General features: G+C 61.3%; 49 protein-coding genes, 1 tRNA gene and 1 riboswitch (1 of these 51 running past the window's edge). Of the genes, 19 read left to right on the top strand and 31 right to left on the bottom strand.

Features of this window, described 5'->3' with window-relative positions; genetic code table 11:
* Positions 1-928, top strand: the end of a protein-coding gene (locus ACN0SD_RS13210; RefSeq protein ID WP_417808701.1) for an ABC transporter permease. Its footprint begins 1,580 nt before the window's first position; only the last 928 of its 2,508 coding nucleotides appear in the window; the start codon falls outside the window, past its left edge; the stop codon is at positions 926-928.
* Between the two features lie 140 nt (positions 929-1,068).
* On the opposite strand, the gene ACN0SD_RS13205 is transcribed toward ACN0SD_RS13210, so the two are convergent.
* Positions 1,069-1,530: a transglycosylase SLT domain-containing protein gene (locus ACN0SD_RS13205; RefSeq protein ID WP_417808700.1), complete on the bottom strand. Its 462-nt coding sequence runs from the start codon at positions 1,528-1,530 to the stop codon at positions 1,069-1,071.
* 90 nt (positions 1,531-1,620) lie between these two features.
* Positions 1,621-4,062 carry a heavy metal translocating P-type ATPase gene (locus ACN0SD_RS13200; protein ID WP_417808699.1) on the bottom strand — a complete coding sequence of 814 codons (2,442 nt, stop codon included), beginning with the start codon at positions 4,060-4,062 and terminating at the stop codon, positions 1,621-1,623.
* 134 nt (positions 4,063-4,196) lie between these two features.
* Between ACN0SD_RS13200 and ACN0SD_RS13195 the strand changes: the two genes are divergently transcribed.
* From ACN0SD_RS13195 to mnmH, 3 genes are all read left to right on the top strand, one after another.
* Positions 4,197-4,403 (top strand): DUF2892 domain-containing protein, encoded by a 207-nt coding sequence (locus ACN0SD_RS13195; RefSeq protein ID WP_417808698.1) that lies wholly within the window; start codon positions 4,197-4,199, stop codon positions 4,401-4,403.
* Between the two features lie 136 nt (positions 4,404-4,539).
* Entirely contained in the window at positions 4,540-5,118 is a 579-nt protein-coding gene (locus ACN0SD_RS13190) for a L,D-transpeptidase (protein ID WP_417808697.1), read from the top strand.
* On the top strand, positions 5,118-6,164 hold the full coding sequence (gene mnmH, locus ACN0SD_RS13185) for a tRNA 2-selenouridine(34) synthase MnmH (RefSeq protein ID WP_417808696.1): 1,047 nt from the start codon (positions 5,118-5,120) through the stop codon (positions 6,162-6,164). Before ACN0SD_RS13190 ends, mnmH begins: the two co-directional genes overlap by 1 nt.
* Here mnmH and selD read toward each other — a convergent pair.
* The gene (gene selD, locus ACN0SD_RS13180) at positions 6,157-8,322 is read right to left on the bottom strand and encodes a selenide, water dikinase SelD (protein ID WP_417808695.1); all 2,166 of its coding nucleotides are present in this window, start codon (positions 8,320-8,322) and stop codon (positions 6,157-6,159) included. The two genes, mnmH and selD, sit on opposite strands and share 8 nt — an antisense overlap.
* 136 nt (positions 8,323-8,458) lie before the next feature.
* Between selD and ACN0SD_RS13175 the strand changes: the two genes are divergently transcribed.
* A tRNA-Met gene (locus tag ACN0SD_RS13175) sits at positions 8,459-8,535 on the top strand.
* Positions 8,536-8,684: 149 nt separating this feature from the next.
* Here the strand turns inward: ACN0SD_RS13175 and ACN0SD_RS13170 are convergent.
* From ACN0SD_RS13170 to xdhA, 9 genes are all read right to left on the bottom strand, one after another.
* Positions 8,685-9,974 (bottom strand): NAD(P)/FAD-dependent oxidoreductase, encoded by a 1,290-nt coding sequence (locus tag ACN0SD_RS13170; protein WP_417808694.1) that lies wholly within the window; start codon positions 9,972-9,974, stop codon positions 8,685-8,687.
* A 220-nt stretch (positions 9,975-10,194) separates the two neighbouring features.
* Positions 10,195-11,280: a BMP family ABC transporter substrate-binding protein gene (locus ACN0SD_RS13165; protein WP_417808693.1), complete on the bottom strand. Its 1,086-nt coding sequence runs from the start codon at positions 11,278-11,280 to the stop codon at positions 10,195-10,197.
* A 53-nt stretch (positions 11,281-11,333) separates the two neighbouring features.
* Entirely contained in the window at positions 11,334-12,266 is a 933-nt protein-coding gene (locus tag ACN0SD_RS13160) for an ABC transporter permease (RefSeq protein WP_417808692.1), read from the bottom strand.
* Positions 12,263-12,595, bottom strand: coding sequence for a hypothetical protein (locus ACN0SD_RS13155; RefSeq protein WP_417808691.1), 333 nt, complete (start codon positions 12,593-12,595; stop codon positions 12,263-12,265). Before ACN0SD_RS13155 ends, ACN0SD_RS13160 begins: the two co-directional genes overlap by 4 nt.
* Complete coding sequence (locus tag ACN0SD_RS13150) at positions 12,592-13,674, bottom strand: ABC transporter permease (RefSeq protein WP_417808690.1); 1,083 nt, start codon at positions 13,672-13,674, stop codon at positions 12,592-12,594. Before ACN0SD_RS13150 ends, ACN0SD_RS13155 begins: the two co-directional genes overlap by 4 nt.
* The gene (locus ACN0SD_RS13145) at positions 13,671-15,185 is read right to left on the bottom strand and encodes an ABC transporter ATP-binding protein (RefSeq protein WP_417808689.1); all 1,515 of its coding nucleotides are present in this window, start codon (positions 15,183-15,185) and stop codon (positions 13,671-13,673) included. The genes ACN0SD_RS13150 and ACN0SD_RS13145 overlap by 4 nt, the downstream gene beginning before the upstream one ends.
* Positions 15,182-16,117: a xanthine dehydrogenase accessory protein XdhC gene (gene xdhC, locus ACN0SD_RS13140; protein ID WP_417808688.1), complete on the bottom strand. Its 936-nt coding sequence runs from the start codon at positions 16,115-16,117 to the stop codon at positions 15,182-15,184. The genes ACN0SD_RS13145 and xdhC overlap by 4 nt, the downstream gene beginning before the upstream one ends.
* Positions 16,114-18,441 carry a xanthine dehydrogenase molybdopterin binding subunit gene (xdhB, locus tag ACN0SD_RS13135; protein WP_417808687.1) on the bottom strand — a complete coding sequence of 776 codons (2,328 nt, stop codon included), beginning with the start codon at positions 18,439-18,441 and terminating at the stop codon, positions 16,114-16,116. The genes xdhC and xdhB overlap by 4 nt, the downstream gene beginning before the upstream one ends.
* Positions 18,438-19,811 carry a xanthine dehydrogenase small subunit gene (xdhA, locus tag ACN0SD_RS13130; protein ID WP_417808686.1) on the bottom strand — a complete coding sequence of 458 codons (1,374 nt, stop codon included), beginning with the start codon at positions 19,809-19,811 and terminating at the stop codon, positions 18,438-18,440. The genes xdhB and xdhA overlap by 4 nt, the downstream gene beginning before the upstream one ends.
* A 233-nt stretch (positions 19,812-20,044) precedes the next feature.
* Between xdhA and dnaE the strand changes: the two genes are divergently transcribed.
* Positions 20,045-23,548, top strand: a complete 3,504-nt coding sequence (dnaE, locus tag ACN0SD_RS13125) for a DNA polymerase III subunit alpha (RefSeq protein WP_417808685.1) — start codon at positions 20,045-20,047, stop codon at positions 23,546-23,548.
* Here dnaE and ACN0SD_RS13120 read toward each other — a convergent pair.
* The gene (locus ACN0SD_RS13120) at positions 23,545-23,976 is read right to left on the bottom strand and encodes a hypothetical protein (RefSeq protein WP_417808684.1); all 432 of its coding nucleotides are present in this window, start codon (positions 23,974-23,976) and stop codon (positions 23,545-23,547) included. The two genes, dnaE and ACN0SD_RS13120, sit on opposite strands and share 4 nt — an antisense overlap.
* Positions 23,970-24,176, bottom strand: coding sequence for a SlyX family protein (locus ACN0SD_RS13115; RefSeq protein WP_417808683.1), 207 nt, complete (start codon positions 24,174-24,176; stop codon positions 23,970-23,972). Before ACN0SD_RS13115 ends, ACN0SD_RS13120 begins: the two co-directional genes overlap by 7 nt.
* A 75-nt stretch (positions 24,177-24,251) precedes the next feature.
* Here ACN0SD_RS13115 and hisS point away from each other — a divergent pair, with 75 nt between their 5' ends.
* The 3 genes from hisS to hisG are packed head-to-tail and all read left to right on the top strand — an operon-like array spanning position 24,252 to position 27,529.
* Complete coding sequence (gene hisS, locus ACN0SD_RS13110) at positions 24,252-25,751, top strand: histidine--tRNA ligase (protein WP_417808682.1); 1,500 nt, start codon at positions 24,252-24,254, stop codon at positions 25,749-25,751.
* 3 nt (positions 25,752-25,754) lie between these two features.
* Positions 25,755-26,825 carry an ATP phosphoribosyltransferase regulatory subunit gene (locus ACN0SD_RS13105; RefSeq protein ID WP_417808681.1) on the top strand — a complete coding sequence of 357 codons (1,071 nt, stop codon included), beginning with the start codon at positions 25,755-25,757 and terminating at the stop codon, positions 26,823-26,825.
* The gene (gene hisG, locus ACN0SD_RS13100) at positions 26,822-27,529 is read left to right on the top strand and encodes an ATP phosphoribosyltransferase (RefSeq protein ID WP_417808680.1); all 708 of its coding nucleotides are present in this window, start codon (positions 26,822-26,824) and stop codon (positions 27,527-27,529) included. The genes ACN0SD_RS13105 and hisG overlap by 4 nt, the downstream gene beginning before the upstream one ends.
* A gap of 57 nt (positions 27,530-27,586) precedes the next feature.
* Here the strand turns inward: hisG and ACN0SD_RS13095 are convergent, their stop codons facing one another.
* The 7 genes from ACN0SD_RS13095 to ACN0SD_RS13065 all read right to left on the bottom strand — a co-directional run bounded on the left by ACN0SD_RS13095 (position 27,587) and on the right by ACN0SD_RS13065 (position 36,099).
* Positions 27,587-28,528 carry a 2-hydroxyacid dehydrogenase gene (locus ACN0SD_RS13095; protein WP_417808679.1) on the bottom strand — a complete coding sequence of 314 codons (942 nt, stop codon included), beginning with the start codon at positions 28,526-28,528 and terminating at the stop codon, positions 27,587-27,589.
* Positions 28,525-29,670, bottom strand: a complete 1,146-nt coding sequence (gene rodA, locus ACN0SD_RS13090; protein WP_417808678.1) for a rod shape-determining protein RodA — start codon at positions 29,668-29,670, stop codon at positions 28,525-28,527. The genes ACN0SD_RS13095 and rodA overlap by 4 nt, the downstream gene beginning before the upstream one ends.
* On the bottom strand, positions 29,667-31,616 hold the full coding sequence (gene mrdA / locus ACN0SD_RS13085) for a penicillin-binding protein 2 (protein ID WP_417808677.1): 1,950 nt from the start codon (positions 31,614-31,616) through the stop codon (positions 29,667-29,669). Before mrdA ends, rodA begins: the two co-directional genes overlap by 4 nt.
* Before the next feature lie 15 nt (positions 31,617-31,631).
* Positions 31,632-32,171 (bottom strand): rod shape-determining protein MreD, encoded by a 540-nt coding sequence (locus ACN0SD_RS13080; protein ID WP_417808676.1) that lies wholly within the window; start codon positions 32,169-32,171, stop codon positions 31,632-31,634.
* Complete coding sequence (gene mreC, locus ACN0SD_RS13075) at positions 32,168-33,142, bottom strand: rod shape-determining protein MreC (protein WP_417808675.1); 975 nt, start codon at positions 33,140-33,142, stop codon at positions 32,168-32,170. The genes ACN0SD_RS13080 and mreC overlap by 4 nt, the downstream gene beginning before the upstream one ends.
* 41 nt (positions 33,143-33,183) lie before the next feature.
* Positions 33,184-34,215, bottom strand: coding sequence for a rod shape-determining protein (locus ACN0SD_RS13070; RefSeq protein WP_038129458.1), 1,032 nt, complete (start codon positions 34,213-34,215; stop codon positions 33,184-33,186).
* Between the two features lie 324 nt (positions 34,216-34,539).
* Complete coding sequence (locus ACN0SD_RS13065) at positions 34,540-36,099, bottom strand: 2-isopropylmalate synthase (RefSeq protein WP_417808747.1); 1,560 nt, start codon at positions 36,097-36,099, stop codon at positions 34,540-34,542.
* Positions 36,100-36,440: 341 nt separating this feature from the next.
* Here ACN0SD_RS13065 and ACN0SD_RS13060 point away from each other — a divergent pair, with 341 nt between their 5' ends.
* The gene (locus tag ACN0SD_RS13060) at positions 36,441-37,088 is read left to right on the top strand and encodes an SDR family NAD(P)-dependent oxidoreductase (protein ID WP_417808746.1); all 648 of its coding nucleotides are present in this window, start codon (positions 36,441-36,443) and stop codon (positions 37,086-37,088) included.
* A 114-nt stretch (positions 37,089-37,202) separates the two neighbouring features.
* On the opposite strand, the gene ACN0SD_RS13055 is transcribed toward ACN0SD_RS13060, so the two are convergent.
* Complete coding sequence (locus tag ACN0SD_RS13055; RefSeq protein WP_417808674.1) at positions 37,203-38,708, bottom strand: MORN repeat-containing protein; 1,506 nt, start codon at positions 38,706-38,708, stop codon at positions 37,203-37,205.
* Between the two features lie 225 nt (positions 38,709-38,933).
* On the opposite strand from ACN0SD_RS13055, the gene ACN0SD_RS13050 reads away from it, so the two are divergent.
* Positions 38,934-40,631: an NAD+ synthase gene (locus ACN0SD_RS13050; protein ID WP_417808673.1), complete on the top strand. Its 1,698-nt coding sequence runs from the start codon at positions 38,934-38,936 to the stop codon at positions 40,629-40,631.
* 7 nt (positions 40,632-40,638) lie between these two features.
* Here the strand turns inward: ACN0SD_RS13050 and parA are convergent, their stop codons facing one another.
* The 3 genes from parA to gltX all read right to left on the bottom strand — a co-directional run bounded on the left by parA (position 40,639) and on the right by gltX (position 43,164).
* Positions 40,639-41,274: a ParA family partition ATPase gene (gene parA / locus ACN0SD_RS13045; RefSeq protein ID WP_417808672.1), complete on the bottom strand. Its 636-nt coding sequence runs from the start codon at positions 41,272-41,274 to the stop codon at positions 40,639-40,641.
* Positions 41,275-41,445: 171 nt separating this feature from the next.
* Positions 41,446-41,721, bottom strand: coding sequence for a hypothetical protein (locus tag ACN0SD_RS13040; RefSeq protein ID WP_417808671.1), 276 nt, complete (start codon positions 41,719-41,721; stop codon positions 41,446-41,448).
* A gap of 114 nt (positions 41,722-41,835) precedes the next feature.
* Positions 41,836-43,164, bottom strand: a complete 1,329-nt coding sequence (gltX, locus tag ACN0SD_RS13035) for a glutamate--tRNA ligase (protein ID WP_417808670.1) — start codon at positions 43,162-43,164, stop codon at positions 41,836-41,838.
* Positions 43,165-43,423: 259 nt separating this feature from the next.
* On the opposite strand from gltX, the gene ACN0SD_RS13030 reads away from it, so the two are divergent.
* From ACN0SD_RS13030 to dtd, 7 genes are all read left to right on the top strand, one after another.
* Positions 43,424-44,359 carry an MBL fold metallo-hydrolase gene (locus ACN0SD_RS13030; RefSeq protein ID WP_417808669.1) on the top strand — a complete coding sequence of 312 codons (936 nt, stop codon included), beginning with the start codon at positions 43,424-43,426 and terminating at the stop codon, positions 44,357-44,359.
* Between the two features lie 164 nt (positions 44,360-44,523).
* Complete coding sequence (locus ACN0SD_RS13025; protein ID WP_417808668.1) at positions 44,524-45,471, top strand: 1-phosphofructokinase family hexose kinase; 948 nt, start codon at positions 44,524-44,526, stop codon at positions 45,469-45,471.
* A 137-nt stretch (positions 45,472-45,608) separates the two neighbouring features.
* Positions 45,609-45,701: riboswitch (glycine riboswitch) on the top strand.
* 156 nt (positions 45,702-45,857) lie between these two features.
* Positions 45,858-46,961: a glycine cleavage system aminomethyltransferase GcvT gene (gcvT, locus tag ACN0SD_RS13020; RefSeq protein WP_417808667.1), complete on the top strand. Its 1,104-nt coding sequence runs from the start codon at positions 45,858-45,860 to the stop codon at positions 46,959-46,961.
* A 25-nt stretch (positions 46,962-46,986) separates the two neighbouring features.
* Complete coding sequence (gene gcvH / locus ACN0SD_RS13015; RefSeq protein WP_417808666.1) at positions 46,987-47,346, top strand: glycine cleavage system protein GcvH; 360 nt, start codon at positions 46,987-46,989, stop codon at positions 47,344-47,346.
* 5 nt (positions 47,347-47,351) lie between these two features.
* On the top strand, positions 47,352-50,189 hold the full coding sequence (gene gcvP, locus ACN0SD_RS13010; RefSeq protein WP_417808665.1) for an aminomethyl-transferring glycine dehydrogenase: 2,838 nt from the start codon (positions 47,352-47,354) through the stop codon (positions 50,187-50,189).
* A gap of 122 nt (positions 50,190-50,311) precedes the next feature.
* A complete protein-coding gene (locus ACN0SD_RS13005; protein ID WP_417808664.1) occupies positions 50,312-51,235 on the top strand; it encodes a carbohydrate kinase family protein in 924 nt (307 codons plus the stop codon).
* Complete coding sequence (gene dtd / locus ACN0SD_RS13000) at positions 51,232-51,681, top strand: D-aminoacyl-tRNA deacylase (RefSeq protein ID WP_417808663.1); 450 nt, start codon at positions 51,232-51,234, stop codon at positions 51,679-51,681. Before ACN0SD_RS13005 ends, dtd begins: the two co-directional genes overlap by 4 nt.
* Here dtd and ACN0SD_RS12995 read toward each other — a convergent pair.
* Positions 51,678-52,139, bottom strand: a complete 462-nt coding sequence (locus ACN0SD_RS12995) for a hypothetical protein (RefSeq protein ID WP_417808662.1) — start codon at positions 52,137-52,139, stop codon at positions 51,678-51,680. The two genes, dtd and ACN0SD_RS12995, sit on opposite strands and share 4 nt — an antisense overlap.
* A gap of 222 nt (positions 52,140-52,361) precedes the next feature.
* On the opposite strand from ACN0SD_RS12995, the gene ACN0SD_RS12990 reads away from it, so the two are divergent.
* Positions 52,362-52,946, top strand: a complete 585-nt coding sequence (locus ACN0SD_RS12990) for a thymidine kinase (protein WP_417808661.1) — start codon at positions 52,362-52,364, stop codon at positions 52,944-52,946.
* Here the strand turns inward: ACN0SD_RS12990 and ACN0SD_RS12985 are convergent.
* The 5 genes from ACN0SD_RS12985 to ACN0SD_RS12965 are packed head-to-tail and all read right to left on the bottom strand — an operon-like array spanning position 52,943 to position 56,729.
* On the bottom strand, positions 52,943-54,061 hold the full coding sequence (locus ACN0SD_RS12985; protein WP_417808660.1) for a beta-ketoacyl-ACP synthase III: 1,119 nt from the start codon (positions 54,059-54,061) through the stop codon (positions 52,943-52,945). The two genes, ACN0SD_RS12990 and ACN0SD_RS12985, sit on opposite strands and share 4 nt — an antisense overlap.
* A 42-nt stretch (positions 54,062-54,103) precedes the next feature.
* Positions 54,104-55,054: a 2-hydroxyacid dehydrogenase gene (locus ACN0SD_RS12980; protein ID WP_417808659.1), complete on the bottom strand. Its 951-nt coding sequence runs from the start codon at positions 55,052-55,054 to the stop codon at positions 54,104-54,106.
* Positions 55,054-55,389, bottom strand: coding sequence for a tRNA-binding protein (locus ACN0SD_RS12975; protein WP_417808658.1), 336 nt, complete (start codon positions 55,387-55,389; stop codon positions 55,054-55,056). Before ACN0SD_RS12975 ends, ACN0SD_RS12980 begins: the two co-directional genes overlap by 1 nt.
* On the bottom strand, positions 55,386-56,198 hold the full coding sequence (gene proC / locus ACN0SD_RS12970; protein WP_417808657.1) for a pyrroline-5-carboxylate reductase: 813 nt from the start codon (positions 56,196-56,198) through the stop codon (positions 55,386-55,388). The genes ACN0SD_RS12975 and proC overlap by 4 nt, the downstream gene beginning before the upstream one ends.
* A 27-nt stretch (positions 56,199-56,225) precedes the next feature.
* Positions 56,226-56,729 carry a YbjN domain-containing protein gene (locus ACN0SD_RS12965; RefSeq protein WP_038129498.1) on the bottom strand — a complete coding sequence of 168 codons (504 nt, stop codon included), beginning with the start codon at positions 56,727-56,729 and terminating at the stop codon, positions 56,226-56,228.
* Positions 56,730-57,671: the final 942 nt, after the last annotated feature.

Raw genomic sequence — 57,671 nt, 5'->3', positions numbered from 1 at the left:
GTTCAAAGCGCTGCTGGCGAAGATGCCTGCTGTCACCAAGGTCGAATCCGTGCCGATGCTGCGCGGCGTGATTACCAGGATCAACGGGCAAGATGCGCGTAAAGTCGGCGGTGAACACTGGGTGCTGCGCGGAGATCGCGGCGTGACCTATTCCGAGACGCCGCGCGAAAAATTAACGGCTGGGACATGGTGGCCCAAGGATTACGCCGGCCCGCCGCTGGCCAGTTTCTCGGCCAAGGAGGCCGAAGAGATCGGCTTGAAACTGGGCGATGATCTCACGGTCAATATTCTCGGGCGCGATATCACGGCCAAGGTCACCTCGTTTCGCGATGTCGATTTCTCGACCGGCGGGATCGGCTTTGTGCTGACGCTGGACCCGGCGGCGCTGCGCGCGGCACCCCACACATGGCTGGCGACAATCTACGCCCCACCGCAGGCCGAGGCGCAGGTGATGCGCGATCTGGCCAAGACGTTCCCCAATATCACCGCGATCCGGGTGCGCGACGCGATTGCGCGCGTCACCGATGCGCTTTCTGCGATTGCGCGGGCGACCTCGCTGGCGGCCTCGGTTACGCTGCTGACGGGCTTTGTCGTGCTGATCGGCGCGGCGGCGGCGGGTGAGCGGGCGCGTGCCTGGGAGGCGGCGATGCTCAAGACGCTTGGGGCGACGCGCGCCACGATCCTGTTCAGCTTCGCGCTGCGCTCGGCGCTAATGGGCGCGGCGGCGGGGCTGGTCGCGATTGCCTTTGGCGGGCTGGCGGGCTGGGCGGTCGTCGATCTGGTGATGGGGGCGAGCTATCAGTTCGCGCCGATCCCTGCGCTGATCATTGTCGCGGGTGGGGTGTTGGCGACACTGGTCGCAGGGCTGGTCTTTGCGCTACGCCCGCTTGCCGCGCGCCCGGCGGGGGTGTTGCGCGCCTCTGAGTAAGGGCGCGCTCGTTGCACTTTCGGGATGCCTCTGGCGGGAGTATTTAGGGCTAGATGAAAGCGGGACCGCCCGCACTTTCATCTAGCCCTAAATACTCCCCGCGGAGCGTCCTACGCCTGACACGCGCGCTGCGGATTAGCTTAGCGCAGGCCGGTTTGCTTTAGCAGGCCGCGTTTCTTGGCCTCGTAGTAGTAGCCGCGCGCATACCACGTCATGGCGCGATCCTGCGACCCATCTGACACCAGCCATGCGCCGCGCAGATATTTCACGCCGTATTTCAGGTTGGTTTCGGCATCGAGTAAATCGCTCGGGCTACCGCGAAATCCCATACCGCGCGCGGTTTGCGGCAGGATTTGCATAAGCCCGTAATAAGGGCCGTTGCGCGCGCTGGGATGATAGCGGCTTTCGCGTTGGATCACGCGATGCGTCAGGCTGCGCGGCACCTCGTAGTGATCGGAATACTTGTTGATCAGCGCGCGCAGTTGCGGCGTTTCGTTGCGGTGCAGGGGTATGTTCTGATCGGGTTTGGGCAGCGGATGCGGGCTGCCTCCGCACGCGGCAAGGCTGGCCAAGGACAGTAAGATGAGGCGGCGTGACAGCATAAGGTGCTCCGGCATGATCTGGCGCTAGCAAAGCCCTAGATGCGCGTTAAGGAAAAGGGGGCTTGGCGCGCATCGGCGTGCAATCGCCGATCAGCTTGCAGCGCGGCGAAGTCGGAGCGCGTTGGAGACGACGAAGACGGAGGAAAACGCCATAGCCCCCGCCGCCAGCATCGGCGAGAGGCCGGGGCCGCCAAAGGGCACCAGCACGCCCATCGCGACCGGAATCAGCGCCACGTTATAGGCGAAGGCCCAGAACAGGTTTTGCTTGATATTGCGCATCACCGCGCGCGACAGGGTCAGCGCGCGCGCCACGCCTTGGGGATCACCGCCCATCAGCACGACCTGCGCAGCCTCAATCGCGACATCGGTGCCAGTGCCGATGGCAAGGCCCACATCGGCGGCGGCCAGCGCGGGGGCGTCGTTGATCCCGTCGCCTACGAACGCCACCAGACCATCGCTGCGCAGCCGCTCGATGGCATCGCGTTTGCCGTCAGGAAGCACCTCGGCCTCCACCCGGTCAATGCCTAGCGTATCGGCCACGGCCTGCGCGGTGGCGCGGGTGTCGCCGGTGACCATTGCGACCTGCACGCCTGCGCGATGCAGCGCGTCGATGGCGGCGCGGGCCTCGGGTTTAATCGGATCGGACAGCGCCATGAGCGCAACCGGTTTATCATCAAACGCCATCCAGACGGGCGTGCGGCCTTTGGCGGCAAGCGCCTTGGCGTCTGCGGCAAAGGGGGTGATATCAGCGCCCGCCTGCACCATTGCTTGCGCGTTGCCAAGCCATAGCTGCGCGCCCTCGGCCTGCGCGCGCAGCCCCATGCCCGCGAGCGCCTTGACGCGTTTGACCGGTGCGTGGGCGATGTCACGCGCGCCAGCAGCGTCAAGAATTGCGCGCGCCAGCGGATGTTCCGAGCGCGCCTCGGCCCCTGCTGCCAGCGCGAGGATTTGGTCTTCGGTCAGATCTGCGAGCGGGACCAGATCTGTCAGCGCGGGCTTGCCTTGGGTCAGCGTGCCGGTTTTGTCAAAGCCGATGATCGTGACCTCGGACAGCCGTTGCAGCGCGTCACCGCGCCGGAACAGCAGCCCAAGTTCCGCGCCCCGTCCGGTGCCCACCAGAATCGAAACGGGTGTCGCCAGCCCCATTGCGCAGGGGCAGGCGATGATCATCACCGAGATCGCGGCGACGAAAGCATGGGTGAACCCCATCCCCGCCAGCAACCAGATTACGAAGGTGCTAAGCGACAGCACCATCACCGCGGGCACGAAAACGCGCGTCACGCGATCTACCAGCGCCTGCACGGGCAGCTTCGCGCCCTGCGCCGTCTCGACCATCGCGATGATGCGCGCAAGCACGGTATCGCCTCCGGTGGCGGTCACGCGATAGCTGAGCGCGGCTTCGCCATTGATCGTGCCGCCGGTGATCGCGTCGCCCTCGGATTTGCTGACCGGAATTGGCTCTCCAGTCAGCATACTTTCGTCGATATGGCCCGCGCCTTCGGTGATCACCCCGTCCAGTGCGACGCGTTCGCCCGGTGCGAGCAACAAGATATCGCCGGTGGCGAGGGCACTGATCGGGCGCTCTTCGATACCGTTTGGCGTTTGCACGCGCGCGGTTTTGGGCTGCAATCTGATGAGGCGCGAGATCGCCTCGCCTGCACGGCCCTTGGCGCGTGCCTCCAGCCAGCGGCCCAGTAAGATCAGGGTGACGATGGTGGCGGCGGCCTCGAAATAGACGACGCGGGCAGAGGCGGGCAGGGCGTAGGGCAGCAGGGTGACGAGCGTTGAGTAAAGGAACGCCGCCAGCGACCCCATCGCTACGAGCGAGTTCATCTCGGGTGCGCCGCGCAGCAGTGCCGGGATGCCGACGCGCAAGAACGCCCGCCCCGGAAAGGCCAGCACCAGCGCGCTCAAGACAAGCTGGACCCACCAGTTGATCCGCATCGCCAGCGAGATCGGCGCGCCGTGATGGATATGCTGATCCAGCACCCAGTGCCCGCCCATCGCCAGCATCATCACCGGCAGGCTCAGCGCCAGTGCGATCAGAAAATGACGCTTGAGGCGTGCGGCCTCGGCGGCTTGGCGTTGCGTGACGGGGGCGGGGGCGGCGGTATGTGCATCGCCCCGGTGCGCCGAATAGCCCGCGTCGGTGACGGTTTTGGCCAGATCATCGGGGCTTACCGCGCCCTCGATATAGCTGACCTGTGCAGATTGCGTGGCCAGATTGACGCTAGCGGAGGTGACACCGGGCATCGCCATCAGCGCGCGCTCCACCCGTCCGGTGCAACTGGCGCAGGTCATGCCCTCGATGTCCAGGCGCGCAGTCCCCAACGTGGCAGGGTAGCCCGCCGCGTCCAGCGCGCCAAGCAGATCGGGCAGCGTCGCGGGGGCGTCAAATTCGACATCGGCCCGGCGCGCCATCAGGTTGGCGCTTGCCTGATGCACGCCCGGCACGCCCATCAGCACGCGCTCGACCCGGCCCGTGCAGGATCCGCAATGCATCGCGTCGATGGTGAACGAGGTTTTGGTCATAGATACGCTCCTGCGCTTGATGTGATGCGGGCAGGGGATGCGGTCAAGCGTCGCGGGACACATTCGAACTATTGAATTTGTCGTGAGACGGTGTTAAATCTTCATCAACAGAAATTCCTATGTGGAGCCTTCCCATGAACCTCGATCGTGCCATTTTCGCCTTTGCTGGCGTCATGATTTTGATTTCCGTGCTGCTGAGCGCGTTTGTTTCGATCTATTGGCTGTGGTTCACCGCCTTTATCGGCGCGAACCTGCTGCAATCGGCTTTTAGCGGATTTTGCCCCGCCGCTTGGATTTTCGGCAAGTTCGGCGTGAAATCGGGCTGCGCCTTCCAGAAGTAAGGCGGATAGGTCACGCTGGCGGTCTTATCTGCATTGCTGGCCCTCGAGAACTTGAGAGGACGGGGTGGCTTTGCTAGCCTCGTCTTCAAGTTTTTGCCGCAACCTCTATGTATTTGCGGAGTTTCAGGAGTTGCCGATGGATCGCCGCACCTTTCTTCTTTCGCTCGCCGCTTTGTCTGTTGCGGGTCTGCCTGCCTCTGTGCAAGCTGCCAATGTCGAGGTCGAGACGGCCAAGACTTGGCCTATCGGGTCGCAATATTACCCGACCAAGGTGCGGGTGAAACCCGATCTGGCGGTCGGCTCGATTATCATCGTGTCGGACAAGTTTTTCCTGTATCACATCATCGCGCCGGGCGTGGCGATGCGATACGGCGTGGCGGTGGGTAAAGCCGAGTTGAAGTTTCGCGGTCAGGCCGTGGTGGCGCGCAAGGTCGAATGGCCAAGCTGGAAACCAACGCCCGAGATGATCGAGCGCAGCCCCGAGCATTACGCGAAATATGCCGACGGGATGCCGGGCGGGCCGCAAAACCCGTTGGGCGCGCGCGCGATGTATCTGTATCAAAACGGCCATGACACGGCGATCCGCATTCACGGCACGACATCACCCAGCTCAATCGGGCATGCGGTGTCCAACGGCTGTATTCGAATGGTGAATGATCACGTGATCGCGCTGTTCAACACGGTCCCTGTTGGCACGCCGGTGACCGTTTACTAATGCAACTCGACTCTGTCGCGCAGATTGCGGAACTGGATTTCGACACGATTATTGATGTCCGCTCCCCGTCCGAATTCGCCGAGGATCATATCCCCGGTGCGATAAACCTGCCGGTGCTTGATGACGATCAGCGTGCGCGGGTGGGCACGATTTACAAACAGGTGTCGTCCTTTGATGCGCGCAAGATCGGTGCGGCATTGGTTGCGGAAAATGCTGCGCACCATCTGCGCGAGGCGCTGGCAGAGAAGGATGGCGGCTGGCGTCCGTTGGTTTATTGCTGGCGAGGCGGGCAGCGCTCGGGGTCATTCACCACAATCCTGCGCCAAGTGGGCTGGCGCGCCGAGTTGGTTGAAGGCGGCTATAAGACGTGGCGGCGGCTGGTCGTCGAGGCCTGCGCCGCGCCGATGCCGTGCCCGGTCGTGGTACTGGATGGCAATACCGGGTCGGCCAAAACGGATATTCTTAAGGCGGCTGGTGGGCAGGGCGCGCAGGTAATCGACCTTGAGGGGCTGGCCAATCATCGCGGCTCGTTATTTGGCGCGCGCGAGGGCGGGCAGAGCAGCCAGAAGGATTTCGAATCGCGGCTGGCGCGCGCGATTACGGCGCTTGATCCGGCGCGTCCGGTGTTGCTAGAGGCGGAAAGTTCGAAAATCGGCGATCTGCAATTGCCCAAGGGGATTTGGGGCGCGATTTGCAGCGCGCCGCGCATTCGCATCAAAGCGCCGCTGGCCGAGCGTGCGGCGTATCTGGCACGCGCCTATGGCGATATTACCGCCGACAGCGCGCGCCTGAGCGCCGTAATCGACAAGCTGCGTCCGTTTCATGCGGCTGAGCGGATCGAGCGTTGGCAGGCGCAGGCGGCGGCGGGGGAATTCGCCGCGCTGGCGGGCGAATTGATGGCCGATCACTATGACCCGCGGTATGAAAAACACCGTGCGCGGCAGGCGTTTGACGAGCAGGTTATCGAGGCTTCCAGTCTTGAGGCTGATGCGATTGCGGGTTTGGCGGCGCAGGTGATCAAGGCTGCCCAAGCTGCGCCTAGCTGACTCGCAGCATCGCCGGACCGGGGGTGATCTCGCCAATATCGGCGGCGGCGTATCCGGCGGCGTGCAGCGCCTTTAGCACCGCGCCTGCCTGATCGGCTGGCACGGCGGCCAGCAGACCGCCCGACGTTTGCGGATCATAGAGCAGCTCGCTTTTCGGCCCCGGCGGAGCGGTGATATGGCCTGCGCAATTGGCGATGTTTTGTGGCAATAGCGTGGAGTGCTGACCTGCCTCTGACTGCGCCAAGGCACCTTCCAGCAGCGGCACCGCGTCCAGATTGATTGCAGCCGATACACCTGACGATTTGCACAGGCCCAGAAGGTGCCCCGCGAGGCCAAAGCCGGTCACATCGGTCATCGCGCGGGTTACGGGGGCAAGTATCGCGCTGGCCTTGGCGGAGCTGGTCGCCATTGAGTCGAGCGCGTGTGCGACAATTTCGCCTCGCGCGGCTTTCGCCATCTCGGCGGCCAGAATGACCCCGGTGCCAAGCGGCTTGGTGAGGATCAGACGGTCGCCAGCCTTTGCGCCATCCTGCCCGATGGGACGCGCACACAGCCCCGTCACGGCAAAGCCCAAAGTCAGTTCAGCCCCCATCGAGGTATGCCCGCCCACCAGATCAGCGCCTGCCTCGGCAAAGGCCTGCGCGGCGGCGCTTAGCATCTCGGCCAAGGCACGCGCGCCCATATCTTCGGATTGTCGGGGCAGGGTGACTTGGGCGAGCGCGGCTTGCGGGGTTGCGCCCATCGCCCAAGCGTCGCTCATGGCGTGTAGAGCGACGATGCGGCCCAGCATCCACGGGTCTTCGGTGAAGGCGCGCACATGATCGGTGGTAAAGACCTGCGCGCCCGCTTCATGGGCGAGTAGAGCGGCGTCATCGCCCGTGCCCGAGAGCACATCGTCGCGCGCGGGCGCGGGCAGCCCGGCCAAGGCCGTGCGCAGGGCGGTGCCGCCCAGTTTCGCACCGCATCCGCCACAGAGTGGCTTGTCGCCTAGCACATCTTCAATTCCCAGCGCGCGTGCGGCGGGTAGCGCAGGCGCGGGCATGTCGGGCAAATCATGCACGCGGTCCATGAACTTGCGATCAATCCGGTCTTTCCAGCGCCACAGCCATTTGCCATCCAGCGGCAGGCCCCATTTATCGGCAACCGCCCCCTTGCCGCCCGTCGAGATCAGCTTGAGATAATCGCGCTGCGGGTGATAGTCGCGCATCGCTTTGCCAGACAGCGCGGCGCGCAGGTTGTGAAACAGCGGCTTGGCTTGACGCACGGCGTAAACGCCTGCCTTGGGGCGCGGGGCGTAGGCCAGATCGGCAATGTCTCCGGTGGCGAAGATCAACGGGTCCGAGCTTTGCAAGGTCGGGCGCACCGTGATGAAGCCGTTTTGCAACGCCAGCCCGGTGTCGGGCAGCCAGTCGGCGGGTTTCGTTGCCCCCGTGCCGATGATGAAATCAGCCTTGGCGCTGCGCCCGCCTGTTAGCACGACCTCGCCCGCGCGCGCGCCTTCTAACGCGGCACTGGTTTCAATCGTCACGCCAAGGCGCGCGGCATGGGCCAGCATGCGTGCGCGTGCGCCCGAGCCAAGCGCGCGTAGGGCTTCCGGCGCGGCCTCGTAGACGGAGACCTCAGCGCCGGGCAGGCGATGCGCGCAAGCCATTGCGAGTTCCACCCCGGCCACGCCACCGCCCACCACGGCGATGCGCGGATTGGCGGGGGCGGTTGCAAGGAACTCGGCCCAAGCATCGGCGAACGCATCTAGCGGCTTGGCAGGGGTCACATGGTCAGAAAAACCGGGAAGCTGGGGCATCTCGGCGGTGATGCCGATGTCAATTGAGGCGACGTCATAGGCCATCGGCGCGCGCCCCGGCACATGGATTTCGCGCGCGTCGCGGTCGATCCCGGTTACGAACCCCAGCACCAGCCGCGCCCCCGCATGGCGCGCCAGCTTGACGAGATCGAGCTGCAACTCGTCGCGCGCATAATGGCCCGCGATATGGCCCGGCAGCATGCCCGAATACGCCGCAGAGGGCATCGGGTTGATCACGGTCAGGCGCACACCCGGCAGCGGGTTCATCCCCCACATCCGCAGAACCAGCGCATGCGTATGCCCGCCACCGATAAGAACAAGATCGCGGGTCAAAGGCAGGGGGGCGGAATTTTGCATACTCTCTCCTTATGGCCCCATGCCTAGCGGCTCGTCGCGCATTCGCCAATCGCCAATCTGACGCAGAAGGAGAGAACCTTTTCGTGCAAAACGCCCTTGACGGGGGGGGCGGGTTTGCCTAGTTAGCGCACGCAGTGGCTAGGTAGCTCAGCTGGTTAGAGCACACGACTCATAATCGTGGGGTCGGGGGTTCGAGTCCCCCCCTCGCCACCACTTATCCCCCTTTGCCACCACTTATCCCCCTTTTTGCGGATCAGACAAACGGCGCTTGCGCCGCTTTTCTGCATCTGCGGGGCGATTAAGCGGCGCGCATGAAAAAAGGCGAGCCGAAGCCCGCCTTTCCCGCAAATCGTTTTGAAAGCTTAAACGTCGGTCTTTTTGACGGCCTTGAGCTTGTCGATGCCAAGGATTTTCATCCCGAACTTCTCGTAATAGGGCTCGGAGGTGCCTTTGCGCATTTTGCGCATAAAGTATTTCTCGAACCCGATCTTGGCGAGGTGGACCCATTTGCCTTGGCTCGACCAGTTCACATTGCGCGGGGGCAGTTGCGGCTGGGCGACAAAGGCAATCCCGCTATCGCCGAAATCGGCGAGGCAGATCGCGTTCCAAGTGCCGGTTTCATCAGGCTCTTTGCCGCGCACGATATTGCCGATGTTATGGGCGGTCGCGGTGACCATAGATTCGATCATAAACCCGGTTTTCGGCACGCCACAAGGCACCGGGGTCGGCCCCATCGGCGGGATCGCGATGCCCACGCCAATACCAAAGACATTAGCGTATTTCGGATTGCGCTGGTGCTTGTCCACGATGACGAAACCGCGCGGGTTCACAAGACCCTCAAGCCCCATGACCGCGGGAATGCCGCGGAAGGGCGGTAGCATCATCGAATATTTGAACGGCATTTCGTGGGTCGCTTTGATCGACCCGTCATCGGCGATCTCTTCGACATGCATCGTGCCGTCTTCGACTTTTTTGACGCGGCTCGAGGTCATCCATTTGATGTGCTTGTTGCGCATCTCGGATTCCAGCAGACCCTTGGTGTCGCCCACGCCATCAAGCCCGAGGTGGCCGACATAGGGTTCCGAAGTCACGAAGGTGATCGGCACCTGATCGCGGATCTTGGCGCGGCGCAGCGCGGTATCAAGGATGAAGCAGAACTCATAGGCCGGGCCAAAGCAGGACGCGCCTTGCACCGCCCCCACGATGATCGGGCCGGGGTTCTTGCAGAATTTCTCAAAGTCGATCTTCGCCGCTTCGGCGTGATCGACGTGACAGACGGAATGGGTGAAGCCCTCGGGGCCGAGACCCTCGATTTCGTCAAAGGCCAGTTCAGGGCCGGTGGCCAGCACGATGTAGTCGTAGCTGATCTCACGGCCGTCATCGAGTTCGACCTTGTTGTCATCGGGGTGCACACGCTTGGCGCCGACCGTAATGAAGTTGATGTTCTTTTTCTTCATCGTCGGTGCAAGATCGACGGTGATGTCCTTGCGATCACGCCAGCCAACAGCAACCCAGGGGTTGGAGGGCACAAAGTGGTATTTCTCCTCTTTGGTGATGACAGTGATTTCGTCTTCTGTGCGAACCTGATCGCGCAACTCATAAGCCATGATAGCGCCGCCAAGGCCCGCGCCAAGCACCACGATATGTGCCATAGTTTTGATTCCTCCCATTACCCGGATGTCGGTTTTTTGCTTGACCACCCGTTGAATGCAGATTTTTGAATATGTCAAGCGCGCCGGTCAACCCATCATTGCGCGGAAACCGGCTTATCGACAAGCCTAACGCGAAAGTGACTGTCCGACACACGCGAAATTGTAAGAAAAAGGCCAGCGCTGGGCACCGGCCTTTCCGAATCATATCAGTAAGGGTGTCTTACTTGGGGGCTTCTGCGGTGATCCCCTCGACATAAAACGTCATGCCGTGCAGTTGCTCATCCGTCGCCACTTCGCCATCCGCGAGGAAGACCGACCCGTCTTGCTTGTTCAGCGGCCCGGTAAAGGGATGCACGGTGCCGCCAGCGATGTCGTCCTTGAGCTTGAGCGCCTCTGCCTTGACCTCGGCAGGAACCGCGTCGGAAATCTCGCCGATCTCGACCATGCCGGTATCAATTCCGCCCCAGGTGCTTTCAGATTTCCAGGTGCCGTCCATCACTTCGCCTGCGCGCTGGATGTAATAGGGGGCCCAGTTGTCGATCGTCGAGGACACGCGCGGCTTGGGTGCAAAGCCCGACATATCCGAGGCCTGACCAAAGGTGATCACGTTGCCAGCTTCTTGCGCCTTGGCTTGGGGTGCCGTGGAATCGGTGTGTTGCAAAAGCACGTCCACGCCATCGGCGATCAGGGCTGCGGCGGCATCGGCCTCTTTCGCGGGATCGAACCAAGTGTAGGCCCAAACGACTTTCATCTCGACATCGGGGTTGACCTTTTTGGCGGCCAGATAGGCGGCGTTGATGCCCTGATAGACCTCGGGGATCGGGAACGAGCCGATATAGCCGATCTTGTTGGTCTTGGTCATGCGCCCGCCGATAGTGCCCTGAATGGCGCGACCCTGATAGAATTTCGCGTCATAGGTCGCGAGATTATCGGCCAATTTGTAGCCCGTCGCGTGTTCGAATTTCACATCGGGGAACTTCTTGGCGACGTTTATGGTCGCATCCATAAACCCGAACGAGGTCGCAAAGATCAGCTTGTTGCCAGCAAGGGCAAGTTGGGTCAGTGCGCGCTCGGCGTCGGGGCCTTCGGGAACGCTCTCGATGAACGAGGTCTGCACCTTGTCGCCGTATTTTTCCTCGATCGCCTTGCGGCCCTGATCGTGCTGATAGGACCAACCCATATCGCCCACCGGACCGACATAGATAAAGCCGATTTTCAGCGGCTCGTCAGCGGCGAATGCGGGCAGGCCGACACCGGCGACCAAGGTGGTCGCGGCAGTGGTTTTCAAGAAGGATCTGCGGTTCATCGTGTAACTCCCGGTTGGTAATGGGCCTCTGATGGGCCCTGAGGTTTCATGCCTCAGCTTGAGGCGTGGAAAGATTTGCCAAGGCTGGCAGGGGCTGCCTGCACGCCGTGGCGGTGAAGAGCGGACAGGATCACCAGCACGACGATAGTGATCACATAAGGCGCCATCGACAGGATGTGAACGGGAATGGCATAGCCCGCCGCCTGAAGCTGCAATTGCAATGCGGTGATGCCGCCAAACATATAGGCCCCCAGCAAAACGCGCCACGGGCGCCAGCTGGCAAAGACGACGATGGCCAGCGCGATCCAGCCAGCACCTGCGGTCATGCCTTCGGTCCATTGCGGCACCCGAACGAGGCTCAGATACGCGCCCCCAAGCCCCGCCAGCGCGCCGCCAAATCCCAGCGCCGCAAAGCGCACCGCAACGACGCGATAGCCAAGCGCGTGGGCTGCATCATGGCTTTCGCCCACCGCACGCAAGATCAGTCCGGCCCGCGTGTAGCGCAGTACGAACCAGACCACGGCAACGAGCAAAATAGAGGCGTAAACGATCCAGTCATGGGAAAACAAAATCGGCCCGATCACCGGAATATCCGCGAGAGGCCCGAAATCAAGCTTGGCGGTGGGGGGCGGGCGCACGCCCTCATAGCCCTTGCCGATCAACGCGCTCAGACCCAGCCCGAACAGCGTTAGCGCCAAGCCCGTCGCAACCTGATTGGACAGGAAAATCTGGGTGAGAAAGGCAAACAGCGTGGCCATCAACGCCCCCGCCAGCGCTCCTGCAATAAAGCCCAGAACGGGGCTGCCCGTGGCCACCGCGGCGGCAAAGCCCGCGACCGCGCCCATGATCATCATGCCCTCCACCCCAAGGTTGAGAACGCCCGATTTCTCCGCCACCAGCTCGCCCGTCGCGGCCAGCAATACGGGCGTCGAGGCCGCCATCAGCATCGCCGCAAGGGTAATGATATCAATTCCGCCAATGCTCATGCGCTGCCCCATTGGTTCATGATTAGCACTGGCCCCCACAAGGCGTAACCGCAGGCCAGCCCGACGACCAGCCCCGCCAAGACGATATAGCGCTCGCGGCCATGTAGATGGGGCATGTGCGGCGTGGCCTCATTGCCGCGCGCCCCGATCCGCGCCACGAGTGCGCGTGACAGTCGCGTTACGGCTTCAAGCACCAGCAGCAGCACGATCCCGATTGCGACCATCACCCACAGCGCATTCATCAGCGCCAGCAAATACCACAGCCCTAGCCCTGCCAGCAGCCCCGCCAGCGCAAGGATCGGAAGATGCAGTGAGGGCAGCTTTTTCATGCGCTCGCCCTCCGGCCCAAACGAACGCGGAAATTGGTCAGCACGTCAAAGCCCAGCAGGAAAAATAGCAACATGCCCTGAAAGACCTGAATCGCGGCCGAGGGCAGGCCCAGCATCAGTTGCGCCATGTCGCCGCCGATATAGGTCAGCGCCATCAGTAAGCCCGCCAGCAGAATTCCGATCGGGTGCAAGCGACCCAAGAACGCCACGATAATCGCGGTGAACCCGTAACCGACGTTGAAACTGTCGGTGACCTGACCGGAGGGGCCCGATACCTCAAACATGCCCGCAAGCCCTGCGAAAGCGCCCGCCAAGCCAAGGCAGAACACCACCAAACGCGCAGGGATAACGCCTGCGAAACGCGCCGCACGGGGGGCCTCCCCCGCGACACGGATGCGAAAACCGGTGATGTGGCGATGCATCAGGATATAGGTTGCGATAACGGCAACAAAGGCGGTGACGACACCCCAATGCAGACCAGTGCCCGCGATCAGGTCGGTGTTATGGGCCGAGGGGTAGCTTTGCAGGTTGCGCGAGCCGGGAAAGCCGAACCCTTCGGGATTTTTCAGCGGCCCGAACGCCATGTAGGCTAGCAGGTTCTCTGCCACATAAACCAGCATCAACGAGACCAGAATTTCCGAGGTGCCAAACCACACTTTCAGCAGTGCCGGGATCATCGCCCAAAGCAGCCCGCCAAGCGCGCCTAGCACGATCATCGCTGGGAAAAGCCAATGATTTTCAGCGGGATAGACATGCAGCGCCAGCCAGGCTGCGGCCAGCGCGCCCATGATATACTGCCCCTCGGCGCCGATGTTCCAGATGCCCGCGCGAAAGCCCACGGCAAGGCCAGATGCGATCAGGATCAGCGGGCCGGCCTTGACCAATAGCTGGCCACGGAAATAGCTAGCATTCGCGCCGAACAGTGGCTCCCAGAAAATCACGCGGATCGCCTCGACCGGGTGCTTGCCCAGCATCGCAAACAACAGTCCACCCGCGATCATTGTTGCGATAACGGCGACAATCGGGGTGGCGTAGGTCCAGAATTTTGACGGGTTCGGGCGGCGGATCAGCGTGATCATATCTGCGCCTCCTGCATGCCATGCGCGCCGCCAAGCATCAGCCCGATCTCTTCGATGCTAAGGCCCTTGGTTGCGCGCGGCTCACTTAGGCGTCCCTCATTGAGGGCGGCGAAACGGTCGGCGATTTCCATCAATTCATCAAGGTCTTGGCTGATTGCGATCACCGCTGCCCCCTGCGCGGCCAGATCCAACAGCGCTTGGTGGATCGCCGCCGCAGCCGCCGCATCAACGCCCCATGTCGGTTGATTGACCACCAACACCTCGGGCGCTTGCAACACCTCGCGGCCAATGACGAATTTCTGCAAATTGCCGCCCGATAGCGCGCGCGCGGCAACTTCTGGGCCCGGAGTGCGCACATCAAAGGCGGCGATCACCTCTTGGGCAAAGCGCCGCGCCGCGCCCTGATCGACAAAGCCATTACGCGTTAGATTTTTGCGCGTTGTGCCGGTCAAAATGGCGTTTTCCGTCAGGCTCATCGCGGGCACGGCGGCATGGCCGAGCCGCTCCTCGGGCGCAGCCAGAAGGCCCTTGGCGCGCCGCGCATTAGGGCCGAGCGCGGAAATATCCGCCCCCGACAGCAGGACCGTGCCATGTTTCGAGGGGCGCTCACCCGACAGCGTGGCCAGCAATTCTTCCTGCCCGTTGCCCGCAACCCCGCCGATTCCCAGCACCTCTCCGGCGCGCAATTCAAAGCCGATCTCTTTTAGCGCGGGGCCGAATTGCGACATCGGCGGCAAGGACAGATTGGTGACTTTCAACACGACCTCGCCGGGCTGACGCAAGGCGCGATCGGTCACTTTCAGTTCGGCCCCAACCATCAATTCGGCCAGCTCGCGCGCGCTTTTCTCGCGCGGATCGCAGTGATCCACGACTTTGCCACCGCGCAAGATCGTCGCCGCCTCACACAGCGCGCGGATCTCTTCGAGCTTGTGCGAGATATACAGGATCGCGGTACCCTCAGACGAGAGTTTGCGCAACGTTTTGAAGAGGATATCAACCTCTTGCGGGGTCAGAACCGAGGTCGGTTCGTCCATGATCAGCAGCTTGGGGTCTTGCAGCAAGCAGCGCACGATTTCGACGCGCTGACGCTCACCTGCGGACAGATCACCGACCAGACGCGCGGGATCAAGGGGCAGCCCGTAATCGTTCGAAATTGCACGAATCTTTGCCGCCAACTGGCGCATTGGTGGCGGATTTTCCATGCCGAGGGCGACGTTTTCGGCAACGCTCAGCGCCTCAAACAGCGAGAAATGCTGAAACACCATCGCCACGCCGGCCGCGCGCGCCGCACGCGGATCGACGGGGGCGTAGGGCGCGCCCTGAAACATCATCGTGCCGCTATCGGGCTTGACCAAACCGTAGATCATCTTGACCAAGGTGGATTTGCCCGCGCCATTCTCGCCCAGCAGCGCATGCACCTCACCCGGACGCACGCGCAGGGCCACGCCATCGTTGGCCACGACCCCGGGATAGGCCTTGGTAAGGCCCTCGATCTGTAACAGCTCGCTCACCCGGCGCGCACCCTTTCCCTTGGCGCAGCGTGTCCTGCGCTTAACCTCTTCACTAGCGCGCTCGCGACGCCCAAAGCAATGGCCTGAGGGTGCTTGCCAAGGCTTGGATCGCCTATTGGGCAGGCAATGCCTGAAATTTGTGCATCTGTGTGGCCAAGGGCCGCGAGGCGGCTGCGAAACCGTGCCCATTTCGTCTGCGACCCGATCAAGCCAAGCGCGCCAACCCCGTGATTGAGCAAGCGATGGCACAGCTCCAGATCAAGCGCGTGGGAATAGGTTAAAACGATGTGACGGGCGTTGCGCGGGGCCAGCGCGACCAGATCGGCGGGGTTCTCCGCGATCAGCGGCGTGACGCTTAGGGGGATCGCGTCGGGAAACCGCTCGGCACCACTATCGGCCCAAGTGATTGCAAGGCCCGGTAGGGGATGCAGCACGCCCACCAGCGCGCGTCCGACATGGCCAGCCCCCCAGACCCAGATCGGCGTGGCGGGAGGAGTAACCGGTTCGATCAGCCAATCCTCGATCAGCATTTTGGGCACCTCACCGCGATCGCGCAGCCGCGCCAGCGCGCGGGTAACGGCGAGCGGTTGGGCGATGGAGCTTCCCAGCGGGCGGGCATGGAAATCATCCGGGATTTGCGCTATTTTTGCGCTGTCCCATGCCTCATAGCCCAGCACCACTGCCCCACCGCAACATTGACCCATCGCGGGACCAAGCGGAATTTTTTGTAATTCTTGCAACCCGTTACGCGCGTTCTCGATGGCAAAAAACTCCAACGCGCCGCCGCCAATCGTGCCAATTACCCGTTCGGGCCAGACCAGCATTGCCGCCCCTTCCTCGCGCGGGGTTGAGCCCTGTGTGCGTGCAACGACGACGCGCGTGAACGGGCCGTGTTCGGCCATTTGGGCGAGGTGTTTTGGATCAAGGCTCATGGCGTCCCCCGCGCTCGGTTCACTGCGGCCAGAACCGCCTCGGCGGTGGCGGGCGTTTGCAAATCTGGCCAGTTCGGGCCGCAGGCTTGGCAGGCATTGCTAAGCGCCAGAAAGGCCGAAATCGCAAGCATGAAGGGCGGCTCACCCGTCGCCTTGGAGCGGTAGATCGTCTCAACGCGATTGGGCTGGTCCCACAACGCGACGTTGAAAATCCGCGGCCTATCCGAGCAGGCCGGAATCTTATAGGTCGAGGGCGCGTGGGTGCGCAGGCGACCGCTGTCATCCCAAACCAACTCCTCAGTGGTCAGCCAACCCGCGCCTTGCACATAGCCGCCCTCGATCTGGCCAATGTCGATTCCGGGGTTTAGCGAGGCCCCCGCATCATGCAGGATATCCGTGCGCAGAATGCGGTTTTCGCCGGTCAGCGTGTCGATCACCACTTCGGTAATTGCCGCGCCGTAGGCGAAATAAAAGAACGGGCGGCCTTGGCCTTTGACGCGGTCCCAGCTGATTTCGGGCGTGGCGTAAAAGCCTGTGGAGGATAGAGAAATCCGCGATTCATAGGCCAGTTTGGCTGCCGTCGCGAAGGGCAAGACAGTGTCGCCCGCGATCACTTCGCCGCCGTCAAAGCGCACATCTTGGGCCGCACAACCTACCTGCTTGGCGAAAAACTCGGCCATGCGCGCCTTGATCGTCTCACACGCCGCTTTCACCGCCATGCCGTTCAGATCGGCCCCCGAGGACGCCGCCGTGGCCGAGGTGTTGGGCACTTTATCGGTCGCGGTGGCGGTGATGCGCACCGAGCTGTCGTCAACCCCGAACACCTGAGCGGCCACCTGACAGACCTTGCGATGTAGGCCTTGGCCCATCTCGGTGCCGCCATGGCTGAGCTGGATTGAGCCGTCGGTATAGACGTGCACCAACGCGCCCGCCTGATTGAGGTGGGTGAGCGTAAAGGAGATGCCGAATTTCACCGGGTCGAGCGCAATGCCCCTCTTCAATGTCGCATTAGTGCTATTCCACACCGCTACAGCCGCCTTGCGCGCGGTAAAATCTGCGGATTTCTGCAATTTTGCGGTCAGCTCATGCAGGATAAAATCCTCGACCGGCTGGCCGTAAGGGGTGGTCTGTATCTTCCTCTTGATCGAAATATCCCCGGGGGTCTGGGGGCAGGCAGCCCCCAGCGCCGCCGCATAATAATTGCGCTGACGCAGCGCCAGCGGGTCCAGCCCCATTACGAAGGCCAGATGATCCATTGCTGCCTCGGTCGCGAGCATCCCTTGCGGACCGCCAAAACCGCGAAACGCCGTGGCGGATTGGGTATTGGTGCGCAGGCGGTGGCTTTCGATGCGGATATTGGGCAGGAAATATGAACTATCCGCATGCAGCATCGCGCGGTCACAAACCGGCAAGCTGAGATCGGGTGACCAGCCGCAGCGCGCGAGATGGGTGAAATCGGCGGCCACGATCTTACCGCTTTCATCCGCGCCAATGCGGTATTTCACTTTGAAATCATGGCGTTTTCCGGTAATCATCATGTCGTCGTCACGGTCATACCGCATCTTGCAGGCCCGCCCCGTCGCGCGCGCCATGACCGCGCAAGCAATCGCAAGATGGTTGCCTTGGCTTTCCTTGCCACCAAAACCGCCCCCCATCCGGCGCATTTCGACGCGCACATCATGCATCGCGCAACCCAAGGCCTCGGCCACCTTATGCTGGATCTCGGTCGGGTGCTGGCTAGAGCAGCGGATCACCATGCCCAGATCGTCGGGCAGCGCAAGCGCGGCTTGGCCTTCAAGGTAGAAATGTTCCTGCCCGCCGATATCAAACGCGCCCTCAATCACATGTTTGGCCTGAGAAAACCCTGCGTCGATATCGCCGCGCGCCCATGTCACGGGGCCGCCCTCAAAATGGCTAGTGGCGGCCAGCGCGTCCTCGACCGTCAAGATTGCGGGGCGCGGATCGTAGGTGATTTTCGCCAAACGCGCGGCTTTGCGCGCGGCTAAATGGCTTGTGGCAGCGACCAGAAAAATTGGCTGACCGATATAGTGCACCACGCCCTCGGCCAGCACCGGTTCAGGGTCGGGCGCAGGCGAGGCATTGTTGGCGAAGGGCATGTCGCCAGCCACGAGCACTTTGACAACGCCGGGCGCGGCACGCACCGCTGAAAGGTCAAGTTCGGTGATCTCGGCATGGGCCTGCTCAGACAGCCCGAAGGCCAGATGCAGCGTGCCCGCAGGCACGGGAATATCATCGACATAGCGCGCCGCGCCCGTGACATGCAGCCGGGCGGAATCATGGGGTTTGGTGGTGCCGACGCTCATGCTTGCACCTCAAGGATTGAGGGCTGGCCGCTTGGCGCGCGGCCATAGCGCAACACCATCGCCTTGGCAGTTTGCATCCGATAGGCGCTAGAGGCGCGCATGTCTGACATCGGGGCGAAGTCGGCCTCCAATGCGGGCAGGGCGGCGGTCAACGTGGTCTCGTCTAACGGTTGCCCGATCAGTGCATCTTCCAATGCGCCCGCACGTTTCGGAGTGGCTGCCATGCCGCCAAAGGCGATGCGCGCAGTTGCAATTTTTCTATCCTTTAGCGTCAGATTCAGGCATCCACAGACCGCAGAAATGTCTTGATCGAACCTTTTGGACAGTTTGTAGCACGCTAGCCCGGGCGCAGTTTTCGGTATGGTGACGCTTTGCACAAACTCGCCCGGCGCGCGGTCTTGCTTGCCATAGTCTAGGAAGAAATCCTCAAGCGCGATGGTGCGCAGGGCATCGCCCCGACGTAAAGTCAGTTGCGCGCCCATCGCGATCAAGGCAGGCGGGCTGTCGCCAATCGGCGAGCCATTGGCGATATTGCCCCCAATCGTGGCGGCTTGGCGCACCTGTTCCGAAGCAAAACGACGCAACAGCTCGGCGAAGCTGGGATGCGGGGTGGTCATGGCTTTGCGTAGCGCGGCAATGGTGACGCCCGCGCCGATGATGAAGCTGTTAGAGGTTTCCTCGATCTGTTGCAGATCAGTGCAGCCGCCAAGAAACGCGACGGTGTCGAGATTGCGCAGCTGCTTGGTCACCCACAGCCCAACATCGGTGGCGCCCGCGATCAGCGTGGCGTCGGGATGATCGAGATACCACGCGGCGAGGTCATCTGAGTTGCGCGGCAAAAATGCGAGTTGCTCATCTCCCAAGGAAATTTCAGCCAGATCGACCGGGTGATCCCGCATCCAGTCGGGCACCGGCGCGCTTTGCGCAGCCTTGGCGGCGCGGATAATCGGGGCGTAGCCGGTGCAGCGGCACAGGTTGCCCGCCAGTTGGTCGTCGTGATCGCGCGCGCCGTTCAGATGCGCGCCCGCCATCGTGACCACAAACCCCGGCGTGCAAAATCCGCATTGCGAGCCGTGATGATCAATCATCGCCTGTTGCACCGGATGCAGCGTGCCATCCGGCCCCGCGATCCCCTCAACCGTGCGCAAGGCTTTGCCCTGTAAATGCGGCATCATCATCAGGCAGGCATTGAGCGGCTTGGTGCCATTTCCATCGGTGAGCAGGACAGAACATGCCCCGCAATCGCCCTCGTTACAGCCCTCTTTCGTGCCGCTCAGCCCCTCGGCGCGCAGCCAGTCCAGCACCGATTGCGTGGGGTCCGTGACCGCGACGCGCCGGGTTTCTCCGTTGAGAAGAAACGTGATGTCCATGCTAGTATTCCGCCGCCTTACCCCGTGTCCCGATCACAGCGCGCCCGCTCGATGCGGCGTAGAGAAGGCGCGTTTGCTTAGCAAAGCCGATCAGGGGCGGACTTGGCAAGCATTTTGCGCAGGCTCAATGCCCGAAAACTGATCTGGTGATCAAATTTTGGGCGATAGGGCGGAATTGCCAGCCGGTGGATTTGGCGCTTTTCGTCGCGCGCGTGCCGCCCTATCGTGGCGCCATGAAAAGCCCCCGATTCATTCATCTGCGCGTCCATACCGAGTATTCGCTGCTGGAAGGCGCGGTGCCCGCCAAGAAACTGGTGAAGTTGTGCGAGGGCGCGAAAATACCCGCTGTTGCGGTGACGGACACCAATAACATGTTCGCCGCATTGGAGTTTTCCGTAACGGCCTTGGGCGCGGGGGTGCAGCCGATTATCGGTTGTCAGGTCTCGGTGGAATATGATCCCGCTCAGCCCGGCGAGCGACCGCGCCTGCCTGCGCCGGTTGTGCTGCTGGCGCAATCCGAGCGCGGCTATGAAAACCTGATGAAGCTGAATTCGTGCCTTTATCTTGATAAACATGGCGCGCAGATTCAGGTCACGGTTGATGAGCTAGAGGCCCATGGCGAGGGGCTGATCTGCCTGAGCGGCGGTGCGGATGGACCAGTCGGTCGGTTGATACAAGCCGGCCAAACCGACAAGGCGCGCAGCTTGCTGGAACGGCTGGCGTCGATCTATCCGACGCGGCTTTACGTCGAATTGCAGCGCCATCCGGGTGAGGGCGGTGCGCTGACCGAAGGCGAGGCCGCGACCGAGCGCCCCTTTGTCGAGTGGGCCTATGAGATGGGGTTACCACTGGTTGCGACCAACGATGTTTATTTCCCCAAGCCCGATATTTACGAGGCGCATGACGCGATGCTTTGCATTGCCGAAGGCGCCTATGTCGATCAGTCAGAACCGCGCAGACGCTTGACTCCGCAGCATTATTTCAAATCCGAGGGCGAGATGCTGGCCCTGTTCGCAGACCTGCCCGAAGCGGTCGAAAACACGGTCGAGATCGCGAAACGCTGCGCCTTTGCCACCTATCGCCGCGATCCGATCTTGCCGAAATTCGCCGATAACGAGGTTGAGGAATTGCGCCGTCAGGCGTGGGAAGGGTTGGCTGCGCGTCTCGCCGTGATCGAGCATGCCGCCCCGGTCGAAGACTATGAGGCGCGGCTGAAATTCGAGTTGGGCATCATCGAGCAGATGGGCTTTCCCGGCTATTTCCTGATCGTGGCTGATTTCATCAAATGGGCCAAGGATCACGACATTCCGGTCGGGCCGGGGCGGGGGTCAGGTGCAGGTAGCCTTGTGGCTTATGCGCTGACCATCACCGACCTTGACCCGCTGCGCTATAGCTTGCTGTTTGAGCGATTTTTGAACCCCGAGCGGGTGTCGATGCCCGACTTCGATATCGACTTTTGCATGGATCGCCGCGAAGAGGTGATCCGCTACGTGCAAGAGAAATACGGTCGCGACAAGGTGGGCCAGATCATCACCTTCGGCGCGCTTTTGTCCAAGGCCGCGGTGCGCGATGTGGGCCGCGTCTTGCAGATGTCGTATATGCAGGTCGACAAGCTGTCCAAGATGATCCCGGTCGAGGGTGTCAAACCGGTTTCCATCGAAAAGGCGCTGGCTGACGAGCCGCGTTTGCGTGAAGCGGCGCGCAGCGAAGAGGTCGTGGCGCGTCTGCTGGATTACGCCAAGGCGATTGAGGGGTTGCTGCGCAATGCCTCGACCCACGCTGCCGGTGTGGTGATTGGTGATCGCCCGATTGATGAGCTGGTTCCGCTGTATCAAGACCCGCGATCAGACATGCCCGCGACCCAGTTCAACATGAAATGGGTGGAACAGGCCGGGCTGGTGAAGTTCGACTTTCTGGGTCTGAAAACGCTGACCGTCGTGCAATCGGCGATGAATCTGATTTTCAAATCGGGGCGTCCGCTGCATGTCGATGCCGCCGGAAACCGGTTGTATGAGCCCGCCGAGGGGGCCGAGAACCAGATCAACGCGATCCCGCTGGATGATGAGAAAACCTACAAGCTTTACGCTGACGCCAAAACTGTCGCGGTGTTTCAGGTGGAATCGGAGGGCATGAAATCGGCCCTGCGCCAGATGAAACCCACCTGTATCGAGGACATCGTGGCGCTTGTGGCGCTCTATCGTCCGGGGCCGATGGAGAACATCCCGACCTATTGCGAGGTGAAGAACGGGCTGAAACCCATCACCTCTGTTCACCCCACGATTGACCATATTCTTGAGGAAACACAGGGGATTATCGTCTATCAAGAACAGGTGATGCAGATCGCGCAGGTCATGGCGGGCTACTCGCTTGGCGGCGCTGACCTGCTACGCCGCGCGATGGGGAAAAAGATCAAAGAGGCGATGGACGCCGAGCGCCCGAAGTTCGAGGCAGGTGCCGCGCAGAACGGGGTCGACAAGAAAAAGGCGTCCGAGGTTTTCGATCTGCTCGAAAAATTCGCCAATTACGGGTTCAACAAATCCCACGCCGCCGCCTATGCGGTGGTCAGCTACTACACTGGCTGGCTCAAGGCCAACCATGCCGTTGAGTTTATGGGCGGGGTGATGAATTGCGATATTCACCTCACCGACAAGCTGGCCGTCTATGCCGATGAGGTGCAGAAAAAACTGGGGATCGAGATTATCCCGCCTTGTGTGAACCGCTCGCTGGCGAGTTTCGATGTGGTCGATCAAAAGCTGGTTTATGCGCTGGGCGCGCTGAAAAATGTCGGCTCGGATGCGATGCAGATGATCGTGGATGCGCGCGAGGCGGGGGGCGATTTCACCGATCTGTTCGATTTCGCGCGCCGGGTCGATATGAAGCGGCTGGGCAAGCGTCCGCTGGAAATGCTGGCACGCGCGGGGGCGTTTGATCTGCTCGATCCCAACCGCAAGCGGGTGTTTGAAAGCCTCGAATCGCTAATGGCGTGGTCGGGCGCCGTGATTGAGGCACGCGAGTCGGCGCAGGTCTCGCTATTTGGTGAGGCGGGCGATGATCTGCCCCCGCCGCGTCTGGCCGACACCGATGACTGGCTGCCCGGCGAACGGTTGTCAGAAGAACACAAGGCCATCGGGTTTTATCTATCGGGCCACCCGATCGAAGATTTCCTGCCCGCGCTCAAGCGCAAGAACGTGCTGAGCTGGGAAAACGTGCAGCGCAAGGCGGTTGATGGGTCGTTCGTGACCAGAATCGCGGGCGAGGTCGCCTCGGTGCGCGAAAAGAAATCGGCCAAGGGCAACCGGTTCGCCTTTGTCGCGCTTTCCGATGCCAGCGGCCCCTATGAGGTGGCCTTCTGGTCCGAGGCGCTGGAGGCGTGCCGCGACGTGTTGGAAACCGGCAATCTGCTGGTGCTGACCGTCAAAGTCGAGGTTGACGGCGAGTCGGTGCGCATGGTGGCCTCATCCGCGCAACCAATGGACAAGGCGACGGCGGATGCGGGGGCCTCGGGGCTGCTGATTCACGTCGATGACGCGCTTGCGCTGCCCTCGATCGCCTCGCTGCTAGAGCGGCTGGAACAAGAGGGCAAGGTGCGCACGCGTGGCCCCGTCGCCTTCATGGTCTACGATTCTGAACGCAACTGCCGTTATAGAATCGCCACCGGGCGCGAGTTCCCGGTCAATCCGCAGGTCAAAGGCGCGCTGCGGTCTTTGCGCGGCGTCGGGCAGGTCGAAGAGGTCTAGAGCCCGCGCGAAACATAGCTAAGGCGCAAAGTGATCGCCGCCGCCACCGCAAGCGCGGCCTCAGCCCAGCGCAGAACAACAAGTTGTTGCGCGCGATCGCCCATATTGATCAGATCGGTGAGCGCCGCTTGGATTAGCCACAGCTCAAACCAAGCGCAGACCACAAGCGCGCCGCTTAAAATCAGCGTCCCGAGCAGCAACAACCGCGCCTGCGTGTGACGGCGCAATTGCCATGCCAGCACCATCAATAGCGGCAGCAGCGCAAATATCTGCACCGCCAGCGCGCCCGTAGCCTGCCAGTCCGAAAACCGCATCATTGCCCCTTGCAGATCGGTGCGCCCGGGCCACACCAGCAGCCCGAGATAGACCAGCAATTGCAAGCCGATCAGCATGGCCCCAAAGGCCCAAAGCGCGCGCATCTTCACCAATGGGGTGGCTTTTGATCGGCCAGCGGAACCGAACCGCCGCTGTCATATTCGCGTTCCGCCTCGCGCTCCATCATCAGGCCCAATTGGCGTTCCAATCGCTCGATCCGGCGCGATTGCTCGACCGCCACATCGGAAAGATCCTCTACCATCTTGCTCAGATGGGCGATCTGTTCCTCCGCCCGTTCCACTCGATCCTGCATCTGATGTCCCTATCGCTTGCCGGGGCCTGCCCCTTGGGCTACACCCTCGCGCGAGATCAGATCAGGTGCAAGCCAATGGCCAAAGAGAAAAAACAGTCCCGCCCGCGCGCAGAAGCCCCGAAAGGCTTTCGCGACTATTTCGGCGCCGAGGTGACTGAGCGGGCAGAGATGCTCGACGCGATTGCGCGGGTTTATCGTGCGCACGGGTTCGAGGCGCTGGAAACTTCGGCGATCGAGACGGTCGAGGCGCTTGGGAAATTCCTCCCCGATGTGGACCGCCCGAACGAGGGTGTGTTCGCCTGGCAAGAGGACGATGACGGCAAATGGTTGGCGCTGCGCTATGACATGACCGCGCCGCTCGCCCGCGTGGCCGCGCAATATCGCAACGATCTGCCCAGTCCTTATCGGCGCTACACGATGGGCCCGGTCTGGCGCAACGAGAAACCCGGTCCGGGCCGTTTTCGTCAGTTTTATCAATGCGATGCTGATACGGTTGGCGCGCCTTCGGTGGCGGCGGATGCCGAAATTTGCGCCATGTTGGCCGATGCGCTGGAAGCCGTGGGCATCGAGCGCGGCGATTATGTGGTGCGGGTGAACAACCGCAAGGTTTTGAACGGTGTAATGGAGGTCGCGGGCGTGCTCGACCCCTCCGATCCCACCAAATTCGAGGCCGAGCGCGGCATCGTCCTACGCGCCATCGACAAGTTCGACAAGTTCGGCGAGGAGGGCGTGCGCGCGCTGATCGGTCCGGGCCGCATGGACGAGTCGGGCGATTTTACGAAGGGCGCGGGGCTAAGCGATGCGCAGGCCGACACGGTGATGGGCTTTATGGAGGCCAAGCGCGCCGATAACACTGCGACCTGCGCGCGGCTGCGGGATTTGGTGGTCGGGTCGAAGCTGGGCGAAGAAGGCGTGGCCGAACTCGAACAGATCGCCCAATTGCTCGACGCGCAAGGCTACGGCCCTGACCGCATCGTGATCGACCCCTCCGTCGTGCGCGGCTTGGGCTATTACACCGGCCCGGTGTTTGAGGCCGAATTGACCTTTGAAATCCTCGACGAAAAGGGGCGCAAGCGCAGCTTTGGGTCGGTCGCGGGCGGCGGGCGCTATGACGATCTGGTCAAGCGTTTCACCGGCCAGGCCGTGCCTGCAACCGGCGTCTCTATCGGGGTAGATCGGTTGTTGGCGGCATTGCGTACCAAGGGTCGCTTGGGCGGCGTGGCGCAAGGCCCCGTCGTGGTGACCGTGATGGATCGCGACCGGATGGGCGATTACATGGCAATGGCGGCGCAACTGCGCGCGGCTGGCATCCGCGCCGAGGTCTATTTGGGCAATCCGAAAAACTTCGGAAATCAGCTGAAATATGCCGATAAACGCCAAAGCCCGGTGGCGATCATCCAGGGCGGTGACGAGGCAGAGCGCGGCGTGGTTCAGGTCAAGGACCTGATCCTTGGTGCCAAGATCGCGCAAGACGCAACAGTTGAAGAATGGAAATCCCAACCGGCTCAATTCGAGGTTCCATTGGGCGAAATGGTTAAAAAAGTGCAAGAGATCCTTGCGCGCTACGAGGGCTAAGTCATGGCCGATAAGGCGCAATCAAGGGCGATGGCGGCGCGGCTGCTGCAGGCATTTCTGTCCGCAGGCGCGCAAGAGGTCACTCCCGACATCCTGCAACCTGCCGAGGCACTTTTGGACCTTTACGGCGAGGACATTCGCGCGCGCGCCTATGTCACTGCCGACCCTTTGCGTGGCGAGATGATGCTGCGCCCCGATTTCACCCTGCCAGTCGTGCAGGCGCACATGACCAATGGCGCGGACCCCGCACGCTACGCCTATGCCGGTGAGGTGTTTCGCCGTCAGGATCATCGTGGTCCGGCGCGTAGCAACGAATACTTTCAGGCGGGGTTCGAGATCTTCGACCGCGCCGATCCGCAAGCCGCCGATGCCGAGGTTTTCGCGCTGTTCGCCGGTCTTTTGGCCAATGTAAACCTGTCCGCGACGATTGGCGATATGGGGCTGTTGCGCGCGGCGGTGGACGGGCTTGATACGCTGCCCGCACGCAAAGCGGCGCTGGCGCGTCACATCTGGCGACCCAAGCGGTTCCAGCATCTGCTGGCGCGCTATAGTGGTCAAATTGCGGTGCCAAAGTCACGCGTTGACCTGCTTAACGGTGCCCGGTCGGACGCACCTTGGATCGGCCTGCGCCAAGCCAGCGAAATGGCAGCCCGCATTGCCGCACTGCAGGCCGATGCCGCCGCCCCGCCGCTGCCGATCACTTCAGTGAAGGCACTTAACGCGCTGGCCGCGCTGCGTTGCCCTGCAAGCGATGCACCTGCGCAGTTGCGGGCGTTGAATATCGCAAGCCTCGACCCTGCCATCATCCGGCTTGAGCACCGCCTCAATGCGCTCGCCACCCGTGGCATCGACCTGTCTGCGCTGCAATTTGACGCCAGTCATGGCCGCTCCACGATGGAATATTACGACGGGTTCGTCTTTACCTTTACGGCTGCCGATCCCGCGCTGCCCCCGGTGGCCACGGGCGGGCGCTATGATGCGCTGACCCGACATCTGGGGCAGGGCCGCGAAATTCCGGCAGTCGGCGGCGTGATCCGCGCGGGGCTTTTGGCCGATCTGGAGGCGCAGATATGAGCACGATCAAACTCGGCGTGCCCTCCAAGGGGCGGCTCATGGAAAAGACGTTCGAGTGGTTCGGCGCGCGCGGCATCACGCTGAAACGCAGCGGGTCGGAACGCGAATACGCAGGCGCGGTCGAGGGCGCGGAGGGCGTCAGCCTTGTGCTTTTGTCGGCGGGCGAAATCCCGCGCGAATTGGCGGCGGGGCGCATTCATCTGGGCGTGACCGGATCGGACCTTGTGCAAGAAAAGCTGGCCGATTGGGAAAGTCAGGTCGCCAGCCTTGCCCCGATGGGGTTTGGCTATGCTGATTTGATCATCGCTGTGCCCGATTGCTGGGCCGATGTCGATTGCCTCGAAGACCTTGATGCCGCAGCGCATCAGTTTCGCGCCGGACACGGGTTTCGCTTGCGGATCGCAACCAAATATCACCGTCTGGTACGCGAATTCCTGACTCAACAGGGCGTCGCCGATTGGCAATTGGTCGATAGTCAAGGCGCGACCGAAGGCACAATCGCCAATCTCACCGCCGAGGCCATCGCCGACATCACCTCGTCAGGCGAAACGCTGCGTGCCAACCACCTAAAAATCCTGTCCGATGCGCTGATTCATCAATCTCAGGCGACGCTGTTCGCCGCGCGTGCGGCAGACTGGTCGGGCCAGCAAAACGGTTTTGACGCGCTTTCCCATCAACTTGGGTTCGATGCACCGAAGCTTTGAGTTTCATCTAGCGCGAAATACTCCACGGGGGTCTGGGGGTGTGAAACCCCCAGCCGCTCAATACCCACGCGCGCGGTCAACGAGATACAAAAACGGCTCACCCGCCTCACCGCGCCGGATGTTTTCTGCGACCACCTCAGAGGCGGTTTCCGCGCGGCTTTCAGCTGCGATATGGGGCGTGACGGTAACGCGCGGATGGGCCCAATAGGGATGTTCGGGGGGCAGGGGTTCGATGCGGAACACATCCAGCGTTGCATGGCCGATCTGCCCCGTATTCAGTGCTGCCAATAGGGCGTCATCATCAATCAGCGTGCCCCGTCCGGGGTTGATGATCGCCGCCCCCTTGGGCATCAGCGCCAGCGTTTGCGCGTTCAGCAGGTCAGTTGTTTCCGGCGTATCCGGCAAAATCGAAACAAGAATTTCCGCGCGGCTCAACGCCTGATTTAGCCCGTCTGGCCCGCTGAGACACGCGACGCCTGTGATCTCCTTTTGCGTGCGGCTCCAGCCGGTTACGTCAAACCCAAGCGCGACAAGCGCGTGCGCACAGGCTGCCCCGAGCGCTCCCAGCCCCAGCACAACGACGCTGCGATTGCGCGCCAGTGGCGGGACACCTCCGTCATGGCGCCAGATCCCGTCCTGCTGGGCAAGCGTTGCATCCAGACCCAGATGATAGCGCAGCACATGGCCGGTGGCATATTCGACCATGCCGCGTTCCAGCCCGGCATCGACCATCCGGCACAGCGGCTGGGTCAGGGTCGCATTGCCCACCACACGCTCGACCCCCGCCCACAGGTTGAGCACTGCCTTGGCGCGGGTGAAGGGCGTGAAATCCTGCACCGGACCTTGCGGGGAATAGACGATGTAGTCGATGCTGTCGGGCGCGGCCTCGCCGGGCTGAAAGACCTCGGCGTTCAACCCCGCCTGCGCGAAAGCTGCATTCAGCGCGGCCTCGTAACGCGGCCAATTTTCGGCCTTATCGGCAAAAAGAACCCGGATCATCCCTGCCTCGGTCGATGAATATGCGCGCTTTGCACCAGCCCGAAGGCTGCGAGCAGGATCATCATTGCGGTACCCCCGTAACTGACTAATGGTAGCGGCACGCCGACCACCGGCATCAGCCCCATCACCATCGCCATATTGATCGCGAAGAAGAAAAAGAACGTCCCCGCCACCCCAAAACTTAGCAAGGAGGCAAAGCGGTCTTTCGTCATCATCGCGGTATAAAGCGCAAAGCCAATGATCCCGGCGTAAAGCACCAGCAAAGAGAACGCGCCGACAAAGCCGAATTCCTCGGCCAAAGTGGTGAAGATGAAATCGGTGTGTTTCTCGGGCAGGAAGTTCAGCCGCGATTGTGTGCCCTGCATAAATCCACGCCCTGACCAGCCCCCTGATCCCAGCGCGATCTGCGCCTGCATGATGTTATAGCCCGCGCCAAGCGGGTCGCTGCCGGGGTCAAGGAACGTGTCGACGCGTTTGTATTGATAGTCATGCAGCAACTGCCAATCGGTGCCCCGGCTTTCCATCACGCCAAAGATCAGCGCCATCACCAGCGCGATCACCGTGCCGAAATACCAAAATGACACCCCGGCTGCGAACATCACGAGCGCCCCGCCCAACACCAGCATCACTGCCGTGCCCAGATCGGGCTGCGCGAGCACCAAAAACGTGGGCACCAAGATAATCAGCGCCGGCACCGCAACCCATTGCGGACGCGATACTTTTTCGACCGGCAGCCAGTCATAATAGGCCGCCAGCAGCATCACCAAGGTGATTTTCATCAGCTCTGAGGGCTGAATACGCACGGGGCCGATTTCCAGCCAGCGCTGCGCGCCCATGCCGATGGCGCCGAACAATTCCACGGCCACCAGCAGCAAAAGCGCGATGATATAGGCCAGCGCCGAGACGTTGCGCCAGAACCAGATTGGCACGAAGGCGACGGCGAACATCGCCACCATGCCAACGGCGAAACGCTTCATTTGCGGTTCGGCCCATGTGTGAATATTGCCGCCCGCGACGGAATACAGCATCAAGAACCCGGCCGAGGCGACGGCGGTCAGCAAAAACACCAGCGGCCAGTTCATGTAGAACAGCTTGCGCCAGCCCGTGGGCACGGTCTTGAGATTGGATTCGAGATAGCTCATGCGCGCGATTTCGCCTGTGGTTTTTGCACGGTTTCCGGATCGACCAGATCCAGCGACGTGTTCAGCGCCTTGGCTTTGGCGCGCGAGCTTGAGGGATAGGCCTCATCCGGGGGCAGACCTCCGGCCAAGGCAAACAGCAACACGTCGCGCGCGATAGGCGCGGCAGCGGTCGAGCCGCCAGAGCCATGTTCAACCACCACCGACACCGCGTAGCGCGGATTGTCGATCGGGGCGAAGGCCACGAACAGCGCGTGGTCGCGCCGATCCCATGGCAGTTGGTCATTGCGGATGACGCCGCGCGCGCGCTCGGCCTTGGAGATGTTGCGCACCTGGCTGGTGCCCGATTTGCCCGCCATCTTCCATTCCGCCATCGCGATGCGCGAGCCCCGCCCGGTGCCGCGTGACGAGTTCACCACCGCTGTCATGCCCTTGCGCACATCGTCGAGATAGGCCTTAGGGATGCCGAGATCGTCGGTAACGCGCACCGGTTGCTCGATCCCGTCGCGGGTGCGGATCAGGCGCGGTTCAACCTTTTTGCCGCTCGCGATGCGCGCGGTCATGATAGCCAGATGCATCGGCGAGGCGAGCACATAGCCCTGACCAATCGCCGCGTTGGCGGTGTCGCCAATCAACCAATCCTTGCCGTAGCGTTCCTTCTTCCACGCTTTGGTAGGGGCGACGCCCTCTTTGACGGCTGACATCGGAAGGTCAGGGCGCACGCCGATGCCCAATCGCTCGGCCATATTGCTCATCTTGTCGATGCCGACGCGTTGCGACATTTCATAATAATAAACGTCGCAACTTTGCTCCATGCTTTTAGTCATATCGACATGGCCGTGGCCTGCGCGTTTCCAGCAGTGAAAACGCCGCCCCGCGATTTCGACATAGCCGGGGCACCAGACGGTTTCGTTGGGCGTGACCAGCCCGGCCTCAAGTGCTGCCAGCGCGGTGACCATTTTGTAGGTCGAGCCCGGAGGATACAGCCCCTGCACCGTCTTATCGGCCAGCGGGCGGTGATCATCCTGCGTCAGCGTTTGATATTGCGCGACCGAAATGCCGCGCACGAACATATTGGGGTCAAACGAGGGCGCCGAGGCACAGGCCAGCACATCGCCATTGGTCACGTCGATCACAACGGTCGCGGCGGATTCATTTTCCAGCCGCTTGAGCGCGTAGTTTTGCAGCCGGTAATCCACGGTCAGTTGCAGGTTTTCCCCCGGCTTGCCCGGCTCACGCGAGAGTTCACGCATTTCTCGCCCGGCCGAGTTCACCTCAATCCGGCGTTGCCCCGCCTCACCGCGCAGAACGCTTTCTTCCTTGGATTCAATGCCGGTTTTGCCAAGCTGGAATTTCGGGATCATCAGCAGCGGGTCGGGATCATCCATTTTGCTCAGGTCGTAATCCGAAACCGGTCCGACATAGCCGATGACATGTGAGAAATCATCACGGCGCGGGTAAAGCCGCGACAGGCCAACATCGGGGTTCACGCCGGGCAGGGAGGGGCTGTTGACGGCGACGCGCGAAAACTCGTCCCATGTCAGACGATCCGCGACCGTAACGGGCGTGGTCGGCGGGCGGCGGCGGATGTCGTGGAGGATATCGGCGGCATCGCTATCGGTGATGGGCACAAGGCGGCGCAGCTCGGCCAGCGTGGCGTCCACATCATCGCTATCCTCGCGCGTAATCGTGACGCGGTAGTTCTGCTCGTTTCCCGCCAGCAACACGCCGTTGCGATCATAAATCAACCCGCGCGCCGGCGGGATCAGCCGGATCTTGACCGAGTTACCCTCGGCCAGCAGGCGGTATTGGCTGGCGTCTTCGAGCTGCATTTTTCGCATCCGCGCGGCCAGCACGGCAACCACGGCCAGCTGTGCGCCACCCAGCATCAGCCCGCGACGCGTGATGCGGCGGGTGCTTTCCTGCGTCTCTTTCGGGGATCGTCTCATCGCGTGCCCCTTTCCTTACAATCTGTGCCCGAAGGCGTCGACTTCACCCGGTGCCGCCCGACGCAACCCGAACCCGACCCGCGACACCAGCACCACAAACGGATAGGCCGCCAGCGTCATCAGCATCTGGAACAGCTCTAGTCCCAGCGAGGGTTGATCGAGCAGAACCACTACCAGCACCACCCGTTTGATTACCATCATCACGACCAAAATCACCGCGACAAGCGCCCATTCCAGCGCGAAAGGCAGATCGCGCAAAGATTGCTCACGCGCGCGCAGGAACTCGGTCGCTCCCAAAACGATCAGCGCCCAAAGCCCGATTGGTCGCCAGAATAGCATGTCTTCCAGTAAAAACACGGCCACGATTAGGAGAGCGGGCACATATTCGGGGCGGCGCAGCAGCCAGGCCAGAGTGATCGCCAGCGTCAGATCGGGTCCGGGCAGACCGCCGGGCGTGTGATCGACAGGCAGCATGCGCACCAAGATCAGAACCAGCGCAATCGCAACATAAAGCGCGCGGTAGCGAATGCGGCGGCTGGTGAGCGGGTCGATCATTGGCTTGCCGTCCCGTTGTCATCGCCCCCGGTCGCGTTGCCGTCTTCGGGTTGCAATGTGCCCTCGCTAGCCTCATCGCGCGCTTTTTGCGCTGCCTCGCGTTCGATCAGCGCCGGATCGGGCGCGATCAAGCCGCCTGCCGCGTCGATCCGCTCTGCGGGGTGCGAGCGCAGCACACGCAGGAAATCGAGCCGCTCATAATCGGCTGCAAGGCGCACCCGCATCCGTTTGTCGCGCCCCTGAAAGATTTGCCCCACCAGCAGACCGGCCGGAAACACCCCGCCATCGCCCGAGGAAATCACGCGGTCGCCGGGGCGCACCCGTTCTGGGTGTTCAAGGAAATCAATCACCGGATAGGGCGAATTGTCGCCCGCAAGAATCGCGTTTTGCCCCGAGGCGGGGATCGTGATCGGAATGCGGCTTGAGGCGTCGGTGAGCAGTAACACCCGGCTAGTGGATTTGCCCACGCCCGATATCCGTCCGACCAGACCCAACCCGTCCATCGTCGCCCAGCCATCGACGATCCCGTCGCGCTGCCCCACGTTCAACAGCACCGATTTACGAAACGGCGAGCCGCTATCGGCCAACACGCGCCCCGAAACCGAAGTCAGCTTCGGATCAAGCCGCACGTTGTTTTGCGCCAGCAATTTCGCGTTTTGCTGCTCCAGTTGAACCGCGGCCTCTTTCCAGCTTTTCATCTGCTGCAATTCGCGGCGCAATTCCTGATTTTGCTCATAGATACGGGCGTAGGATTGGAACCCCTCGACCATATCGGTCAGCTTGCCCACGGGCGCCATCATCCAGTCAAAGCTGGGCACAAACCGGTCCACTAAAGCCGAGCGCACGCGCTCCATCCGGGGGCTGTCGGCGCGCCAGAGTATGAAGAAGACCAGCAAAAACAACGCCAGAAGCGCCACGCCCACGCGGCGCAGCGGGCCAAGATAATCCTCGTTATCGCGGTTTCTGGCCAATTCCGTCTCCGGTTAGCGCGGCTGACCGGGGCAAGCCCGGATTAGCTATCGTAATCAATGACGTGGCGAAGCTGCTTTTCATATTCAAGCGCCTTGCCGGTGCCCAAAGCAACACAGTTAAGCGACTGATCCGCGATCGAGATCGACAGGCCCGTCTGCTCGCGCAGCGCCAGATCCAACTCGCCCAGCAGCGCACCGCCGCCTGTCAGCATCACACCGCGATCCACGATATCGGCGGCCAGATCGGGCGGGGTGGTTTCAAGCGCTTGCATCACCGCGTCGCAGATTTGCTGCACCGGCTCGCTCAGCGCCTCGGCCACTTGGGCTTGGGTGATTTCGGTCTCTTTCGGCACCCCATTCAGCAGATCGCGCCCGCGCACATGCAGGCTCATGCCGCGCCCGTCGTCGGGCATCCGCGCCGTGCCGATCGTGGTCTTGATCCGCTCGGCGGTGGATTCGCCCACCAACAGGTTCTGGTTGCGCCGCAGATAGCTGATGATCGCCTCATCCATGCGGTCGCCGCCCACCCGCACCGAGCGCGCGTAAACAATATCGCCAAGGCTGAGGACCGCGACTTCGGTCGTGCCGCCGCCGATATCCACCACCATCGAGCCAGTGGGATCGGTGATCGGCATACCCGCGCCAATCGCGGCGGCAATCGGTTCGGCAATCAGGCCCGCGCGGCGTGCGCCAGCGCTAAGAACCGACTGACGGATCGCGCGTTTTTCGACCGGGGTCGCGCCATGAGGGACACACACGATGATTTTCGGTTTCGAGAAAGTCGAGCGTTTATGCACCTTGCGGATGAAATGTTTGATCATCTCTTCGGCAGAGTCGAAATCGGCGATAACACCGTCGCGCATCGGGCGGATCGCCTCGATGGAGCCGGGCGTGCGCCCCAGCATCAGCTTGGCGTCTTCACCCACGGCAAGCACCTGCTTTTTGCCATCTTTGACGTGATAGGCAACAACCGAGGGTTCGTTCAACACGATCCCCTTGCCTTTGATATAGACCAGCGTGTTCGCCGTGCCGAGGTCAATCGCCATGTCCGAGGAAAAGAGCCCGCCTACCATTTTTCGCCTGTCCCGTCGTCAAAAACTTAAAATGCCCCCGACTCGTCCCAGCCGTGGCTCGCGTCGGTATAGTCAAAGCCTGCATGACGTGGAAGCGGATTTGCGCGCGCCCGTCACCCTACTCGCGGCAATCCGCGCAAGGGAAACCAAGCACTTGACCTTTTTCAACTTTCTAGGCCGTGAGAGCCGTATATGAGACGGGGAAAATGTTCATTATGCGATGCGTCACGAAAACGTGCTATTTTCATATGTTTTGACGGGTTTGCGCGTCATGCGAAAGGGCAGCCGCTGGGGCTGCCCCTTCAGATTCGACTCACCCCAAACTCAAAGCTTGTAGCTGACCGATTTTACATCGGCATCCGGCGCGGTTTTCTGGCTGCGCACGCGCAACCGATTGAGCGCGCCGACATAGGCTTTGACGCTGGCCAGAATGGTGTCGGTATCTGACGCCGAGCCGGTCACTATGCGACCGTCTTCTTCCATCCGCACCGATACGGTCGCTTGCGCATCGGTGCCCTCGGTCACGGCGTGAACCTGATACAGCTTCAGCTTGGCCTGCGTCGGGTAGATCTCCTTCACGCATTTGAACACGGCATCGACGGGGCCATCGCCCTCGCTTTTGCACGACTTCTCCTGGCCATCCACCAGCATCGTCAGCTCGGCTTCCTGACCATCGCTGCCGCAGATCACACGCAGCCATTTCACCTGCAGATAATCGCTGTCGGTATTGGCGGCGCTATCCGTCATCAGAGCGATCAGGTCGTCGTCGTAGATTTCCTTCTTGCGATCGGCCAGCGCCTTGAAGCGCACAAAGACATCCTTGAGCTGGTTATCGCCCAGTTCGTAGCCCAGATCGTTAAGTTTGGCCCGCAGCGCCGCGCGCCCAGAGTGCTTACCCATCGCGATATTGGCCTCATTCAGCCCGATATCGGCGGGTTTCATGATTTCAAAGGTCTCGACGTTTTTCAGCACGCCGTCCTGATGGATACCGCTTTCGTGCAGAAACGCGTTTTTGCCCACGATGGCCTTGTTGAATTGCACCGCAAAGCCCGAGACCTGCGCGACACGGCGCGAGAGGTTCATGATCTTGGTGGTGTCGATGCCGGTCTCGTAGGGCATGATGTCATGACGCACTTTCATTGCCATCACGACTTCTTCGAGTGCGGTATTGCCCGCACGTTCGCCCAAGCCATTGATGGTGCACTCGATCTGACGCGCACCAGCCTCGACTGCGGCCAGCGAGTTCGCCGTCGCCATGCCGAGGTCGTTGTGACAATGCGTGGCAAAGATGATCTCATCCGCGCCCGGCACTTTGTCGATCAGCATCTTGATCAGCGCCGCAGATTCGCGCGGCGCGGTGTATCCCACGGTGTCGGGGATGTTGATCGTGGTGGCCCCCGCCTTGATCGCGATTTCGACCACGCGGCACAGATAATCATGCTCGGTGCGGGTGGCATCCATTGGCGACCATTGCACATCGTCGCACAGATTGCGTGCGTGGCTGACGGTGTCATGGATCACCTGCGCCATTTCATCCATGCTCAGGTTCGGGATTGCACGATGCAGCGGCGAGGTGCCGATAAACGTGTGGATGCGCGGCTTCGCGGCGTGTTGAACAGCCTCCCAAGCGCGGTCGATATCGGGCATTTTAGCGCGCGCCAGCCCGCAGATCACCGAATTTTTCGAGCGTTTGGCAATCTCGCTGACGGCCTCGAAATCACCAATCGATGCAATCGGGAACCCCGCTTCGATGATGTCCACGCCCATCTCGTCAAGCAGTGCTGCGATCTCGAGCTTTTCATCATGCGTCATCGTGGCGCCCGGCGATTGCTCGCCATCGCGCAGGGTGGTGTCAAAAATCAGGACTTTGGATTTGTCGGTCATGGTCGGTGCCATCTGTTGTCTCTTTCCTAGCGGTCTTAGCGTCAGTTTGCCCCGAAGGCCAGCGTTGCGCGGTGGCAGTCGGGGGCGGTCCGGGCGCTGTCTACCCCTGAGCGGTCGCGCCCGGGTAAGGCACGCTCAGAGGCTGCTAAGTAGAAGGAGACCACGGGTCAGCGCGCCACAGGCTTGCGCCCCGGCTGCGTTGGATTGGATATGTTGGTCCCGTGTCATGGGGGCGACTATAGGTGCTGTTTTCGGAATGAAAAGGAAAAAAGAACCGCGCCTTGGCGAGCAGCGTAGACGGGAAGTCGAGATGGTGAACCGAAGGAGCAGGGACTGCGATGATAAAGCAAGCACTCGTGATCGGCGATAGCGGCGGGATCGGCGCGGCGATCAGCGCCGAGTTGAATGCGCGCGGCTATCGCGTGACGGGGCTGTCACGATCGCGCGATGGATTTGACGTAGGCGATGAGGCCAGCATTCGTACGGGGCTTGGGTCACTCAGCGGCCCGTTCGATCTGATCTTCGTGGCCACCGGTCAACTGGGTCGCCCCGAGAAATCGCTTAACCAGCTTAGCGCCGCCGAGATGGCGGCCCAATTCGCGGTGAACGCGATCGGCCCTGCGTTGGTGCTTAAACATGCGCGCGCCCTTTTGCCGCGCGACCGGCCCGCGCAATTTGGGGCACTTTCGGCGCGGGTGGGCTCAATCGGCGATAACCGTCTGGGGGGCTGGTATAGCTACCGCGCCGCGAAATCTGGGCTCAACCAGTTGCTGCACGGCGCGGCAATCGAACTCGCGCGTAGCCACCCGCACCTAGTTGTCGCCTGCCTGCATCCGGGCACGGTCGATACGCCCTTTACCGCCAATTATCCGCGCGACAAGCTGTCCCCTGCGCAATCCGCGCGCCAGTTAATCGACGTGCTGATCGCCTTGGAACCCGCGCAAACTGGCGGCTTTTTTGACTATGCTGGAAAGGAAATTCCATGGTGAGCCGCAACCATAGCCGCGCGGCGATGACGCGGAGCGCAAACGCCTTTCATCTAGCCATAAGTACTCGCGCCGGAGGCATCCGACCTTTTCAATAACGCAGCGGGTTGCCGCAGCTTAATTACCGTTCGGCCCCGCCTCTTGCGGCACGGCAGGCTCCGGCGTCGAAGGGGCGACAACGTCGGGCGTGGCCTCGGCTGGGGGCGCCTCGGTCTGGGTACCGTCCGGCGTCTCCGTGCCCGGCGAAACCGCCTCGCTAAATGCGCCCTCTTTCCATTTGCCTGCTGCAACCTTGCCCGAGGCATAGGTCATCGTACCTTGCCCCTCGCGCTTGCCATTGCTGAAATGGCCCTCATACATGTCGCCATTGGCATAGGTGGCACGGCCCTCACCGGCGATTGCACCATTGCGCCACTGGCCCTCGTAAGCGAACCCGTCGGGCATGGTGAGTTTGCCTTCACCATCGCGCTGACCGGCGTTCAAATGACCCTCGTAGACTGTGCCATCGGCGTAGCGCGCGATGCCTGTGCCCTGACGTTGGCCATCGGCCCAGTCGCCTTCGTAGGAATAGCCGTCGGGGTAGGTCATCTTGCCGGTGCCGTGGTTGCGCGCATCCTTGAACTGGCCCTCATAGACCAGCCCGTTGGCGTAGCGCGCGATGCCAGCTCCCTCGATGACGCCCGCGACCCAACCGCCTTGATAGCTCGAGCCATCGGGATAGGTGATTTTGCCTTCACCATCGGGCAGATCGCCTTTGAACTGACCCTCGTAAACAGAGCCGTCGGGATAGGTGACCTTGCCGGTGCCCTCAATGCGACCCTCGCTCCAGTCGCCCTCGTAAAGGTAACCATCCGTGCCTTTGAATGTGCCGGTGCCGTGGCGTTTATCTAGGAGGAAGTCGCCCTCGTAGACATCACCATTGGCATAGGTGACGCGGCCGCGACCGTGGCGTTTGCCATTGACCATCTGGCCTTCATAGACATCGCCGTTGGACTGGGTCAGCTTACCCATGCCGTTCATCTGGCCGTCTTTCCACTGGCCCTCATAGATAAGCCCGTTCGCCATTTTCAGCGTGCCTTCGCCGGCGCGCTGCCCGTCCTTCATCTGGCCTTCATAAGTGGAGCCATCGGGATAGGTGATCAGCCCTGTGCCCTCTTTGATACCCGCCACCCAGTCGCCCTCATAGCGATAGCCATTGGCGGATTCGAGCGTGCCTTTGCCGTCATGCATCGCGTTGCGGAACTGGCCTTTGTAGATCGAGCCATTGGCGTAATGCGCAACGCCAGTGCCGGTGATCTCACCGCCGACCCAATCGCCCTCATAGGTGCCGCCATCAGCGAACGTGATTTTGCCCTGACCATCGGGCTTGCCGCGCGCGAACTGGCCCTCATAGACCGAGCCGTTGGGAAAGCGTGCACGCCCTTGGCCGCGGATCTCGCCCATGACCCACTGGCCCTCATATTCATAGCCCGAGGGGAGTTTATAGGTGCCGTAGCCGTCCTGCTTGCCATCGGTGAACGTGCCCTCATAGAGCCCGCCATCGTCATATTGCTTGGTGATGACCTCTTGTGCGAGCGCGCCATGCGCCCCCAGCACTGTGGCGATCACTGCCGCCGATGTCATGATGCGAAGCCGCGCCCCTGCCATGCCTGCCCTCGATATGCTCTGCCCGGATTTGAACGGGATTCGCCCCGTCGCTGTTAACCTTTAGAGTATGCGGCAGGGCGCAGGGTGACAAGCATCTGTGGTAGTGCCCCGTGTGCGCGGCGTGTGGTTTTGCCCGCGCGCCCTTTTCTGCCCGCTGCTTTCTGTTAAACGAAGGGCTGATAAAGAACCCGAGGACTTCCCATGGCCGACCGTTTCCGCCTGACCCTTGCCCAATTGAACCCGACCGTGGGGGCGCTGCATGCCAATGCCGAGGCCGCCTACGCCGCCTGGGAGGAGGGGCGCGCTGCGGGGGCTGATATGGTCGTGCTGCCCGAGATGTTCCTGACGGGTTATCAAACGCAGGACCTGATCGCCAAGCGCGCGTTCGTGCGCGATGCCACAGCCGCGATGGAGGCATTGGGGGCACGTATCACTGATGGTCCCGCGCTGGGCATTGGCGGGCCGTTCTGGGACGAGAATGGGCATTACAACGCCTATTGGGTCTGGAAAGACGGCAAGCTGGTGGCGCGGATGCTTAAGCATGAGCTGCCCCATAAAGGGATTTTTGACGAGTATCGTCTGTTCGATATCGGCCCGATTTCAGGGCCCTACGCGATCAATGGGGTGCGCATCGGCTCGCCGATTTGCGAAGATGCATGGCACCCCGATGTGGCCGAGACGCTGGCCGAGACGGGGGCCGAGATTTTGATCGTACCCAATGGCTCGCCCTATTATCGGCGTAAACTGGATACGCGGATGAACCACATGGTTGCGCGCGTGACCGAGACTGGTTTGCCACTGGTCTATCTCAACGCCGTGGGCGGGCAGGACGATCAGGTCTTTGACGGGGCGAGCTTTGTGCTCAACCGTCACGGCGCGCTGGCGGCGCAATTCGCGCCTTTCGATGAAATTGTCGATCACGTCGATTTCGAACGCGGGCCTGATGGCTGGGCCTGCGTGGCGGGGCGCGATGATGTGCAGCCCTCCGAGTGGGAGCAGGATTACCGCGCGATGGTGATGGGCACGGCGGATTACCTTGGCAAATCGGGGTTTTCCAAGGTGGTGCTGGGCCTGTCAGGCGGGATTGATTCCGCGCTGGTGGCTACGATTGCCGCCGATGCGCTGGGGCCACAAAACGTGCATTGCGTGATGCTGCCCTCGGAATATACTTCTGCCAGCTCGCTTACGGATGCCGCTGATTTGACTACGCGGCAGAACATGCGTCTTGATACGGTCAAGATCGACGGGGCGCGCGATGCGGTGAACGAAGCGCTGGCGCATTTGATGGCGGGCACCAAGCCTGATGTGACCGAGGAAAACATCCAGTCGCGCCTGCGCGGTGTGATGCTGATGGCGATTTCGAACAAGTTTGGCGAGATGTTGCTGACCACTGGCAACAAGTCGGAAATGGCGGTGGGCTATGCGACGATCTATGGCGATATGAACGGCGGGTATAACCCGATCAAGGATCTCTATAAGACCCGCGTGTTCGAAACCTGCCGCTGGCGCAATGCCAATCATCGCGACTGGATGAAAGGCGCGCCGGGCGAGGTGATCCCGCCCAATATCATCGACAAGCCGCCGTCAGCCGAGCTGCGCCCCGATCAGCGCGACGATGACAGCTTGCCGCCCTATCCGGTGCTGGATGGCATATTGGAGGGGTTGGTCGAGGATGACGCCTCGGTCGTCGATCTGGTCGCGCGCGGTTACGATCACGATACGATCAAAAAGGTCGAACACCTGCTGTATATCGCGGAATGGAAACGCTTTCAGTCAGCGCCGGGGCCGCGCATTTCGCGCAAAGGGTTCTGGCTGGATCGGCGCTATCCGATGGTCAATCGCTGGCGCGATACCGGCCATGGGCGCGCCCGTCCAGAGCCGCGCGAACCGGAATCCTAAGCGCCGTTTAGTCTGTCGCGTCCAGCAGCGCCGAAATTTCGGCGACAAGGGCGTTCACCTCGGCCGTGGCGGCGGATTTTCCGGCCTCAAGCGCGCCGAGCCCTTGGCCAAGGGTCTGTGCATAGACGACGCGGTGACCAAGAGTGACCGTGGCAACCTCGGAGGAAATTGCGGCGGCGGCCGCCGCGACTTCCTCGGCCAAACGGGTGCCCGATTTCACGCGGTTGAGGACGATAACACAGGGTTTGCCGACCCGCTCCGCCAGATCAACGACGCCATCCGTCGCCCAAAGATCGACCAGAGAAGACCCCACCGGCACCAGCACCAGATCCGCCTCGCGCAGGGCGGGTTTCAAATCGCTATCCACCTTGGGCGGCGTGTCAATGATTACTATGTCATTGTTTGCGCTAAGTTTACTGCACTCGTATCCAACACCCCAAGCCGAGGAGGTGGCAAATTCCACACCGGGATCGCCCAGCAATTCGCGTCGCGTCATGAACCAGCGACCAAGCGAGCCTTGCGGATCGGTATCAAGAATCGCCACGCGTTGATTTTGTTTCGCAAATGCGATGGCGAGATTGACCGCGAGCGTGGTTTTCCCCGCTCCGCCCTTTTGTTGAGCGATCGTGATGATATGCGCCAAATGATTCCCTCGCTGTTGCAGCATTTTATATCACGATAGATTTGGGAATTATATGTCGCTCAATCACGCAGGTATGCGAAAGCCCTGACCCGTGTGAGCAGGCGGTGAAAGGTTGGGCGGTATTGCGCGACGTTGCGGAATTTTCGATCTAAATGAGCGAGGTGCCTACTCTCAACTTGCACCACGGGCAGCTTCTGGATGCTCGGCCAAGAAGGCGCGCAAGACGGCAAATAATTCGTGCGCTTGTGGCACGTTGTCAGCATGCAAAGCGGCGCGGATATCATCGCAAATCATCTCGTTTACTTTTTGCGGCCCATGATGGACGTGCATCATGTATTCGCCCAACAGCGTCGCGTCATACGCGCTGAGGTGTTCATGCTCAGACAGCGCATCAATTTCTGCACGACTTAGCGCAGACATGTCTTCGACATCTTCCAACGTGATCATTGCTTCTCTCCCTCAATAGAGAATGATTCTACCAAGTTCGAGATAATGCCGCCTTGATGGACCTCAAGGTAGGAAAGCGACCGTTTCGGGCTACGGTATCAACGGGGCGCGCGCTCAGCCCCGCGCGCGCACCTTGTGCAAAAGCGGCATCAGGCTGCCCATGTCGGGGCCGTGGGCTTGTCCCGTCACCGCTTTGCGCAGCGGCATGAACAGGCCCTTGCCCTTGCGCCCCGTCGCGTCCTTGACGGCGTTGGTCCAGTCTTTCCACGTCGTGTCTGTATAGGGCGCGGCGGGCAGCAGCGTCATGGCCTGCGCGATGAAATCGGTGTCCTCGGGGTCAATCACCGGCTCGGCGCCGTTCAGGCACAGATCGGCCCAGTGATCGAGATCGCTGAGCGTGTCGATATTTTGCGAGGCCACGGCCCAGAACTGCTCGGCTTGCTCGGCAGGAATACCAAGGGCAGCGATACGGTCCTGTACCGCCGAGAAGGGCAGGTGCTGGTTGCGCGTGCGCGTCAGCGGGATCAGGTCTTCGGCGTCGAATTTGGTGGGGGCCGAGCCGAACTGGCTGAGATCAAAGCCCTCGGCCAATTCATCCATGCTCATTTTCAGCTCGATCGGCTGGCTTGATCCAAGCCGCGCCATCATGCTTAGCAACGCCTCGGGGGCGATACCCTTGGCGCGCAGATCGCGGATTGAGAGCGCGCCGAGACGTTTGGACAGCTCTTCGCCCTGCGGGCCGGTCAGCAGCGAGTGGTGCGCAAAGGCGGGAACCTTGCCGCCGATGGCCTTGATGATTTGAATTTGCGTCGCGGTGTTGGTGACGTGATCGCCCCCGCGCACGATATGGGTGATGTTCATATCCGCGTCATCCACGGGCGAGGCAAAGGTATAAAGCACCTGACCCGAGGCCTTGATCAGCACCGGATCGGACACCGACGCCGCATCAATCGACAGATCGCCCAAAATGCCATCGGTCCACTCGATCCGTTCGAGTTCCAGTTTAAAGCGCCAGTAACCATCTTTGCCAGCGGCGCGCGCGGCCTCTTTCTCGGCCTCAGACATGTGCATCGAGGCGCGGTCATAAACCGGCGGCTTGCCCATGTTGAGTTGTTTTTTGCGTTTGAGATCCAACTCGGTCGGGCTCTCAAAGCACTCATACAGCTTGCCCGCCGCCTTCAATTCCTCGGCGACCTCGCGATAGCGATCAAGGCGCAGCGACTGGCGTTCCTCGCGATCCCACTCGATGCCCAACCATTCCAGATCCGATTTCAGCGCGTCGATATATTCCTGCTTCGAGCGTTCCTGATCGGTATCGTCGAGGCGCAGAATGAACGTGCCGCCCGTCTTGCGCGCAATCAGATAGTTCATCAGCGCGGTGCGCAGATTGCCGACGTGGATATAGCCAGTGGGCGAGGGGGCAAAACGGGTAATGGTGGTCATTTCGGCATACTCCTGTTGGCGCCTGCTGTTTCATAGCGGGGCGCGTTTGTCCATATGAAGGGCTATGCGTGCAGGGCAATCCCGGTAAGGAGGTAAACGGTCGAGGCGTTTCTTTCAGCACCAAATTCGCGATGGCGCGGCAAATATTCTCTCGCAGGAGCGAACCCAATCACGTTCTCGTGCGTTTGGGCTTCGTCATCAGGGTGCTTTGCGCTACTTTTGACCCGCAAGATACATGTCCGCCGACCAGGAGAGACCGATGACCCGCAGACTTATGACACGCCGAACGGCCATTATGACCGCCGCTGCCCTGCCTGCCGCCCCTGCAATTCTTGGCGCTACGATGGCGCAGGCCCAAGACGAAATGGCCAAAGCCCCTCCCGCAATTCCGCCTTACCGCCGTATGCAGCTTGGCGATATGGCCGTGACGACGCTGCTTGCAGCCAATCGCCCGATGGAAGACCCCCACGGCACGTTTGGCCTGAACGCCAGCGACGAAGAGTTCGCCGACCTCTCGAAAGAAGCGTTCATTCCCGCTGACAAATCGCTCAATTTCTTCACTCCGACCTTGATCGAGGCGGGCGACGAGAAGATTCTGTTCGATACAGGGCTGAGTGCCGATGGCACCAGTTCAGCGCTTGCCGCTGCTGGTCATGCGCCTGAAGATATCACCACCGTTGTCATCACCCACATGCACGGCGATCACATCGGCGGGTTGATGGGCGAGGGTGGCGCGACGTTCAAGAATGCGCGCTACATCACCGGCCAGACCGAGTTCGATCACTGGTCCAAGGCGGGCAATGACACGTTCGAGGCCAAAGTGCGCCCGCTCGAAGATCAATTCGCCTTTATCAAAGGCGGGGATTCGGTTGTCTCGGGGATTACGGCTGTTGAGGCGTTTGGTCATACCCCGGGCCACATGGCCTTTATGGTGGAAAGCGGTGGCAAGGGATTGGTGTTGGCCGTGGATACTGCCAACCACTACGTCTGGTCGCTGCGCCGCCCCGAATGGGAAGTGCGCTTTGACATGGACAAGACGAAGGCTGCCGCGACGCGCAAATCGCTGCTGGGCATGGTTGCTGCCGATCGTCTACCCTTTATCGGCTATCACATGCCGTTCCCCGGCACGGGTTTTCTTGAAACGGCCGGGCCGGGCTATCGCTTTGTGCCGACCGGATACCAGCTTGATCTGTAAGCTGCGACGCACGAGCGTGATATAAGGGTTTAGAACTGGAACGGGCGGCACTGGAAAAGTGCGGCCCGTACTGCTTTTATAAGCGGGCGCAACTCCTCTTGGATCGCGAGCAGTGACCTGCGATGATTGCGCCCAAGACCCTTCCGCCAGTCAAGGATTTCGCGATGACGGCCATATTGACGATCACGCTCAACCCCACGGTTGATCTGTCGACCTCGACCGAGGGAATTTTGCCCGAGCGCAAGCTGCGCTGCACGCGCCCGCAAACCGATCCCGGCGGTGGCGGGCTGAATGTCAGCCGCGCGATCACGGCGCTTGGGGGCAACTCGACCGCCTTCGTGGCGCTGGGCGGGCCGACGGGCGACAAGGTGATGCGGCTGCTGGCTGAGGCGGGGATCGGCGTTTATCCCTTTCCCGCGCCGGGTGAAACGCGCATGAGCCTGACCGCCACCGACACCGCCACGGGCGAGCAATATCGTTTCGTCATGCCCGGCCCCGATTGGGGCGAGCGCGACGTGTCAAAGGCGCTCAGCCGGATCGCGCGCGCCGCGCCCGAGGGCGGGATCGTGGTGCTGTCAGGCAGCCAACCCCCCGGTGTTCCAGTGGATTTCCCCGCAAGGCTTGCCGCCAAAATCGCGCGCACGAAGGCGCGGCTGTTCCTTGATACCTCGGGCAAGGCGCTGCACTATCTGCTTAGGGCGAAATCGCCCCCCGCCGATCTGCTGCGCATGGATGAGCTGGAGGCCGAGGAACTCGCAGGCCACCCCTTGCCCACCCGCACCGACAGCGCCGATTTCGCGCAAGACCTTGTGGGGCGTGGGCTGGCCCATGCGGTGATCGTGGCGCGCGGCTCTGAGGGCAACGTGCTGGCCACGCGCGAGGGGCGCTGGTTTGCCAAGGCCGCCAAGGTCAAGGTCGTCTCCAAGGTCGGGGCGGGCGATAGTTTCGTGGCGGCCTTTACGCTGGCACTGGCGCGCGACAAGCCCTTGCCCGAGGCGTTGCGTCACGGGGCGGCGGGGGCCTCGGCGGCGGTGACCTCGCCGGCGACCGATCTTTGCAGTGCGCGTGATGTGAAAAAACTGCTGAGCCAATGTCCGGTCAGCAAGATTTGAATGCAGCGCGTTTTTAGCGCGCCGCATCGCCTGTTCCTTGGGCATTTTGCGCGCGCGCGCAGGTCGCTTTTGGCCTCAAAACGGCGCATCTGGCGAATCAGGCTTGTCAGGGCGCGTGCGCCTCGGCTATGCGATTGGGGTGGAATACGGGAGAAGCTGCGGCGAAAGCTGCGGTGCCGAAGGAGCAACCGCCCCGGTAAACTCTCAGGCAAAAGGACCGCATTTCACCAAGGACTCTGGAGAGTGGCGCAGATGCGCCCGCCGAAGGGATAACGATCTCAGGCGCCCGAAACCCGTAAGGGCTGGGTACGGACAGAGGGGGCATCGGGCGGGCCATTTGGCCCATTGGTCGATGCCGGACAATCCGGCTAAAGGGAGAGAGCCGGATGAGCGATCTGAAACAGACGCCGCTTTACGATCTACACATCGAACTTGGCGCGAAAATGGTGCCGTTTGCGGGCTATGCGATGCCCGTGCAATACCCGCTGGGCGTGATGAAAGAGCATTTGCACACTCGCGCCGCGGCCGGGCTGTTCGATGTCAGCCATATGGGGCAGGTGATTTTGCCGGGGCCGGATGCGGCGGCGGCACTTGAGGCGCTGGTGCCGGTCAATCTGGTCGGGCTGGGCGAAGGGCGGCAGCGCTATGCGATGTTCACCAATGACACGGGCGGGATATTGGACGATCTGATGGTCGCCAATCGCGGCGATCATCTGTTCGTCGTGGTCAATGCCGCCTGCAAAGAGGGCGATCTGGCCCATCTGCGCGCCAATATTCCCGAGGTTGTCGAAATCACCGACCGTGCGCTTTTGGCGCTGCAAGGTCCGGCGGCTGAAGCGGCGTTGGAAACGTTGGTGACGGGCGTGGCCGCGATGCGGTTCATGGATGTCGCCACGTTTGGCTGGCAGGGGGCAGAGTTGTGGATTTCGCGCTCGGGCTACACGGGCGAGGATGGCTTTGAAATCTCGGTTCCCGCCGCGCAGGCCGACGCATTTGCGCGCGCGTTGCTGGCAATCGAGACGGTCGAGCCGATTGGTTTGGGGGCGCGTGACAGCCTGCGTCTTGAGGCGGGGCTGTGCCTGTATGGTCATGATATCGACACCACGACAACGCCCGTTGAGGCCAATCTCGCTTGGGCGATCCAGAAGATCCGGCGCAAGGGCGGGGCGCGCGAGGGCGGCTTTCCCGGTGCCGACGTGATCCTTGCCCAGCTTGAAAACGGGGCCGCGCGCCAACGCGTTGGCCTGCGCCCGCAGGGCCGCGCTCCGATGCGCGAGGGCGTCAAGATCTACGCCAATGCCGAAGGGGGCGCGGCGATTGGCATCGTCACCTCGGGCGGCTTTGGCCCTTCGATTGAGGCCCCGATGGCGATGGCTTATTTGCCCGCCGATCTGGCTGAGGGCAGCACCGTTTACGGCGAGGTTCGCGGCAAACGCCTGCCCGCCGTGATCGCGGCGATGCCATTCCAACCCACCACCTACAAACGCTGAAAAACGATCAACAGGAGAGCAAAAGATGAAATTCACGCAAGACCATGAATGGCTGAAAACCGAGGGCGACGTGGTCGTCGTCGGCATCACGAAACACGCAAGCGAACAGCTTGGCGATGTAGTGTTCGTTGAGCTGCCCGAGGCCGGCACAGAGGTGTCCAAGGGCGACGAAATTTGCGTGATCGAAAGCGTCAAGGCTGCGTCTGACATTATGGCGCCGCTGGATGGCGAGATCGTCGAAGTGAACGACGAACTGGCTGACAATCCGGGCCTTGTGAACGAAGATCCGACGGGTAAGGCGTGGTTTTTCAAGATGAAATTGGCGGACATGACCGCGCTTGATGGCTTTATGGATGAAGCCGCTTACACCAAATTTATCGGATAATCGCCATGTTCACCCCCTCGACCTATGACACTTATGATTTCGCCAATCGCCGCCATATCGGGCCGTCCCCGTCCGAGATGGCCGAGATGCTTAAGGCCGTGGGGGCGCGCGATCTGGATGCGCTGATTGATGAGACGGTTCCCAAATCCATCCGTCAGGCCGAGCCGCTTGGCTGGGCGCCGCTGACCGAATATGCGCTGCTGCAAAAGATGCAGGAGATGGGTAAAAAGAACCGCGTGATGGTTTCGCTGATTGGGCAGGGCTATTACGGCACGGTTACCCCGCCAGCGATCCAGCGCAATATCCTTGAAAATCCGGCTTGGTATACCGCCTACACGCCCTATCAGCCCGAGATCGCGCAGGGCCGTCTTGAGGCGCTGCTGAACTTTCAAACGGTGGTGTCCGATCTGACCGGGCTGCCCGTAGCCAATGCCTCGCTGCTGGATGAGGCAACGGCGGCGGCCGAGGCAATGACAATGGCGCAGCGCGTGGCGAAATCCAAAGCGGGCGCGTTTTTCGTCGATGAAAATTGCCATCCCCAGACCATCGACGTGATCAAGACCCGCGCGCATCCGCTGGGGATTGAGGTGATCGTAGGCGCGCCGGATGATCTGGTGGCCGATCAGGTCTTTGGTGCGATTTTCCAATATCCCGGCACCTATGGCCATGTGCGTGATTTCAGCGCGCAATGCGAGGCCCTACACGGCGCGAAGGCCGTCGCGATCATTGCGACCGATCTGCTGGCACTGTGCCTGCTTAAGGAACCCGGCGCGATGGGGGCCGATATCGCAGTCGGCTCGGCGCAGCGGTTCGGTGTGCAGATGGGCTATGGCGGCCCGCACGCCGCCTTTATGGCGTGTCGCGATGACATGAAGCGCGCGATGCCGGGGCGGATCGTGGGGGTCTCGGTCGATGCCCATGGCAACCGCGCCTATCGCCTGTCGCTGCAAACCCGCGAGCAACATATCCGGCGTGAAAAAGCCACCTCGAACGTGTGCACCGCGCAGGCACTGCTGGCGGTCATGGCTAGTTTCTACGCCGTTTTTCACGGCCCGATGGGGCTGCGCGCGATTGCCGAGCGGGTGCATTTCATCACCACCCATGTCGCCAACGCGCTGCGTGAGGCGGGGGCCGTGGTCGAACCCGATGCGTTCTTTGACACGCTCACCGTCGAGGTCGGCGTGGGGCAGGCAGGCATTATGGCCGCCGCGCGTCATCGCGGGATCAACCTGCGCAAAGTGGGGCGAGATCGCGTTGGTATCTCGTTGGATGAAACTACCGATGAGGGGATCGTGACGCGGCTGCTGGATGCCTTCGGGATTGAGGCAGCGGGCCCGCAACCCGGACGCCTGGGCGTGCCCGAAGCGATGCTGCGCGACAGCGAATATCTGACCCATCCGGTGTTTCACATGAACCGCGCGGAAAGCGAAATGATGCGCTATATGCGCCGCCTCTCTGATCGCGATCTGGCGCTGGATCGGGCGATGATTCCGCTGGGATCGTGCACGATGAAGCTGAATGCAGCCGCCGAAATGATGCCGCTTACATGGCCCGAATTTGGGTCCTTGCACCCGTTCGTGCCTACCGATCAGGCGGCGGGCTATCACGAGGCGATCGCCGATCTGACCGAAAAGCTGTGCGAAATCACCGGCTATGACGCGTTCTCGATGCAACCCAATTCCGGCGCGCAAGGCGAATATACGGGGCTGTTGACGATCTCGGCCTATCACCGCGCCAATGGCGATGATCAACGCAATGTCTGCCTCATTCCGATGTCGGCGCATGGCACCAATCCGGCCTCGGCGCATATGGCGGGGATGAAGGTGGTTGTGGTTAATTCCGCGCCTAATGGGGACATCGACCTTGAGGATTTCGAGGCTAAAGCCAAGGCGGCCGGCGACAACCTTGCGGCTTGCATGATCACATATCCCTCGACGCATGGCGTGTTTGAGGAAGCCGTCAAACGGGTCTGCGAGATCACCCATAGCCACGGCGGTCAGGTCTATATCGACGGGGCCAATATGAACGCGCTGGTCGGGCTGGTGAAACCCGGCGAGATTGGCGGCGATGTCAGCCACCTCAACCTGCACAAGACGTTCGCGATCCCGCATGGCGGTGGTGGGCCGGGCATGGGGCCGATTGGCGTGCGCGCGCATCTTGCGCCGTTCCTGCCGGGCCATTCGCAGACCGAGGCAGGCGCGGGGCCGGTCAGTGCAGCACCCTACGGATCGGCCTCCATATTGTTGATTTCATGGGCTTATGTCCTGATGATGGGCGGCGCGGGGTTAACGCAAGCGACCCGTGTGGCGATCTTGAATGCAAACTATATCGCGGCACGGCTGAAATCGGCCTATCCGATTATGTTCATGGGCAACCGAGGTCGTGTGGCACATGAGTGCATTCTGGATACGCGCAAATTCGCCGAGGTCGGGGTGAGCGTTGATGACATCGCCAAGCGCCTGATCGACAACGGGTTCCACGCGCCCACGATGTCTTGGCCGGTCTCGGGCACATTGATGGTGGAGCCGACCGAAAGCGAAACCAAGGCCGAGATCGACCGCTTTATCACCGCGTTGCTGGCGATTCGTGAGGAGATCACGGCGGTGGAAAACGGCGAGATCACCGCAGAGGAAAGCCCGTTGCGTCACGCGCCCCACACGGTCGAGGATCTGGTGACCGACTGGGACCGTGCCTATTCGCGCGAGGCGGGCTGTTTCCCGCCCGGAGCCTTCCGTGTGGACAAGTATTGGCCACCCGTGGGGCGCGTTGACAACGTGTTCGGTGATCGTAACTTGGTCTGCATCTGCCCTCCGCTCGAGGCCTATGTGGAAGCAGCAGAATAAACAGGCTGGGGGGCGCTGCCCCCCAGACCCCCCGGGATATTTAAAACACTTGGAAGGCAGAGGGATTGTCGCAGACAGCCGCGCAGTGTAGCAATGTTTGCGTTAACATAGGGAGGCCCGAGATGATCCTGAGCTGTGGGGAAGCGTTGATCGACATGCTGCCGCGTCAAAGCGCGCAGGGCGAAAGCGCCTTTGCGCCTTATCCGGGGGGCGCGGTGTTCAATACGGCGATTGCGCTGGGGCGATTGGGCGCGCGCTCGGGTTTTTTCTCGGGGCTCTCAGAAGATCTGTTTGGCCAGATGCTGGTTAATGCATTGGCGGAATCGGGGGTGGATGCAGGGCTGGCAGTGCGCTCGGACAGGCCCACCACGCTGGCTTTCGTGACGCTGGTGGATGGTCACGCGCGATATGCGTTTTATGATGAGAACACCGCCGGGCGTATGCTTTCCGAGGATGATCTGCCAACCGTGCCAGATAGCGTCAAGGCGATGTTTTTCGGTGGGATTTCCTTGCCGGTGGAGCCTTGCGGTGCGAGCTACGAGGCCTTGATGCTGCGCGAGGCGCCCAACCGCGTCACGATGGTCGACCCCAATATTCGCCCCGGTTTTATCCGCGATGAGGCCGCGTATCGCGCCCGGTTGGACCGGATGATAGCGGTCGCCGATATCGTTAAGATTTCGGATGAGGATCTTCGTTGGATCGAAGGACCCGGAACGATTGACGAATTGGCGCGAAAGGTTTTGGCGCGCGGCGCGAAACTGGTGTTCGTGACCGAAGGCGCGACGGGCGCGCACGGGTTTTCCGCAGCGCATTCGGTCTTTGCTCCGGCGCGCAAGGTCGAAGTGGTCGACACAGTCGGCGCGGGCGACACGTTCAACGCGGGCGTATTGGCGGCGCTTGATCGTGCCAATGCGCTGGATAAGGCCACTGTTGCAAGCGCCGATAAGGGGCTGATCCGCGCCTGTCTGGATCTTGGCGTTGCGGCGGCAGCCGTGGTTGTTAGCCGCGCGGGGGCCAATCCACCATGGTCAGAGGAACTCGCGTGAGAGCACTAATCCAACGTGTCTCGCGGGCGTCAGTGACGGTTTCAGGCGCGAAAATAGCAGAAATCCAACATGGGCTGCTGATCTTGGTCTGCGCGATGTCGGGCGATGATACGACTGCCGCCGAGAAGCTGGCCGCGCGTGTCGCCAAGCTGCGCATCTTCAAGGATGATGCGGGCAAGATGAACCTTTCGGTTAGCGATGTCGGGGGGGCCTGTCTGGTTGTGAGCCAGTTTACCCTCGCAGGTGATACTTCGCGCGGCAATCGCCCGGGCTTTTCCAGCGCCGCACCGCCGGATCAGGGCGAGCAGCTTTACACCCATTTCGCCGATCATCTGGCGGCGCTGGACCTGCCGGTTCAAACGGGGGAGTTCGGCGCGGATATGGCGGTAGAATTGCTAAATGACGGGCCGGTAACAATCTGGATGGACAGCGCAGATCGTGCCTAGCAGGCGGCGCCTTCCTCAAGCTTGAGCTTGACCTCTAACAAAACCTCTTGCAGGGCTTGCGCCTCTTTGAGCATCCGTTTCGCCTCATTCAGGCTGATCGTGCCATCGGCAATCGAGACGTGATATTCCGCCATCAGCATCGCAAACCGCTGGCTTAACGCGACCACATCCGAGTTGATCGAACTGCCCGACGCGTTGCGCCGCGCCTCGTTCCAACTCAGTGTTACGCCCGCCAGATCGGCCATGGCGGCGGTTACATGCGGATAGCTTGCCTCGGCCTCAAGACGGGCCGCTACATCAAGGGGCATGAAGCGCGCGCCATTGTCGGGATCGTTTGAATAGTAGCGCCCGAGCGTCGCTTTGGACTTGCCGCAAATACGTGCCGCCGCCTCGATACCGATGTCTTTCACCAGCGCTTCACTGTGCTTCTTCAAATAGCTGCCGACCTGATTGCTCATCTCAACGCCTTACTGTGGGAAAATGCCCCTACCATTCCCCTTAAACCGCGCCGCACGATTTGTCACATCATATGCCAATAAGAACGGGGGCTAAACCCTGTCGCACGGTGAGTTTCAACATTGGATACCAAATCATCCAGTGTTGACGGGCTCTGCCTGACGGACCCCAAGTCGGAAGGCAGAGCCTTGCCGCCGCAGTTTCAGGGCGGTAAGGCGTAGCGCATGGCAAAGCTGTATTTTCACTATTCGACGATGAATGCGGGCAAAAGCACGTTGCTGCTGCAGGCTTCCTACAACTACATCGAACGCGGCATGGAAACGATGCTGATCACGGCTCGGCTAGACCACCGCGCGGGCCATAATCAAGTGGCAAGCCGGATTGGCATTGGGGCAGAGGCCGAGAGCTTTACGCCAGACACCGATATGTTCGAAATGGTCAAGGATCGGCTTAATTCCGGCCCCTGTGCCTGCATTTTTGTTGATGAATCACAATTTCTGAATGACGCACAAGTCTGGCAACTGGCCCGCGCCGTGGATGATTTGGGCGTGCCGGTGATGTGTTACGGCCTGCGCGTTGATTTTCAGGGCAAGCTGTTTCCCGGCTCGGCCGCTTTGCTGGCACTGGCCGATGAAATGCGCGAGGTGCGCACGATTTGCCATTGCGGAAAAAAGGCGTCGATGGTGGTGCGGATGGGGCCGGATGGCACCGCCTTGCATGACGGGGATCAGGTGCAAATCGGCGGCAACGAAACCTATGTCAGCCTGTGCCGCCGTCACTGGCGCGAAGCGATGGGAGAGCGCGTCTAGATCCGCTCGACCACAACCGATCCCACCGAATACCCCGCCCCGAAGGAGCAGATCAACCCCAGATCGCCGGGGGTGAAGTCATTGGAATGTTTTGCAAAAGCGATGATGGAACCGGCGGATGAAGTATTAGCGTAGTCTTGCAGGATATTGGGCTGCTCACCGGGTTCCGGGTCGCGGCCCAGCACCTTGCGGCCCAGAAAATCATTCATCGTTTTATTGGCCTGATGCAGCCAGAGACGGCGCAGATCTTGCGGGCTGACGCCGGTTTCGCCAAGGTGTTCAAGGACGTGCTGCGCAACCATCGGCATCACCTCTTTAAACACTTTGCGTCCCTCTTGCATAAACTGCATGTCGCGCCGATCCGCAACGCCATCAGGTCGCGTGCGGCGCAGAAAACCGTTATTATTTCGGATGTTATTGGAAAATTCCGTTGCACAGCGGCTGGACCGGATCAGGAACCCCTGCGTGTCGTCTTCACGCCGCTCTATCAAGGTGGCGGTGGCGACATCGCCGAAAATGAAATGGCAGTCGCGGTCGCGCCACTCGAGGTGACCTGAGGTGATTTCAGGATTGACGACCAATGCACGGCGCACCGATCCGGTGCGGATCATGTCCGCCGCCGCCTGAACGCCAAACGTGGCCGAGGAGCAGGCGACATTCATATCGAATGCAAAGCCGCCTGCGCCCAGAAGCTTTTGAATTTCAATGGCAATCGCGGGGTAGGCGCGTTCCATGTTCGAGGCGGCGCAAATCACCAAGTCGATGTCTTCGCCCTCGCGCCCGGCCATTTCCAGCGCCCTGTTACAGGCATCCAGCGCGATTTCGGCCATGATGCCGGGCTCGTCATCAGAGCGCTGGCGAAGGCGCGGATACATCCGCGCGGGGTCCAAAACGCCGTCTTTGTCCATCACATGGCGCTGCTCGATCCCCGAGGCTTTGAGGATGAATTCCACCGAGGAATGATCTTTCGCCGTGACCTCGCCTGTGGCAATCGCGGCGGCATTTTCTGCGTTGAAACGATCCACATAGGCGTTGAAGCTTTCGACCAGCTCGGCATTTGTGATGGTCTGTTCGGGGGTGAAAACCCCGGTTCCGGTGATGACGGCTTGCTGCATTGGCTCCTCCTGTCCCGACACTCGGGCGGGGCGTGCAAAAGGTCAAGCGGTGACGCGATTGGGCGGGGAATTGCCGTCGCGAAACGCCATCAGATTGTCGAGCGCCATATGGCCCATCGCGTCGCGCACCTCCAGCGCAGCCGTGCCCAGATGCGGGAGTAACGTTGCGTTATCAAGCGCGCGCAGAGCCTCGGGGACATGCGGTTCGTGCTCATACACATCAAGTCCCGCCCCGGCAATCGCGCCCGCTTGCAGCGCTGCGATCAGTGCGCTTTCCTGCACGATATCGCCGCGCGCGATGTTGATCAGATGCGCGTGGGGTTGCAGTTTTGCGATCTCGGGTGCGCCGATTAGGTGATGCGTTGCTGGGCTTGCGGGCACGGCGATGACGACGAAATCGCACATTTTCAACAATTCTTCCTGACTGACCTGGCGCGCAGGCAGGCCGGGATCGGGCAGGGGGCTGCGCTTGGTGAACAGCACCTCCATGCCAAAGCCGTAATGGCAGCGCTTTGCAATCGCGGTTCCGATCCGCCCCATGCCAATGATGCCCACGCGCTTGCCGCTGACATGTTGGCCCAGAAACTGCGTTGGCGTCCAGCCGGTCCAGTCGCCGCGCCGCACATAGCGCTCGCCTGCGCCTGCGCGCCGTGCGCTCATCAAGATCAGCGTCAGGGCGATATCGGCGGTAGCATCTGTCACCGCGCCGGGCGTGTTGGAAACCGTGACGCCCGCCGCCTGCGCCGCAGCGACGTCGATATGATTATAGCCGACGCCGAAATTCGCGATCATCTTGGCGCGCGGCGCGGTTTTGAGGGCCGTCGCCGTAACCTGATCGCCCAGCGTCACCAGTAGCGCGTCGTATTCGGCCAGCGCTTGCGTGGCTTCGGCTTCATCCATTGGCGCGCCGCCATTGCGGAAGGTCACGTCGAATTCGCGCGCCGCGCGCGCCTCGACCTCGGGGGTGAGCTGGCGTGTGACAAGCAGTTTCATCAAAACATCCGCCCGCCGATAGCCACGTCCTTGTCGGGCGTCAGCAGCACCACCTCGCCCGCCTCATCGGGCACGCCCAGCACCAGCGCCTCGGACATGAAGGGGCCGATCTGGCGGGGCGGGAAATTCACCACGCCAAAGACCAGCTTTCCGACCAGCTCTTCGGGGGTGTAATGTGTCACGATCTGCGCCGAGCTTTTCTTGACGCCGATCTCGGGGCCATAATCGACCCAAAGCTTGATCGCGGGTTTGCGTGCCTCGGGGAAGGGCTGGGCCTCAGTGATGCGCCCGCAGCGGATATCGACCTTCATGAAATCATCGAAAGAGATCGTCATTTCCCCAGCTCCCGGTTGCGCGCGATATTGGCAGCTACGGCGCGGCGCATCAGGGGCGCCATGCCGGTTTCAGGATCCATCAGCACCTCAAGCGCCGCCGCCGTGGTCCCCCCCGGAGAGGTCACGTTTTCACGCAGCTTGCCGGGCGTTTCGTCGCTCTGCTCCGCCAGCGCGCCAGCGCCGCCAACGGCTGCCTTGGCGAGTTGAAGCGCCAGTTCGGGGGCCAACCCCTCGGCCTCGCCAATGGCGGCCATCACCTCGATCAGATGAAACACATAAGCCGGGCCAGAGCCGGAAATCCCGATCACCGCATTGATCTGATCCTCGTTTTCAAGGCGCACGACCTGACCCACGCCGGACATCAACTCTTGCGCGATATCAAGGTCTTGCGCGGTGGAATTGGCGTTTCCGACAATCGCTGTCACACCGCGCCCGATGGCTGCGGGGGTGTTGGGCATCGCGCGCACAAGGCGCGTCTGCTCGCCCAGCATCCGCTCATAGCCCGCCATCGTGATGCCGGCTGCGACGGTTACGAATAGCGTATCGCCCGTTGGCGTCGCTGAAAGCTGTGACAGCGCGTTGGCCATCATCTGCGGCTTGACGGCGAGCAATACAACCGCAGGGTCTTTTGGAAGATCAGTATTCAGATGTACGCCCGTGGCTTGCAGCCAGTCGGACGGGTGCGGGGTAATCACCCAGACCGAGCTTGCAGGCAGGCCGCCCTTGAGCAGTCCCTGCAAAATCGCGCCGCCCATACGGCCACAACCCAAAATCACCAAACCACGATCGGAAATGCTGTCGAAACTCATGTTGCCCCCTTTGTGTTCGGGGGCAGATTAGGCGCGCCCGTAGGCCTCTGCAATGGCGACCTGCATCGCATCCTCGGGCGTGCGCTCGCCCCAAGTGGCCAGTTGGAACGCAGGGTAAAACCGCTCTGACGAGGCAACCGCAGCGCCGATCAGCCGGTCAATCTGCTCGGGGCCGGGCATCTGCCCACCCGTCAGCACAAGGCCGTTGCGCCACACCATCAGCCGTTGATCGGGCCAAAAGGTAAACGCACCCGTCCATACCCGGTCATTGACGCGGTTGAGCAGGTCATAAAGCGCCGGTTCGCGCGCAGGGGGCGGGTCCATCTCGAATGTGCAGATCAGGCGCAGGGTTTCATCGGAATCAGACCAGGCGAGCGTGATCGAATAGCTGCGCCACTGACCCTCGACGGCCATCGCGATCTGATCGTCGGTGACGCGGTCGAATTGCCAGTCATGCGCCTCGGCCAGCGTCTCGACGATGTCGATCGGGTGCAGTTCTTCGACGTTCAGATAGTCTTCACTCAGTGCCATGCTCGTACCCCCCCGGCTTTTTTGGTGCCCTGAGGTGCAGCTCCCCAAAGGCTTGTCGGCTATACAAGGATCGGCGGTTCGTGCGCCTTTCCCTACCACATATCGTGTAGGTGGGGACGCGCTGTGTAAAGCAATTTCTAGTGGATAAGTCGGGGGTGAGCTACGATATCTGGGGATAGTCTATCCACAGGCCGCGAGTGCAAGGGGATAAAAATGCGCTTATGGCTTTGAAATAGCGCCAAAAACAACAGAAATATAGTAGCACTGCAGCAGGCGCATTCTGATAAATGGGAAATGAGTCCTAGGTTCGATCTTTTAGGAGGCATTTTTCATTATCGCAGTCGTGGAAGGAGGGAAGCGTGGCTTCCTGCCGTCTTCAATCCGGGGGCTCCAAGAGCCTCAACGAACGCTCTAATTCCTGTTTCTCTTGCGGTGCAGGTTCGCTGGATAAAGAAGGGAGATGTGCTCAAATCGTGTTGGTATCTGGCACAAAAAGTCTTTGTTTCTTGCTCAGGGAAGGAAATTTCGAGGGAACTTCTTTGACAACGCTTTTGTTGATAAACACATTGTCTTTTACCAGGCGACGGCGCCATTGCGACGATAGTAACTTTTCATGACTGAATTTAGATGAGCGTGATGAAAGAACCTATAGTCACCAGACGTTGGGCCGGAGTAATGAAAAATCAGGACTTCTGTTCGATTGTTACGCGCTCCGGCTACACCTCCGGAAGGTATGTGGATCCTCGAGGGGGAGAACACGTCCTTCCCAGTGATGCTGATGACGAAATGCTTGGCACCGCCTTGAGGGGCATCCCAGACGCGATCAGGGACAAAGTTGTCAAGCTGGCCTTGAAAGAGACCGGGTGGGGGTGCGGACGAAAAGTTGGACTATCTTGGAGATAGTTCATGTACAGCTACGAAGACCGAATGCGCGCGGTTGAG

The sequence above is a fragment of the Thioclava sp. genome (genome assembly GCF_048263065.1).
Lineage (GTDB): Bacteria > Pseudomonadota > Alphaproteobacteria > Rhodobacterales > Rhodobacteraceae > Thioclava.
This window is presented reverse-complemented; position numbering and strand designations above follow the sequence as displayed.

Coding starts and splice junctions, on each gene's coding strand:
- ACN0SD_RS13150 (WP_417808690.1), bottom strand. CDS start 13,674: ATGATCACGCTGATCCGCCGCCCGAACCCGTCAAAATTCTGGACCTAC.
- ACN0SD_RS13005 (WP_417808664.1), top strand. CDS start 50,312: ATGATCCTGAGCTGTGGGGAAGCGTTGATCGACATGCTGCCGCGTCAA.
- hisG (WP_417808680.1), top strand. CDS start 26,822: ATGAGCACGATCAAACTCGGCGTGCCCTCCAAGGGGCGGCTCATGGAA.
- ACN0SD_RS13190 (WP_417808697.1), top strand. CDS start 4,540: ATGGATCGCCGCACCTTTCTTCTTTCGCTCGCCGCTTTGTCTGTTGCG.
- xdhB (WP_417808687.1), bottom strand. CDS start 18,441: ATGAGCGTCGGCACCACCAAACCCCATGATTCCGCCCGGCTGCATGTC.
- rodA (WP_417808678.1), bottom strand. CDS start 29,670: ATGAGCTATCTCGAATCCAATCTCAAGACCGTGCCCACGGGCTGGCGC.
- ACN0SD_RS13050 (WP_417808673.1), top strand. CDS start 38,934: ATGGCCGACCGTTTCCGCCTGACCCTTGCCCAATTGAACCCGACCGTG.
- ACN0SD_RS13155 (WP_417808691.1), bottom strand. CDS start 12,595: ATGAAAAAGCTGCCCTCACTGCATCTTCCGATCCTTGCGCTGGCGGGG.
- ACN0SD_RS13115 (WP_417808683.1), bottom strand. CDS start 24,176: ATGCAGGATCGAGTGGAACGGGCGGAGGAACAGATCGCCCATCTGAGC.
- ACN0SD_RS12980 (WP_417808659.1), bottom strand. CDS start 55,054: ATGAAACTGCTTGTCACACGCCAGCTCACCCCCGAGGTCGAGGCGCGC.
- ACN0SD_RS13055 (WP_417808674.1), bottom strand. CDS start 38,708: ATGACATCGGCGGCAGTGATCGCCACAGTGCTGGGGGCGCATGGCGCG.
- ACN0SD_RS13080 (WP_417808676.1), bottom strand. CDS start 32,171: ATGATCGACCCGCTCACCAGCCGCCGCATTCGCTACCGCGCGCTTTAT.
- ACN0SD_RS13095 (WP_417808679.1), bottom strand. CDS start 28,528: ATGATCCGGGTTCTTTTTGCCGATAAGGCCGAAAATTGGCCGCGTTAC.
- proC (WP_417808657.1), bottom strand. CDS start 56,198: ATGAGTTTCGACAGCATTTCCGATCGTGGTTTGGTGATTTTGGGTTGT.
- ACN0SD_RS12990 (WP_417808661.1), top strand. CDS start 52,362: ATGGCAAAGCTGTATTTTCACTATTCGACGATGAATGCGGGCAAAAGC.
- gcvH (WP_417808666.1), top strand. CDS start 46,987: ATGAAATTCACGCAAGACCATGAATGGCTGAAAACCGAGGGCGACGTG.
- xdhA (WP_417808686.1), bottom strand. CDS start 19,811: ATGGACATCACGTTTCTTCTCAACGGAGAAACCCGGCGCGTCGCGGTC.
- ACN0SD_RS12975 (WP_417808658.1), bottom strand. CDS start 55,389: ATGACGATCTCTTTCGATGATTTCATGAAGGTCGATATCCGCTGCGGG.
- ACN0SD_RS13165 (WP_417808693.1), bottom strand. CDS start 11,280: ATGAACCGCAGATCCTTCTTGAAAACCACTGCCGCGACCACCTTGGTC.
- ACN0SD_RS13160 (WP_417808692.1), bottom strand. CDS start 12,266: ATGAGCATTGGCGGAATTGATATCATTACCCTTGCGGCGATGCTGATG.
- ACN0SD_RS13105 (WP_417808681.1), top strand. CDS start 25,755: ATGGCCGATAAGGCGCAATCAAGGGCGATGGCGGCGCGGCTGCTGCAG.
- ACN0SD_RS13030 (WP_417808669.1), top strand. CDS start 43,424: ATGACCCGCAGACTTATGACACGCCGAACGGCCATTATGACCGCCGCT.
- gcvP (WP_417808665.1), top strand. CDS start 47,352: ATGTTCACCCCCTCGACCTATGACACTTATGATTTCGCCAATCGCCGC.
- xdhC (WP_417808688.1), bottom strand. CDS start 16,117: ATGAGCCTTGATCCAAAACACCTCGCCCAAATGGCCGAACACGGCCCG.
- ACN0SD_RS13070 (WP_038129458.1), bottom strand. CDS start 34,215: ATGGTAGGCGGGCTCTTTTCCTCGGACATGGCGATTGACCTCGGCACG.
- hisS (WP_417808682.1), top strand. CDS start 24,252: ATGGCCAAAGAGAAAAAACAGTCCCGCCCGCGCGCAGAAGCCCCGAAA.
- dnaE (WP_417808685.1), top strand. CDS start 20,045: ATGAAAAGCCCCCGATTCATTCATCTGCGCGTCCATACCGAGTATTCG.
- selD (WP_417808695.1), bottom strand. CDS start 8,322: ATGCAAAATTCCGCCCCCCTGCCTTTGACCCGCGATCTTGTTCTTATC.
- gcvT (WP_417808667.1), top strand. CDS start 45,858: ATGAGCGATCTGAAACAGACGCCGCTTTACGATCTACACATCGAACTT.
- ACN0SD_RS13025 (WP_417808668.1), top strand. CDS start 44,524: ATGACGGCCATATTGACGATCACGCTCAACCCCACGGTTGATCTGTCG.
- ACN0SD_RS13200 (WP_417808699.1), bottom strand. CDS start 4,062: ATGACCAAAACCTCGTTCACCATCGACGCGATGCATTGCGGATCCTGC.
- ACN0SD_RS12995 (WP_417808662.1), bottom strand. CDS start 52,139: ATGAGCAATCAGGTCGGCAGCTATTTGAAGAAGCACAGTGAAGCGCTG.
- ACN0SD_RS13205 (WP_417808700.1), bottom strand. CDS start 1,530: ATGCTGTCACGCCGCCTCATCTTACTGTCCTTGGCCAGCCTTGCCGCG.
- ACN0SD_RS13065 (WP_417808747.1), bottom strand. CDS start 36,099: ATGACCGACAAATCCAAAGTCCTGATTTTTGACACCACCCTGCGCGAT.
- ACN0SD_RS12965 (WP_038129498.1), bottom strand. CDS start 56,729: ATGGCACTGAGTGAAGACTATCTGAACGTCGAAGAACTGCACCCGATC.
- ACN0SD_RS12985 (WP_417808660.1), bottom strand. CDS start 54,061: ATGCAGCAAGCCGTCATCACCGGAACCGGGGTTTTCACCCCCGAACAG.
- ACN0SD_RS13195 (WP_417808698.1), top strand. CDS start 4,197: ATGAACCTCGATCGTGCCATTTTCGCCTTTGCTGGCGTCATGATTTTG.
- ACN0SD_RS13170 (WP_417808694.1), bottom strand. CDS start 9,974: ATGGCACATATCGTGGTGCTTGGCGCGGGCCTTGGCGGCGCTATCATG.
- mrdA (WP_417808677.1), bottom strand. CDS start 31,616: ATGAGACGATCCCCGAAAGAGACGCAGGAAAGCACCCGCCGCATCACG.
- mnmH (WP_417808696.1), top strand. CDS start 5,118: ATGCAACTCGACTCTGTCGCGCAGATTGCGGAACTGGATTTCGACACG.
- ACN0SD_RS13040 (WP_417808671.1), bottom strand. CDS start 41,721: ATGATCACGTTGGAAGATGTCGAAGACATGTCTGCGCTAAGTCGTGCA.
- gltX (WP_417808670.1), bottom strand. CDS start 43,164: ATGACCACCATTACCCGTTTTGCCCCCTCGCCCACTGGCTATATCCAC.